56 protein-coding genes (1 of these 56 only partly in view) are annotated in these 57,282 nt (G+C 74.5%); 45 read left to right on the forward strand and 11 right to left on the reverse strand.

Going from position 1 to position 57,282, the window contains the following annotated elements:
* Positions 1-308: 308 nt before the first annotated feature.
* The 8 genes from dnaE (at position 309) to WCD58_RS31995 (ending at position 10,358) form a co-directional block, all read left to right on the forward strand.
* A complete protein-coding gene (gene dnaE, locus WCD58_RS31960) occupies positions 309-3,845 on the forward strand; it encodes a DNA polymerase III subunit alpha (RefSeq protein ID WP_337707188.1) in 3,537 nt (1,178 codons plus the stop codon).
* Positions 3,846-3,910: 65 nt separating this feature from the next.
* Positions 3,911-4,297, forward strand: coding sequence for a VOC family protein (locus WCD58_RS31965; RefSeq protein ID WP_337707189.1), 387 nt, complete (start codon positions 3,911-3,913; stop codon positions 4,295-4,297).
* Entirely contained in the window at positions 4,290-5,108 is an 819-nt protein-coding gene (locus WCD58_RS31970; protein ID WP_337707190.1) for an SGNH/GDSL hydrolase family protein, read from the forward strand. The genes WCD58_RS31965 and WCD58_RS31970 overlap by 8 nt, the downstream gene beginning before the upstream one ends.
* 32 nt (positions 5,109-5,140) lie before the next feature.
* Positions 5,141-5,968 carry a class II aldolase/adducin family protein gene (locus tag WCD58_RS31975; RefSeq protein ID WP_337707191.1) on the forward strand — a complete coding sequence of 276 codons (828 nt, stop codon included), beginning with the start codon at positions 5,141-5,143 and terminating at the stop codon, positions 5,966-5,968.
* A 23-nt stretch (positions 5,969-5,991) separates the two neighbouring features.
* Positions 5,992-6,846: an amidohydrolase family protein gene (locus WCD58_RS31980; RefSeq protein WP_337707192.1), complete on the forward strand. Its 855-nt coding sequence runs from the start codon at positions 5,992-5,994 to the stop codon at positions 6,844-6,846.
* A 72-nt stretch (positions 6,847-6,918) separates the two neighbouring features.
* Entirely contained in the window at positions 6,919-7,527 is a 609-nt protein-coding gene (locus WCD58_RS31985; RefSeq protein WP_337707193.1) for a TetR/AcrR family transcriptional regulator, read from the forward strand.
* Positions 7,524-8,969 (forward strand): MFS transporter, encoded by a 1,446-nt coding sequence (locus WCD58_RS31990; protein WP_337707194.1) that lies wholly within the window; start codon positions 7,524-7,526, stop codon positions 8,967-8,969. Before WCD58_RS31985 ends, WCD58_RS31990 begins: the two co-directional genes overlap by 4 nt.
* Before the next feature lie 9 nt (positions 8,970-8,978).
* On the forward strand, positions 8,979-10,358 hold the full coding sequence (locus WCD58_RS31995; protein ID WP_337707195.1) for an aldehyde dehydrogenase family protein: 1,380 nt from the start codon (positions 8,979-8,981) through the stop codon (positions 10,356-10,358).
* Here the strand turns inward: WCD58_RS31995 and WCD58_RS32000 are convergent, their stop codons facing one another.
* Positions 10,359-11,216 carry a PaaX family transcriptional regulator gene (locus WCD58_RS32000; RefSeq protein WP_337707196.1) on the reverse strand — a complete coding sequence of 286 codons (858 nt, stop codon included), beginning with the start codon at positions 11,214-11,216 and terminating at the stop codon, positions 10,359-10,361.
* Positions 11,217-11,265: 49 nt separating this feature from the next.
* On the opposite strand from WCD58_RS32000, the gene WCD58_RS32005 reads away from it, so the two are divergent.
* Both WCD58_RS32005 and WCD58_RS32010 read left to right on the forward strand, forming a co-directional pair.
* Entirely contained in the window at positions 11,266-12,549 is a 1,284-nt protein-coding gene (locus WCD58_RS32005; protein ID WP_337707197.1) for an adenosylmethionine--8-amino-7-oxononanoate transaminase, read from the forward strand.
* Between the two features lie 422 nt (positions 12,550-12,971).
* The gene (locus WCD58_RS32010; protein ID WP_337707198.1) at positions 12,972-15,365 is read left to right on the forward strand and encodes a SulP family inorganic anion transporter; all 2,394 of its coding nucleotides are present in this window, start codon (positions 12,972-12,974) and stop codon (positions 15,363-15,365) included.
* 50 nt (positions 15,366-15,415) lie between these two features.
* Here WCD58_RS32010 and WCD58_RS32015 read toward each other — a convergent pair whose 3' ends face one another.
* On the reverse strand, positions 15,416-16,507 hold the full coding sequence (locus WCD58_RS32015) for a TIGR03617 family F420-dependent LLM class oxidoreductase (protein ID WP_337707199.1): 1,092 nt from the start codon (positions 16,505-16,507) through the stop codon (positions 15,416-15,418).
* A 78-nt stretch (positions 16,508-16,585) separates the two neighbouring features.
* Here WCD58_RS32015 and WCD58_RS32020 point away from each other — a divergent pair, with 78 nt between their 5' ends.
* From WCD58_RS32020 to WCD58_RS32055, 8 genes are all read left to right on the forward strand, one after another.
* On the forward strand, positions 16,586-17,734 hold the full coding sequence (locus WCD58_RS32020) for an 8-amino-7-oxononanoate synthase (RefSeq protein ID WP_337707248.1): 1,149 nt from the start codon (positions 16,586-16,588) through the stop codon (positions 17,732-17,734).
* 117 nt (positions 17,735-17,851) lie between these two features.
* On the forward strand, positions 17,852-18,730 hold the full coding sequence (locus WCD58_RS32025; protein ID WP_337707200.1) for an STAS domain-containing protein: 879 nt from the start codon (positions 17,852-17,854) through the stop codon (positions 18,728-18,730).
* Positions 18,727-19,614, forward strand: coding sequence for a sensor histidine kinase family protein (locus tag WCD58_RS32030; RefSeq protein ID WP_337707201.1), 888 nt, complete (start codon positions 18,727-18,729; stop codon positions 19,612-19,614). Before WCD58_RS32025 ends, WCD58_RS32030 begins: the two co-directional genes overlap by 4 nt.
* A gap of 20 nt (positions 19,615-19,634) precedes the next feature.
* On the forward strand, positions 19,635-20,345 hold the full coding sequence (gene bioD, locus WCD58_RS32035) for a dethiobiotin synthase (protein WP_337707202.1): 711 nt from the start codon (positions 19,635-19,637) through the stop codon (positions 20,343-20,345).
* Positions 20,346-20,430: 85 nt separating this feature from the next.
* Positions 20,431-21,477, forward strand: coding sequence for a biotin synthase BioB (bioB, locus tag WCD58_RS32040; protein ID WP_337707203.1), 1,047 nt, complete (start codon positions 20,431-20,433; stop codon positions 21,475-21,477).
* Positions 21,474-21,710, forward strand: a complete 237-nt coding sequence (gene bsaP, locus WCD58_RS32045; protein WP_337707204.1) for a biotin synthase auxiliary protein BsaP — start codon at positions 21,474-21,476, stop codon at positions 21,708-21,710. The genes bioB and bsaP overlap by 4 nt, the downstream gene beginning before the upstream one ends.
* Positions 21,711-21,714: 4 nt before the next feature.
* Positions 21,715-22,323: a DUF2567 domain-containing protein gene (locus tag WCD58_RS32050; protein WP_337707205.1), complete on the forward strand. Its 609-nt coding sequence runs from the start codon at positions 21,715-21,717 to the stop codon at positions 22,321-22,323.
* Positions 22,320-23,387, forward strand: a complete 1,068-nt coding sequence (locus tag WCD58_RS32055; protein WP_337707206.1) for a M20 family metallopeptidase — start codon at positions 22,320-22,322, stop codon at positions 23,385-23,387. Before WCD58_RS32050 ends, WCD58_RS32055 begins: the two co-directional genes overlap by 4 nt.
* A gap of 75 nt (positions 23,388-23,462) precedes the next feature.
* Here WCD58_RS32055 and WCD58_RS32060 read toward each other — a convergent pair whose 3' ends face one another.
* Positions 23,463-24,164 carry an LON peptidase substrate-binding domain-containing protein gene (locus tag WCD58_RS32060; RefSeq protein WP_337707207.1) on the reverse strand — a complete coding sequence of 234 codons (702 nt, stop codon included), beginning with the start codon at positions 24,162-24,164 and terminating at the stop codon, positions 23,463-23,465.
* A gap of 10 nt (positions 24,165-24,174) precedes the next feature.
* Positions 24,175-24,906, reverse strand: a complete 732-nt coding sequence (locus WCD58_RS32065; RefSeq protein ID WP_373696320.1) for an NUDIX hydrolase — start codon at positions 24,904-24,906, stop codon at positions 24,175-24,177.
* A 227-nt stretch (positions 24,907-25,133) separates the two neighbouring features.
* On the opposite strand from WCD58_RS32065, the gene nadA reads away from it, so the two are divergent.
* The 6 genes from nadA (at position 25,134) to WCD58_RS32095 (ending at position 31,520) form a co-directional block, all read left to right on the forward strand.
* Positions 25,134-26,138: a quinolinate synthase NadA gene (nadA, locus tag WCD58_RS32070; RefSeq protein WP_337707208.1), complete on the forward strand. Its 1,005-nt coding sequence runs from the start codon at positions 25,134-25,136 to the stop codon at positions 26,136-26,138.
* Positions 26,135-27,733, forward strand: coding sequence for an L-aspartate oxidase (locus WCD58_RS32075; protein WP_337707209.1), 1,599 nt, complete (start codon positions 26,135-26,137; stop codon positions 27,731-27,733). The genes nadA and WCD58_RS32075 overlap by 4 nt, the downstream gene beginning before the upstream one ends.
* Entirely contained in the window at positions 27,730-28,599 is an 870-nt protein-coding gene (nadC, locus tag WCD58_RS32080; RefSeq protein WP_337707210.1) for a carboxylating nicotinate-nucleotide diphosphorylase, read from the forward strand. The genes WCD58_RS32075 and nadC overlap by 4 nt, the downstream gene beginning before the upstream one ends.
* Before the next feature lie 36 nt (positions 28,600-28,635).
* A complete protein-coding gene (locus tag WCD58_RS32085; protein ID WP_337707211.1) occupies positions 28,636-29,769 on the forward strand; it encodes an NAD(P)/FAD-dependent oxidoreductase in 1,134 nt (377 codons plus the stop codon).
* A 10-nt stretch (positions 29,770-29,779) separates the two neighbouring features.
* Positions 29,780-30,637: a GH12 family glycosyl hydrolase domain-containing protein gene (locus WCD58_RS32090; RefSeq protein WP_337707212.1), complete on the forward strand. Its 858-nt coding sequence runs from the start codon at positions 29,780-29,782 to the stop codon at positions 30,635-30,637.
* Between the two features lie 91 nt (positions 30,638-30,728).
* Positions 30,729-31,520, forward strand: coding sequence for a GH12 family glycosyl hydrolase domain-containing protein (locus tag WCD58_RS32095; RefSeq protein WP_337707213.1), 792 nt, complete (start codon positions 30,729-30,731; stop codon positions 31,518-31,520).
* On the opposite strand, the gene WCD58_RS32100 is transcribed toward WCD58_RS32095, so the two are convergent.
* Positions 31,521-31,901, reverse strand: coding sequence for an RNA-binding S4 domain-containing protein (locus WCD58_RS32100; RefSeq protein WP_337707214.1), 381 nt, complete (start codon positions 31,899-31,901; stop codon positions 31,521-31,523).
* 44 nt (positions 31,902-31,945) lie between these two features.
* On the opposite strand from WCD58_RS32100, the gene WCD58_RS32105 reads away from it, so the two are divergent.
* Both WCD58_RS32105 and WCD58_RS32110 read left to right on the forward strand, forming a co-directional pair.
* Positions 31,946-32,785: an LLM class F420-dependent oxidoreductase gene (locus WCD58_RS32105; protein WP_337707215.1), complete on the forward strand. Its 840-nt coding sequence runs from the start codon at positions 31,946-31,948 to the stop codon at positions 32,783-32,785.
* Between the two features lie 3 nt (positions 32,786-32,788).
* Positions 32,789-33,208, forward strand: coding sequence for a TIGR03668 family PPOX class F420-dependent oxidoreductase (locus WCD58_RS32110; protein ID WP_337707216.1), 420 nt, complete (start codon positions 32,789-32,791; stop codon positions 33,206-33,208).
* A gap of 3 nt (positions 33,209-33,211) precedes the next feature.
* Here WCD58_RS32110 and WCD58_RS32115 read toward each other — a convergent pair whose 3' ends face one another.
* The 3 genes from WCD58_RS32115 to WCD58_RS32125 all read right to left on the reverse strand — a co-directional run bounded on the left by WCD58_RS32115 (position 33,212) and on the right by WCD58_RS32125 (position 35,532).
* Positions 33,212-34,129: an alpha/beta hydrolase gene (locus WCD58_RS32115; RefSeq protein WP_337707217.1), complete on the reverse strand. Its 918-nt coding sequence runs from the start codon at positions 34,127-34,129 to the stop codon at positions 33,212-33,214.
* A 523-nt stretch (positions 34,130-34,652) separates the two neighbouring features.
* Positions 34,653-35,330 carry an MBL fold metallo-hydrolase gene (locus tag WCD58_RS32120; protein ID WP_337707218.1) on the reverse strand — a complete coding sequence of 226 codons (678 nt, stop codon included), beginning with the start codon at positions 35,328-35,330 and terminating at the stop codon, positions 34,653-34,655.
* Between the two features lie 10 nt (positions 35,331-35,340).
* A complete protein-coding gene (locus WCD58_RS32125) occupies positions 35,341-35,532 on the reverse strand; it encodes a hypothetical protein (protein ID WP_337707219.1) in 192 nt (63 codons plus the stop codon).
* A gap of 66 nt (positions 35,533-35,598) precedes the next feature.
* Here WCD58_RS32125 and WCD58_RS32130 point away from each other — a divergent pair, with 66 nt between their 5' ends.
* Positions 35,599-36,048 (forward strand): MarR family winged helix-turn-helix transcriptional regulator, encoded by a 450-nt coding sequence (locus tag WCD58_RS32130; protein WP_337707220.1) that lies wholly within the window; start codon positions 35,599-35,601, stop codon positions 36,046-36,048.
* Entirely contained in the window at positions 36,045-36,281 is a 237-nt protein-coding gene (locus WCD58_RS32135; protein WP_337707221.1) for a hypothetical protein, read from the forward strand. The genes WCD58_RS32130 and WCD58_RS32135 overlap by 4 nt, the downstream gene beginning before the upstream one ends.
* A 3-nt stretch (positions 36,282-36,284) precedes the next feature.
* Here WCD58_RS32135 and WCD58_RS32140 read toward each other — a convergent pair whose 3' ends face one another.
* Positions 36,285-36,857 (reverse strand): TIGR03086 family metal-binding protein, encoded by a 573-nt coding sequence (locus WCD58_RS32140; protein ID WP_337707222.1) that lies wholly within the window; start codon positions 36,855-36,857, stop codon positions 36,285-36,287.
* A 53-nt stretch (positions 36,858-36,910) separates the two neighbouring features.
* Here WCD58_RS32140 and WCD58_RS32145 point away from each other — a divergent pair, with 53 nt between their 5' ends.
* From WCD58_RS32145 to WCD58_RS32170, 6 genes are all read left to right on the forward strand, one after another.
* Positions 36,911-37,726, forward strand: coding sequence for a DUF6597 domain-containing transcriptional factor (locus tag WCD58_RS32145; RefSeq protein ID WP_337707223.1), 816 nt, complete (start codon positions 36,911-36,913; stop codon positions 37,724-37,726).
* A 167-nt stretch (positions 37,727-37,893) separates the two neighbouring features.
* Positions 37,894-40,794 carry an excinuclease ABC subunit UvrA gene (gene uvrA, locus WCD58_RS32150; protein ID WP_337707224.1) on the forward strand — a complete coding sequence of 967 codons (2,901 nt, stop codon included), beginning with the start codon at positions 37,894-37,896 and terminating at the stop codon, positions 40,792-40,794.
* 306 nt (positions 40,795-41,100) lie between these two features.
* Complete coding sequence (infC, locus tag WCD58_RS32155) at positions 41,101-41,697, forward strand: translation initiation factor IF-3 (protein ID WP_337707225.1); 597 nt, start codon at positions 41,101-41,103, stop codon at positions 41,695-41,697.
* 198 nt (positions 41,698-41,895) lie between these two features.
* A complete protein-coding gene (rpmI, locus tag WCD58_RS32160) occupies positions 41,896-42,093 on the forward strand; it encodes a 50S ribosomal protein L35 (RefSeq protein WP_337707226.1) in 198 nt (65 codons plus the stop codon).
* Between the two features lie 74 nt (positions 42,094-42,167).
* Positions 42,168-42,557 carry a 50S ribosomal protein L20 gene (rplT, locus tag WCD58_RS32165; RefSeq protein WP_337707227.1) on the forward strand — a complete coding sequence of 130 codons (390 nt, stop codon included), beginning with the start codon at positions 42,168-42,170 and terminating at the stop codon, positions 42,555-42,557.
* Entirely contained in the window at positions 42,554-43,381 is an 828-nt protein-coding gene (locus WCD58_RS32170; RefSeq protein ID WP_373696321.1) for a TrmH family RNA methyltransferase, read from the forward strand. The genes rplT and WCD58_RS32170 overlap by 4 nt, the downstream gene beginning before the upstream one ends.
* 6 nt (positions 43,382-43,387) lie before the next feature.
* Here WCD58_RS32170 and WCD58_RS32175 read toward each other — a convergent pair whose 3' ends face one another.
* Entirely contained in the window at positions 43,388-43,930 is a 543-nt protein-coding gene (locus tag WCD58_RS32175; RefSeq protein WP_337707228.1) for an NADPH-dependent F420 reductase, read from the reverse strand.
* 99 nt (positions 43,931-44,029) lie between these two features.
* On the opposite strand from WCD58_RS32175, the gene WCD58_RS32180 reads away from it, so the two are divergent.
* The 3 genes from WCD58_RS32180 to pheT all read left to right on the forward strand — a co-directional run bounded on the left by WCD58_RS32180 (position 44,030) and on the right by pheT (position 48,250).
* Positions 44,030-44,509: a MarR family winged helix-turn-helix transcriptional regulator gene (locus WCD58_RS32180; RefSeq protein WP_337707229.1), complete on the forward strand. Its 480-nt coding sequence runs from the start codon at positions 44,030-44,032 to the stop codon at positions 44,507-44,509.
* A gap of 93 nt (positions 44,510-44,602) precedes the next feature.
* Positions 44,603-45,670 (forward strand): phenylalanine--tRNA ligase subunit alpha, encoded by a 1,068-nt coding sequence (gene pheS / locus WCD58_RS32185; RefSeq protein ID WP_337707230.1) that lies wholly within the window; start codon positions 44,603-44,605, stop codon positions 45,668-45,670.
* Positions 45,671-45,715: 45 nt separating this feature from the next.
* Complete coding sequence (gene pheT / locus WCD58_RS32190) at positions 45,716-48,250, forward strand: phenylalanine--tRNA ligase subunit beta (protein WP_337707231.1); 2,535 nt, start codon at positions 45,716-45,718, stop codon at positions 48,248-48,250.
* Here pheT and WCD58_RS32195 read toward each other — a convergent pair.
* Positions 48,247-48,795 (reverse strand): TetR/AcrR family transcriptional regulator, encoded by a 549-nt coding sequence (locus WCD58_RS32195; protein WP_337707232.1) that lies wholly within the window; start codon positions 48,793-48,795, stop codon positions 48,247-48,249. The genes pheT and WCD58_RS32195 overlap by 4 nt on opposite strands.
* Before the next feature lie 65 nt (positions 48,796-48,860).
* On the opposite strand from WCD58_RS32195, the gene WCD58_RS32200 reads away from it, so the two are divergent.
* From WCD58_RS32200 to WCD58_RS32235, 8 genes are all read left to right on the forward strand, one after another.
* Positions 48,861-49,658, forward strand: coding sequence for an alpha/beta hydrolase family protein (locus tag WCD58_RS32200; protein ID WP_337707233.1), 798 nt, complete (start codon positions 48,861-48,863; stop codon positions 49,656-49,658).
* Positions 49,655-50,698 (forward strand): winged helix DNA-binding domain-containing protein, encoded by a 1,044-nt coding sequence (locus WCD58_RS32205; RefSeq protein WP_337707234.1) that lies wholly within the window; start codon positions 49,655-49,657, stop codon positions 50,696-50,698. The genes WCD58_RS32200 and WCD58_RS32205 overlap by 4 nt, the downstream gene beginning before the upstream one ends.
* 229 nt (positions 50,699-50,927) lie before the next feature.
* The gene (locus WCD58_RS32210) at positions 50,928-53,024 is read left to right on the forward strand and encodes an NAD(P)/FAD-dependent oxidoreductase (RefSeq protein WP_337707235.1); all 2,097 of its coding nucleotides are present in this window, start codon (positions 50,928-50,930) and stop codon (positions 53,022-53,024) included.
* 139 nt (positions 53,025-53,163) lie between these two features.
* Positions 53,164-53,682, forward strand: coding sequence for a hypothetical protein (locus tag WCD58_RS32215; RefSeq protein ID WP_337707236.1), 519 nt, complete (start codon positions 53,164-53,166; stop codon positions 53,680-53,682).
* Between the two features lie 39 nt (positions 53,683-53,721).
* On the forward strand, positions 53,722-54,753 hold the full coding sequence (gene argC / locus WCD58_RS32220; RefSeq protein ID WP_337707251.1) for an N-acetyl-gamma-glutamyl-phosphate reductase: 1,032 nt from the start codon (positions 53,722-53,724) through the stop codon (positions 54,751-54,753).
* Positions 54,750-55,910, forward strand: coding sequence for a bifunctional glutamate N-acetyltransferase/amino-acid acetyltransferase ArgJ (argJ, locus tag WCD58_RS32225; protein WP_337707237.1), 1,161 nt, complete (start codon positions 54,750-54,752; stop codon positions 55,908-55,910). Before argC ends, argJ begins: the two co-directional genes overlap by 4 nt.
* A gap of 13 nt (positions 55,911-55,923) precedes the next feature.
* Positions 55,924-56,856, forward strand: coding sequence for an acetylglutamate kinase (gene argB / locus WCD58_RS32230; protein ID WP_337707238.1), 933 nt, complete (start codon positions 55,924-55,926; stop codon positions 56,854-56,856).
* Between the two features lie 2 nt (positions 56,857-56,858).
* Positions 56,859-57,282, forward strand: the beginning of a protein-coding gene (locus WCD58_RS32235; protein WP_337707239.1) for an acetylornithine transaminase. Its footprint extends 791 nt past the window's final position; 424 of the gene's 1,215 nt are visible here — the first part of the coding sequence; its start codon is at positions 56,859-56,861; its stop codon lies beyond the right edge, outside the window.

Genomic DNA, 57,282 nt, shown 5'->3' on the forward strand with positions numbered 1-57,282 from the left:
CCCCTCCGAGGTGCCTGACGGCCTGCTGATCTTCGTGGCACCCGGGCGTCACCCCAACCGGTGATCTTCCTACTCCGACACCCCCCACCACGCGACGGAAGGGACGCCCGTGACTCCTGTGACGAGCCCGGATCCGGGCGACACGCCGGGTCGCCGGAGGTGAGCAGCGACGACGGGCGAGGCCCTCGGGGAGGGGCGGCGCTGTCGGGGGGCGCGATTAGGCTGGGGTGGTTCCCGCCGACCACGTCCCGCACGCCCGGGCCGGTCGGCGGCACCCCGATCCCGGCGCTCCAGGGAGGTCCCGCGACGTGACCGGCGACTCGTTCGTCCACCTGCACACGCACACCGAGTTCTCGATGCTCGACGGTGCCGCGCGGCTGGACGACCTGTTCGCCGAGGCCGCGCGGATGGGCATGCCGGCCCTGGCGATGACCGACCACGGCAACACCTTCGGCGCCTACGAGTTCTGGAAGAAGTCGAAGGCCCACGGGGTCAAGCCGATCATCGGCATGGAGGGCTACCTCGCGCCCGGCAGCCGCCACGAGCGCAAGCGCGCCACGCTCGGCGGCCAGGTCATCAGCGATGACAACCCGGGCCAGATGTACACCCACATGACGCTGCTGGCGGAGAACACGGAGGGGATGCACAACCTCTTCCGGCTCTCGAGCCTCGCCAGCCTCGAGGGCTACTACTACAAGCCGCGCATGGACCGCGAGCTGCTCGAGACCTACGGCAAGGGCATCATCGCCACCACGGGCTGCCCGTCGGGCGAGGTCGCGCGCTACCTGCAGCAGGGCGACTTCGACGGCGCCTGCCAGGCCGCGAGCGACTACCGCGACATCTTCGGCGCGGACAACTTCTTCTGCGAGCTGATGGACCACGGCATCGAGATCGAGCGCCGGGTCCGCGACGACCTCTACGACCTCAAGAAGAAGCTCGACCTGCCCGGTCTCGCCACCAACGACCTGCACTACACGTACGCCAAGGACGCGAAACCGCACGAGGTCCTGCTGTGCGTGCAGACCGGCAAGACGATGAACGACCCGAACCGCTTCCGGTTCGACGCGCAGGACTTCTACCTCAAGAGCGCGCAGGAGATGCGCGCCCAGTGGGACGGCGTGTTCCCCGAGGCCTGCGACAACACCCTGGCGATCGCGGAGCGGGTGAACGTCGAGTTCACCGAGGGTCGCGACCTGCAGCCCGTGGCCCCGGTGCCCGAGGGCGAGACCGAGGGCAGCTGGCTGGTCAAGGAGGTCGAGCGCGGCCTGCACTGGCGGTTCCCGAACGGCTTCTCCGAGCAGTACCGCAAGCAGGCCGACTACGAGGTGTCGGTCATCATGCAGATGGGCTACCCGGGCTACTTCCTGGTGACGGCCGACCTGCTGAACTACGCGCGCTCGGTCAACCTGCGCGTCGGACCGGGCCGCGGGTCGGCGGCGGGGAGCCTCGTCGCCTACGTCCTCGGCATCACGGATCTCGACCCGATCCACCACAAGCTGATCTTCGAGCGGTTCCTCAACCCCGAGCGCGTCTCCATGCCCGACATCGACATGGACTTCGACGAGCGCCGGCGCGGCGAGATGATCCGGTACGTCACCGAGAAGTACGGCGAAGAGAAGATCGCGCAGATCATTACGTACTCCACGATCAAGGCGAAGGCCGCGATCAAGGACTCGGCGCGCGTGCTCTACGGGCAGCCCGGCTACGCGGTGGCCGACCGGATCACGAAGTCGATGCCGCCCGCGGTGATGGGCAAGGACATCCCGCTGTCCGGGGTGTTCGACCCCAGCCACAAGCGCTACTCCGAGGCCGCCGAGATGCGGGCGCTCTACGAGTCGGACGCCCAGGTCAAGGAGATCGTCGACACCGCCAAGGACCTCGAGGGGCTCAAGCGGCAGTGGGGCGTGCACGCGGCCGGCGTGATCATGTCCAAGGAACCGCTGATCGACGTCATCCCGATCCAGCGGCGCGAGGCCGACGGCGCGATCATCACGCAGTTCGACATGGGGGTCTGCGAGACCCTCGGGCTGCTGAAGATGGACTTCCTGGGCCTGCGCAACCTCACGATCATCGACGACGCGCTCAACAACATCCCGCTCAACGGCAAGCCGTCGCTCGACCTCGACAAGCTCGGGCTCGACGACAAGGCGACCTACGAGCTCCTGTCACGCGGCGAGACGCTCGGGGTGTTCCAGCTCGACGGCGGCCCGATGCGCGACCTGCTGCGACGCATGGCGCCCACCGAGTTCGACGACATCTCCGCCGTCGGCGCGCTCTACCGGCCGGGCCCGATGGGCGCCAACGCGCACAACGACTACGCCGACCGCAAGAACGGGCGCCAAGAGGTCACCCCGATCCACCCGGAGCTCGAGGAGCCCCTCAAGGAGGTCCTCGGCGAGACCTACGGCCTGATCGTCTACCAGGAACAGGTCATGGCGATCGCCCAGGTGCTCGCGGGCTACTCGCTGGGCAAGGCCGACCTGCTCCGTCGCGCCATGGGCAAGAAGAAGAAGGAGATCCTCGACAAGGAGTACGAGGGTTTCGCCCAGGGCATGAAGGACAACGGCTACTCGGCCGCGGCGATCAAGACGCTGTGGGACATCCTGCTGCCGTTCTCCGACTACGCGTTCAACCGCGCGCACTCCGCGGCCTACGGCGTCGTGTCGTACTGGACGGCCTACCTCAAGGCGAACTACCCCGCCGAGTACATGGCGGCGGTGCTCACCAGCGTCCGCGACGACAAGGACAAGGCGGCGATCTACCTCGCCGAGTGCCGCAAGATGGGCATCACGGTGCTGCCGCCGGACGTCAACGAGTCGGTGCTCAACTTCGCCCCGGTCGGCGCCGACATCCGGTTCGGCCTCGGCGCCATCCGCAACGTCGGCTCCGGAGTCGTCGACGCGATCGTCGAGACCCGGCGCGAGAAGGGCGGGTTCACCGACTTCTCGGACTTCCTGCGCAAGGTCCCGCAGCAGGTCTGCAACAAGAAGACGGTCGAGTCGCTGATCAAGGCCGGCGCCTTCGACTCGCTGGGCCACCCCCGCAAGGGCCTCGCGCTGGTGCACGCCGAGGCCGTCGACGCGGTGATGACCACGAAGAAGGCCGAGGCGGACGGGCAGTTCGATCTGTTCGGCAGCTTCGACGGGCCGGACGAGGACTCCGGCGACACCACCGGCATGTTCGACGTCAAGGTGCCCGAGGGGGAGTGGGAGTCCAAGCACCGCCTCGCGCTCGAGCGGGAGATGCTCGGGCTCTACGTCTCCGGCCACCCGCTCAACGGCATCGAGCAGGTCCTCGCGAGCCGGGCCGACACCCAGATCACCAGGATCCTCGAGGGTGACGTCGCCGAGGGCGCGCAGGTCACGGTCGGCGGCATCCTCGCCAGCGTCACCCGGCGGGTGAACAAGAAGGGCGAGCCCTGGGCGTCGGCGCAGATCGAGGACCTCGCCGGCGGCATCGAGGTGCTGTTCTTCCCGCGCACCTACGCCGCGGTGTCGATCGACGTCGCCGAGGACGCGATCGTGCTGGTCAAGGGCAAGGTCAACAAGCGGGACGACCGCGTCAGCCTGTTCGTCGAGGACCTCGCGGTGCCCGACCTGTCCGGGGGCGTCGGCGGCGCGCCGGTCAAGGTCGTCATCGAGAGCGCGCGGTGCACGCCCGAGCGGGTCGGCAAGCTCAAGGAGGTCCTCGTCGCCCACCCGGGCCCCAGCGAGGTCCACCTGACGCTGCTGGCCGCCAACGGGGCGAGCCACGTGCTGCGGCTCGACGACGGGCTCAAGGTCACCAACTCGGGCGCGCTGATGGGCGACCTCAAGGCGCTGCTCGGCCCGCGCTGCCTCGGCTGACTCTCGCGCGCCTCACGGCCGACCTGGGACGCTCGACGCCCGACGTCAGTTCCAGGAGGACGGCCATGACCGGTCGTGTGGTGCACTTCGAGCTCCCCTACTCCGACGGCGACCGCGCCCGCGCGTTCTACCGCGACGCCTTCGGGTGGCACACCATGGTGATCCCGGAGCTCGACTACACCGGGGTCGTCACCGGCCCGACCGGCGAGGACGGCACGGGCAAGGAGCCGGGGTTCATCAACGGCGGTATGTTCGCCCGCGGCGAGGGCGAGCCGCGCGGTCCCGTCGTGGTCATCGACGTGCCCGACCTCGACGCCGCCCTCGCGCGCGTCGAGGAGCTCGGCGCCACCGTCGTCACGCCGAAGATCCCCGTCGGCGAGATGGGGTTCGCCGCCTACTTCCGCGACCCGGAGGGCAGCGTCGTCGGCGTCTGGCAGACCGCGGGTGGCTGATCCGGCGAGCCCGGGCGTCTACGTCGCCCTCGGGAGCTCGTTCGCGGCGGGACCCGGGATCCCGCCCCAGGTCGATCGCGGGGCGCTGCGCTCCGGGCGCAACTACCCGAGCCTGCTCGCCGAGGAGATCGGCCTGCCGCTGGTCGACGTGACCTGCTCCGGGGCGACGACCGCGCAGCTGCGCCACGACCGCCGGCCGACCCTCACCGGCCCGGTCCCGCCGCAGGTCGCGGCGGTGACCGCCGAGACCGCGCTCGTCACGGTCACCGCAGGCGGCAACGACGTCGGCTACCTCGGCATGCTCGTCTCGGCCGGCCTGCGCGGCACCCTCACGGCCCGGCTGCCCTGGCTGCCGGCGCCGGTCCGGCGGCGCCTGGGCTACACGGTCGAGGTGCCGCCGCCCGAGGCGTTCGCCGAGGTCCGGGCCTCCCTGACCGCCCTGGTCGACGACGTGCGACGCCGCGCACCCGGCGCGCGCGTCGTCCTCGTCGACTACCTCACCGTGCTCGGCACCCACGCGACGCCGGACACCGTGCCGCTGACCGCCGAGCAGATCGGGGAGGGCCGGCGGGTCGCGGCCGGCCTCGCCGCGAGCTTCGCGGCCGCGGCCACCGACGCCGGCGCGGACCTCGTCGCGGTGTCCGCGGTGAGCGAGGACCACGGCGCGGGCGCGCCGGACCCGTGGGTCGGCGGCTTCGTGATGGGTGTCCCCGGGTTCGGCGGCCCGCGGCCGTTCCACCCGACCGCGGCCGGGATGGCCGCCGTCGCCGACCTCGTCGCCAAGAGGCTGCGGACCGAGCCCGGGGCTTGACCCGGGCCCGTGACCCGGCGCACGGTCGAGGCATGGCCGCCCCCACGCAGGACACCCGCACCTCCGACGACGGCATGCCCGCCTTCCGGCCCTCCCAGGAGGGCATCGTCATGCCCCAGCCGCCGACGTTCGCGACGAGCGCGGAGGAGCGGCTGCACCGCAAGCAGCAGCTCGCCGGCGCGTTCCGCATCTTCGGGCGCTTCGGGTTCGGCGAGGGGATCGCGGGCCACATCACGGTGCGCGACCCCGAGGACCCGCACATGTTCTGGGTCAACCCGTTCGGCATGAGCTTCCGGCACATCCGTGTGTCGGATCTGATCGCGGTGAACCACGACGGCGACGTCGTGCACGGGAACAAGCCGGTGAACCAGGCCGGGTTCGTCATCCACTCCGCGGTGCACCACGCGCACCCCGACGTCGTGGCGGCCGCGCACGCGCACTCGGTGTACGGCAAGGCGTGGTCGTCGCTGGCCCGCCCGCTCGACCCGATCACCCAGGACGCCTGCACCCTCTACGAGAACCACGGCGTCGTCACCGAGGGGCGCGGGGCCGTCGTGCTCGACCCCGAGGTCGGGCGCGCCCTGGCCACCGGGCTGACCGGGCGCAAGATGGTCTTCCACCAGAACCACGGCATCTTCACCGTCGGCGACACGGTGGCCGAGGCCGCGTGGTGGTTCATCAACACCGAGCGCAACTGCCAGGCCCAGCTCATGGCCGAGGCCGCGGGCACGCCCACCCAGATCGACCACGTGAACGCGAAGTTCACCGCCGAGCAGACCGGCACCGCCTACGCCGGCTGGTTCTCGTTCCAGCCGCTGTGGGACGAGGTCGTCCGGACCGACCCGGATCTGTTCGACTAGGGCAGACGGGCGAGGATGGCCGGGTGATCGTCGACGCCCACGTCCACGTCGCCCACCTCGCGCGGCTCAAGGTGCCGTGGGAGCAGTGGATCGGGCCCGCGGGCACCGGTGAGGCGTGGTCGGCCTGCTACGACAGCGACGGCGCGGCCATCCCGGAGAAGGTCTCGGCCCTGTTCGCCGGTGCCGGGGTGGACCGCGTCCTGCTGTTCTGCGAGTACAGCCCGAAGGCCACCGGGTGGCAGACGATCGAGGACATGCTGCCGCTCGTCGACGCCGACGCCGAGCGCTTCCGCATCGTCGCCAACGTCAACCCGCACGTGCACCACCCGGTGGCCGCCGAGGTCGACCGCCAGCTCGACCTCGGGGCCGTCGCGCTCAAGGTGCACCCGGTCCACGCCGGCATCGCGCCCAACGACGCCCAGCTCTACCCGGCGTACGCCCGCTGCCTCGAGCGCGGGATCCCGGTGATCGTGCACACCGGGCCGTCGGTGTTCCCGGGCGCCACCGGCAAGTACGGCGACCCCGTCATGCTCGACGACGTCCTGCGCGACTTCCCGGGGCTGACCCTGGTGCTCGCCCACGGCGGGCGTGGCTGGAGCTACGAGGCCGCCGCCTCGCTCGCCCTGACCCGCGAGGACGTCTGGCTCGACCTCGCGGGGCTGCCGCCCCACAAGCTGCCCGTCTACTACGAGCGGTTCGGCTTCGAGCGGGTCGCCGCGAAGTCGGTGTTCGGCACCGACGCGCCGTCCGCCGACCCGGCCCGCAACATCGCCGCGATCCGCGAGCTCGGGCTCGGCGACGCCCTCACCGACGGGCTGCTCGGCGACCACGCCCTGCGGGTCTACCCGGGGCTGCTGGAGCCGCCGACCCGGCTCTGACGGTGTACTGTGCCGATGAGGGACCGATCGGTCCGGGACCACACGGTCCTTTTCGGCACGAGAGGAGCCGTGGTGGCACGGACGCCCGCACCCGGCACCCGGGACCGCATCCTCACGACCGCGTCGCGGTTGTTCTACTCCCGCGGGGTCCGTGCCGTGGGCATGAACCAGGTGATCACCGAGGCCGGGACCGGCAAGAACCTCCTGTACTCGCACTTCCCGACGAAGAACGACCTCGTCGCCGCCTACCTGGAACGCGCGCGGGACATCCGCGACGCCCAGACCCGCCGTGCGCGTGACGCCGCCGCCGACGACCCGCGCGCGCAGCTGCTCGCGGTCGTCGAGGAGATCGCCGAGCGGACCGCCCGCCCCGACTTCCGCGGGTGTGCCTTCCGCAACTACCTCGCGGAGTTCCCCGACGACGCCGACCTCGGACACGACGACGCGCCGACCCCCGCCGGCGTGGCCCACCACGTCCTCGCCGACTCCCACCGCGTGCTCGCCGAGCTCGTCGCCGCGCTCGGCGTCGCCGACCCGGACCGCCTGACCGAGGAGCTGTGGCTGCTCGTCGACGGCCTCTACCTCCAGGCCGCCTACCGCGACCGCGTCGACGCCCGCGTCGGCTCCGACACCGCGATCGATCTCGCCCGCCGCCTGGTCGACGAGCGGGTCGCGTCGTGAGCGCCCCGGCGAGCCCGCGCACGGTCCTGCTGATCACGTCGGCCGCGGCGTTCCTGTCGAGCCTCGACCTGTTCATCGTCAACCTGGCCTTCCCCGACATCCGCGCCGACTTCCCGGGCAGCGACCTCGGAGCGATCTCGTGGGTGCTCAACGGCTACACGGTCGTCTTCGCCGCGTTCCTCGCCCTCGCCGGGCGCCTGGCCGACCGGGTCGGGCACCGGCGCGTGTTCCTCGTCGGGCTGGCGGTGTTCACGCTCGCGTCCGCCGCGTGCGCGGCCGCCCCGTCGGTGGGGCTGCTCGTCGCCGCCCGCGCCGTGCAGGCCCTCGGGGCTGCGCTCGTGACGCCGACGTCGCTGTCGCTGCTGCTCGCCGCCTTCCCGGCCGAGCGGCGCGCCCACGCCGTCGGCGCGTGGGCGTCGATCGGCGCGGTCGCCGCCGCGCTCGGTCCGCCGCTCGGCGGGCTGCTGGTCGAGGCGTCGTGGCACTGGGTGTTCCTGGTCAACGTGCCGGTCGGGGTGGTCGCGTTCGTGGCGGGCCTGCGGGCGCTGCCGGCCGGCGCGACCCAGCGCGACGCGGGCCTGCCCGACATCCTCGGCGCGGTGGGGCTGGTCGTCGGGGTCGGGGCGCTCGCGTTCGCCCTGGTCCGCGCGCCCGACCTCGGGTGGGCGTCGGCGCCGGTGCTCGCGGGCCTCGCCGTCGCGGTGCTCGCGCTGGCCGGGGTGGTCCTGCGCTCGCGCCGCCACCCCGTGCCGGCGCTGGACCTCGCCGTCCTGCGCACCCCGGTCGTCGGGCTCGCGGCGCTCGCCATGATCGCCTTCACCACGGGCTTCGCCGGCATGCTCGTCGCGAACGTCCTGTTCCTCACCGGGACCTGGGGCTGGTCGGCGCCGGTCGCGGGGCTCGCGCTCGCGGTCGGTCCGGCGGTGGTCGTCGGGGTGGCGCGGCTGTCGGGCCGCCTCACGGGGCGGTTCGGGATCGGGCGGGTCGTGGTCGTGGGCGGGCTGGTGTTCGCCGCGGGGCCGGCGTGGTGGGCGCTGTGGCTCGACGCGACGCCCCGCTACGCCGTCGGCATGCTCCCCGGGCAGATCGCCACGGGGCTCGGGGTCGGCCTGATCCTGCCCGCGCTCTCGTCGGTGGTCGGCGTGGCGCTCCCGGCGCACCGGTGGGGCACCGGCTCCTCGTTGATCACCACGGCCCGGCAGGTCGGGTCGGTGCTCGGGGTGGCGCTGCTCGTGTCGGTGATCGGCACGCACACCACCGGCCGGCCCGAGGAGCTCGGGCTGCTGCGGGCGGGGTGGGTGATGCTGGCGCTGGCGGGGGTCGCCGCGGCGGTCGTCGCGGTCGCGCTGGCCCGGGCGGAGCAGGCGGCCGCGCGTTCGGCCCGCGAGCCGGAACCCACCCCCGACCCGACAGCGGATTGCCCGGCCCGGCAGGCGGGGTAGACAACTCTCATGGCCATCGCAACGACGAACCCCGCCACGGGGGAGACCGTCAAGGAGTTCGACGCCCTCACCGACGCGCAGCTCGAGGAGAAGCTCCAGCGCGCGTGGGACGCGTTCCAGACCTACCGCGACACGACGTTCGAGCAGCGCGCCGGCTGGCTGCGCGCGGCGGCGGACATCTTCGACGCCGAGAACGAGCGGCTGGCCGAGCTCGCGACCCTCGAGATGGGCAAGACCTTCGTCGCGGCCAAGGCCGAGGTGACGAAGTGCGCCCTGGGCTGCCGCTGGTACGCCGACCACGCCGCCGAGGACCTCGCCGACGTCGAGTGGCCGAAGCCGAAGTCGGCGCCCGAGCACGCGCGCATCTTCACGCGCTACCAGCCGCTGGGCCCCGTGCTCGCCGTGATGCCGTGGAACTTCCCGTACTGGCAGGTGCTGCGCTTCGCCGCGCCGGCGCTCATGGCCGGCAACGTCGGCCTGCTCAAGCACGCGTCGAACGTGCCCCAGGTGGCCCTGGCGATCGAGGACGTCCTGCGCCGGGCCGGCTTCCCCGACGGCGCGTTCCAGACGCTGCTCGTGGGCTCGTCGGTGATCGAGGGGATCATCGACGACGACCGCGTGCGCGCCGTGACGCTGACCGGCAGCGAGCCCGCGGGCCGCGAGGTCGGCGCCCGCGCCGGCCACAACGTCAAGACGAGCGTGCTGGAGCTGGGCGGCAGCGACCCGTTCATCGTCATGCCCTCGGCCGACCTCGACGCCACGGTCGAGGCCGGGGTGTCGAGCCGCCTGCTCAACAACGGCCAGTCCTGCATCAACGCCAAGCGGTTCATCCTCCACACCGACATCGCGGACGAGTTCACGCAGAAGCTGGTCGCGAAGTTCGAGTCGCTGACCGTCGGCGACCCGATGGACGAGAACACCGACGTCGGGCCGCTCTCCGGGTCGCAGTCGCTCGAGGAGCTCGACCAGCAGGTGCAGGACTCGGTCGCGGCCGGCGCGAAGCTGCTGACCGGCGGCAAGCCGTCGGGCGGTGCCGGCAACTACTACCCGCCGACGATCCTCGCGGAGATCCCGAAGGAGGCCCGCGCCTACTACGAGGAGCTCTTCGGGCCGGTGGCGCTGGTGCACCGGGCGACGGACGTCGACGACGCGATCCGGATCGCCAACGACTCGGACTTCGGGCTGGGCGGCAGCGCCTGGACGAACGACGAGGCCGAGAAGGAGCGGTTCGCCACCGAGGTCGAGTCCGGCATGGTCTACGTCAACAAGATCACCGAGTCGACGCCCGAGGTGCCGTTCGGCGGCGCGAAGAACTCCGGCTACGGCCGTGAGCTCGCGAGCTTCGGCCCGCAGTCGTTCGTCAACGCGAAGACGATCTGGATCCAGTAGCTAGAGACCCAGCCCGGCCACGGCCCGGCGCGTCGCCTCCGTCCAGGCGGTGTGCCGGCCGTGGAACACCTCGGCGGCGCGGTGCCCGACCCACGGGGACGGCAGCAGCGCGTCGGGGAGCCCCGGGTCGAGGAACGGGAAGCGCCGCCAGGCGTCGACGAGCCGGATCTGGGCCGCGAGCGTGGCGGCGTCGTCCCCGGGCTCGAGGTCGGCGAAGGCGGCGACGAACTCCTCGTAGCGCGCCTCGAGGTCGCCGAGGTCCCAGGCTCGGGCGGCGAGCTCGGTCGCGGTGAGCCCGCCGTGGTACTCGCCGGTGACGACGTGCGCGTCGGCGGGGCCGTTCTCGGCGAGGACCTCGCGGACCTCGTCGAGGCGCCCGGTGTCGGGGGAGACCCACATGCCGGCCGCGGGGGAGCCGAGGCCGGCCCACGCCAGGCGGGTGCGCAGGCGGTGGCGCCGCGCCCGCTGCTGCTCGGGGACGCTGGCGACGACGACGAGCCAGTGCCCGTCCCACGCCGCCCGCGCGCGCCCGTGCGCGTAGATGCGCGCCGCGCCGACCGTGAGCAGGTCGCGGCCCCACGGCGTCAGGTCCCAGCGCACGCGCCGCCCGACCCGCTCCGAGACGAGCATGCCGTCGGCGGCGGTGCGGGCCAGCGCCTGGCGCGCGGACTTCTCCTCGACGCCGACCAGCCCGAGCACGTCCACCACCGTCTGGGTCCACACCGGCTCGCCGGCGGGCAGGACGACCTCGCCGAGCACCGTGACCAGCAGCGACCGCGCGCTGGTGGCCGCGACCTCGCGACGCCGCGAGAACGGGTCCGGCCGCGCGTCGGCGGGGCTCTCGTCGGCGGTGGACATCACCGGTGATCCTAGGGCCCGGGCTCACCAGCGCCGTTACGGTGCGCGGGTGACTGCGCCGAGGACGACGAGCCGTTCGTTGCCGGAGGTCGACCGGGCCCACGTCTGGCACCCCTACGGCCCGATGCCCGGGCGCACGGACCCGCTGGTCGTGCGCTCGGCGCAGGGGGTGCGGCTCACGCTCGACGACGGCCGTGAGCTGGTGGACGGCATGTCGTCGTGGTGGGCGGCGGTGCACGGCTACCGGCACCCGGCGCTCGACGACGCCGTCGTGCGCGCCACCGGCGCGATGAGCCACGTGATGTTCGGCGGGCTCACCCACGACCCGGCGGTGGCGCTGGCGGAACGGCTCGTCGCGCTGACCCCGGAGCCGCTGCAGCACGTGTTCCTCGCCGACTCGGGGTCGGTGTCGATCGAGGTCGCGCTGAAGATGTGCCTGCAGTACCAGCGGGCGCGGGGGAGGCCCGGCCGCACGCGGATGATGACGTGGCGGGGCGGCTACCACGGCGACACGTTCGGCGCGATGAGCGTCTGCGACCCCGAGGGCGGGATGCACGCGGCGTGGACTGGGTTCCTGCCGCAGCAGGTGTTCGCCGACCGGCCCCCGTCTGCCCACGACCCCGCCTACGACGAGCACCTGCGCGCGGTGGCCGAGGCGCACGCCGGGGAGATCGCCGGCATCGTCGTCGAGCCCGTCGTGCAGGGGGCGGGCGGGATGCGCTTCCACGACCCGCGCCACCTGCGGGTCCTGCGGGAGATCGCCGACCGGCACGACCTCGTGCTGGTCTTCGACGAGATCGCCACCGGCTTCGGGCGTACCGGGACGCTCTTCGCCGCCGAGCAGGCGGGCGTGTCGCCGGACGTGATGTGCCTGGGCAAGGCCCTGACCGGCGGCTACCTGACCGCGGCGGCGGCCCTGTGCACGCCCGCGGTGGCGACGGCGATCAGCGAGGGCGAGGCCGGGGGCCTCATGCACGGGCCGACGTTCATGGCCAACCCGCTCGCGGCGACGGTGGCGGCGGCGAGCATCGACGAGCTGCTGCGCCGCGACTGGGCCGGGGAGGTCGCGGCGCTCGGCGCGGGGCTGCGGGAGGGGCTGGCCCCGGCCCGGGACGTCGAGGGCGTGGTGGACGTGCGCGTGCTCGGCGGCATCGGCGTGATCCAGCTCGACCACTCCGTCGACGTGCCCGCGGCGCAGGCCGCCGCCGAGGCGCACGGGGTGTGGCTGCGCCCGTTCCGCGACCTCGTCTACGCCATGCCGCCCTACGTCACCCCGGCCGACGACGTCCTCCGCATCGGGGAGGCGATGGTCGCCGCCGCCGGCGCCGGGTGAACGCTGCGTAACGACCGTGTGAGACGGCGATGAGACCGACATGAGCCGATGTGACGTGTCCGTCCGAATCGCCGGATTCGTTCCAGTTCACCCGTCCGGCCCAGCAAGACCGGCGGTCAGGCACGGACCGAGCGTGGTCGGGCCGACGGAGATGTCCAGCTCCGGGCCACGTCACACCCGTATGTGGGACCGTCGGTACCGCCTGGCCCGGTGTGATCCGAACGGAGCGTAACGATCAACTTCGTCGTGTGCGGGTGGGTCCCCCGGCGGTAGGGCACAGTGATCACAGCGCCTTCGGCACGCGGCACTGCGGCCCTGTCGGTGACGCCGGGTGACCGGCGACGCGGCGCCCCCCGAGCCCCCCGGTGATCGCCCCCGATCACCCCCCGCCGGGCCGGTCCACGGCCCCCGACGGAGGACCCATGACCACCGGAGCGACCACCGTCCCGTCCTCGGACCGGGACACCCCGAGCTGGCGCGAGAAGCTGCGCGCCGACATCCCCGCTTCACTCGTCGTCTTCCTCGTCGCCGTGCCCCTCTCGCTGGGCATCGCGGTGGCCTCGGACGCGCCGCTCACCGCCGGCCTGATCGCCGCTGCGGTCGGCGGCCTCGTCGCCGGGGCCCTCGGCGGCTCGCCGCTGCAGGTCAGCGGCCCCGCCGCCGGCCTCACCGTCGTCGTCGCCGACCTCGTCGGCCGCTTCGGCTGGGGCGTCACCTGCGCGATCACCGTGGCCGCGGGCGTCCTGCAGATCCTGTTCGGTCTCACGAAGACCGGGCGCGCCGCGCTGGCCATCTCCCCGGCCGTCGTGCACGGGATGCTCGCCGGCATCGGCGTGACGATCGTGCTCGGCCAGCTGCACGTCGTCCTCGGCGGCGAGCAGCAGGACGACGCGATCGCCAACATCCTCGCCCTGCCCGGGCAGCTGCTCTCGCTGCACGGCGCGGCGACCGCGCTCGGCCTCGCCGTCATCGCGATCCTGCTCGCCTGGCCCCGCCTGCCGCAGGGCACGCCCGGCTGGGTCCGCGGCATCCCGGCGCCGCTGCTCGCGGTCGCGCTGGTCACCGTGATCGCCTCGGTGTTCGCGCTGCCCGTGGAGCGCGTCGAGATCGGCGGGTCCGTCCTCGAGGCCATCACCCCGCCCGTGCTGCCCGACGGGCAGTGGGGCGCGTTCGCCGTCGGCGTGCTGACGATCGCGATCATCGCGAGCGTCGAGAGCCTGCTGTCGGCCGTGGCCGTCGACCGTATGCACGGCGGCCAGAAGTCGAACCTCGACCGCGAACTCGTCGGGCAGGGCGCCGGCAACACGCTGTCGGGCCTGCTCGGCGGTCTGCCGATCACCGGCGTCATCGTGCGCAGCTCCACCAACGTCGCCGCCGGCGCGAAGAGCCGCGTCTCGGCGATCCTGCACGGCGTCTGGATCGTCGTGTTCTCGGTGGCCCTGCTGGGCCTGGTGCAGCAGATCCCGATGGCCGTCCTCGCCGGGCTGCTCGTGGTGATCGGCGCGCGGCTGGTGAAGCTCGCCCACATGCGCGAGCTGCACCGCCACGGCGAGCTGCCGGTGTACGTCGTGACGATCCTCGGCGTGGTGTTCACCGACCTGCTGACCGGCGTCATCGCCGGGCTCGTGCTGGCGCTGCTGCTGGTGCTGCGGCGCGTGGTGTGGGCGTCGATCGAGGTCCAGGAGCCGTCGGCCACCCCCGAGGGCGACTGGCACGTCGTCGTCGAGGGCGCCCTGTGCTTCCCGTCGATCCCGCGGCTGGCCCGGCGTCTCGGGCAGGTCCCCGCCGGCGCGCCGGTGGTGATCGACCTGGTCACCGACTACCTCGACCACGCCGCCTACGACCACCTGCAGGAGTGGATCGAGCGCCACGAGCAGGGCGGCGGGCACGTCCGCGTCGACGAGGTGGGCACGATGGGCCTGCTCGACCGGCGCACGACCACCAACGGCGGGCCCGGTGACCGCCGGCCCGGCCCGGTGCCGCGGTTCCTGTCGCCGTGGTCGGTGTGGCAGGCCGGACACGAAGCTCGGCGGGGCTGGACCATGGAGAGCGGCCACGACGCGCAGTTCGGCGTCGGGGCCGGTCACGGCCACGCCCTCGACGCCGGCGAGGACGCCGACGACCCGATCCTCACCGGGCTGCGCGAGTACCACCGGCGCGCCGCCGGCCTGGTCGCGCCGTACCTGTCCGACCTCGCCGACGGCCAGTCGCCGTACGCCTTCTTCCTGACCTGCTCGGACTCGCGGGTGGTCCCGAACGTGCTCACCTCGAGCGGCCCGGGCGACCTGTTCACCGTGCGGAACGTCGGCAACCTCGCGCCGGTCGAGAGCACCGACGACTCGGTCGGCGCGTCGGTGGAGTACGCCCTCGACGTGCTCGAGGTCCCGACGCTCGTGGTCTGCGGGCACTCCGGGTGCGGCGCGATGACCGCGGCGCTGCGGGGGACCGGCGGCGAGGGCGTCCTCGGGCGCTGGCTCGGCGGGGCCCGCGAGAGCGTGTCGCGGTGGCGCTCCGGGCATGCGGTGGCCGCCGAGGCGGCGACCCGCGGCGCGTCGGACGTCGACCAGCTCGCGATGGTCAACGTCGCCGTCCAGCTCGAGCGCCTGGCCCGCCACCCGGCGGTCGCCCGGGCGATCGAGGAGGGCCGGGTGCGCCTGGTCGGGCTGTACTTCGACATCGCGACGGCCCGCATGTCGGTGCTCGAGGGCGACCGGTTCATCCCGGCCTCGCGCGACCGGCTCGGCGCCGGCGCGTCCGGCACCCCCGGCGACCCGGCCACCTCGGCCATCCCGATCCCGGCCGTCGACCCCGTCTGACCCCCTGACGTGCATGATCTTCTGAGCTATCGCTCAGAAGATCACGCACGTCAGCCGGTGATGGTCGCCCGGGCTGCGCTGTCGTCGGCGGACTGGATGGTCGCGGCCAGCCCGGCGAGCGTCTCCCGGTCGGCGTCGTCGCGGACGGCGATCGAGAACTCGACGTCGGTGACCACGTCGCCGAAGCGCTCCAGCAGCCGCTCGCCGATCACGTCGTACGTCCCGATGACGGCGAACCGGTCGAGGGTCTCGTCGTCGATCATCGCGGGGAGCTCCTCCCAGCGCTGGGCCTTCGACAGCTCCTTGGCCTCGCTCGCGAGGTCGGACAGGCCCAGGTGGTCGAAGGCGGCGCGGTAGCCCGGCGTCGAGGCGTAGAAGGCGATCCGGGCCCGGGCGTCGCCGACCTTCCCCTCCAGCTCGGATTCCGTGCGCGCCGAGGCCACCAGCGGCTTCATCGCCACCCGGAAGCCGTCGAGCGGGCGACCGCTGCGGGCGGCGCCGCGCCGGACCGCGGGCAGCATGACCTCGCGGATATAGGAGGGCGTGCACACCGGGTGCGGACGGACCCCGTCGGCGACCTCGCCGGCGACCGCGCACATGTTCGTGTTCACCGCCGCGAGGTGCACCGGGATCTCCGGGTGCTCGATCGGCCCGGCGTCGAACAGCGGCACCATGAGGTCGAGGTCGTACTGCTCGCCGTGGTGGTCCAGCGGCGCGCCGGTCTGCCAGGTCGTCCACACCGCGCGCATCGCCTGCACGTACTCCCGCATCCAGGGCGCCGGCGCCGACCACGCCATCCCGTAGCGGCGGCGGATGTGCCCGCGCACCTGCGTGCCCATCCCGAGCGTGAACCGCCCGGCCGAGAGCTTCTGCAGCGTCCAGGCCTGCAGCGCCATCACCGTGGGGCTGCGGGGGAACGCGATCGCCACCGCGGTGCCCAGCCGCAGGGTCCGCGTCGAAGCCGCCGCGAGCGTGAGGACGGCGAACGGGTCGTCCTTGGTCTCCTCGACCGCCATCCCGCCGTACCCGATCTCCTCGAGCAGCGCGGCGTTCGCGGCGACGGCGTGGATGTCCAGCGGCGTGTCCGGCGTCCGCAGGCCCGGGTCGACCTTCCCCAGCGGCAGGAGCGTCTCGAGGCGCATGAGGCACACCACCATGTGCGTACTTTCCGGCGCTATAGCGCCGGAAACCACGCACGTAGGGTGGCCGCCGTGAGCTGGCTGGGTGCGTGGCTGGAGGAGACGGCGGCGGCGCGCGCGGAGGCGGGGCTGCGGCGGACGCTGCGTCCGCGCGAGGTGGGCGACCCGGTGGTCGACCTCGCCTCCAACGACTACCTCGGCCTCGCCCGCGACCCGCGCGTCGTCGGGGCCGGCGCCGCCGCGCTGCGCGCCTGGGGCGCCGGCTCCACCGGATCGCGGCTGGTCACGGGCTCGACGCGGCTGCACCACGAGCTCGAGGACGCCCTCGCCGACTTCACCGGCAGCCCCGCGGCGCTGGTGTTCTCGTCGGGCTACACCGCGAACCTCGGCGCGGTCACCGCGCTGACCGGGCGCGGCGCGCTCGTCGTCTCCGACGTCGCCGCGCACGCCTCGCTCGTCGACGCCGCCCGCCTCTCGCGCGCCCGCGTCGAGGTCGCCCGCGCCACCGACCCCGAGACCGTCGACCGGGTGCTCGCCGCCCGCGAGGAGACCCGCGCGGTGGTGGTCGTGGACGGCGTCGACAGCGTCGACGGGGGCGTCGCGCCGCTCGCCGAGCTGCACGCCGTCTGCCGGGCGCGCGGCGCCGTGCTGCTGGTCGACGACGCGCACGGTCTCGGCGTCCGCGGCGACGGCGGGCGCGGGACGCTCGCCGAGGCGGGGCTCGCCGGCGCGCCCGACGTCGTGCTCACCGCGACGCTGTCGAAGTCGCTCGGGTCCCAGGGCGGGGTGGTGCTCGCCGACCGCGCCGTCGTCGAGCACCTCGTCGACACCGCGCGCCCGTTCATCTTCGACACCGGGCTCGCCCCGGCCGCGGCGGGCGCCGCGCTGGCCGCGCTGGAGATCGTGCGCGCCGAGCCCGAGCGGGTCGCCGCGCTGCACACCGCCGCGGCGACGGTGGCCGCCTCCGCGCGGGCCGCCGCGCCCGGGATCGACGTGCCGGCGCCGACCGCGGCGATGGTCCCCGTGGTCCTGGGCGACCCGGCGGTCGCGGTCGCCGCCGCCGCCGCGTGCGCCGAGCACGGCCTGCGCGCCGGCTGCTTCCGCCCGCCGTCGGTGCCGCCGGGCACGTCACGCCTGCGGCTCACCGCGCGCGCCGACCTCACCGCCGACGAGCTCGCGCTCGTCGACCAGGTGCTCCACAAGGTCCTCGGGGCGGCGCTGGCCCGATAGGCGGCGCCGCGCTGGGCCGAATCACCCACCGTGGAACACCCGATCACGCAACGTGTCACCGCGGTACCGTTCGGGTACTGAGCCTGGTGCACCGACCGCGCGACCGGGGAGGGACGGGTGACCTCGCTGCTGCCCGCGCGTCCCGACCGCGACGCGGCGCCCTCGCACCACACGCTGCTCGTCACCGACGCCGTCGACCAGGGCCGGCGCGGGGCGGCGTCGTGGGTCGAGCAGGAGCTGTCCCTGGGCTCGAAGGTCTTCTACAAGGGCTGGCTGCCCGAGGGCGGGCGCGCCGACCAGCACTGGCTCACCGGCCCGGCCGGCCCGCGCGGCGCGCGCGACGCCCTGAGCACCGGGCAGCTCGAGTTCCTCGACTTCCCGACCCTCGTCGAGCGCTCCGGGGCCACCGCGAACGGTGTGCTCGCCGTCTACAAGGGCGAGGTCGAGCGGGCCCTCGACGACCTGTGGCCGACGGTCGCGATGACGCAGGAGAGCCCCGAGCTCCCGATGGCCGACGACGCGGGCCTGGTGTCGGAGTACGCCACCTGGGAGGCGGGGTTCGACGACCTCACCCACCGGTGGCCGGTCCGCATGCTCTGCCAGCTCTGCGTCGCGTCCGAGAGCGAGCGCGCGGTGTGGGAGACCGTCGCGGTCCACCACCGCGACGTCGTCGACGGGTTCTGGTCGGCCACCGCGGACGACGGCCACTGGCAGCCGCGCGGTGACCTCGACGCGCACGTCGCGCGCCGCTTCGGCGCCGCCGTGCACGGTGCCCTGCGCACCGCCCGCGAGGCCGAGCACGGCCCCGACCTGCACCTGGACCTCTCCGGCGTCGACTTCATGGACGTCGCCTGCGCCGACATCCTCATGCTCGCCGCCCGCTCCGCGCCGGCCGGCCAGCACGTCGTGCTGCACGGCGGGCCGCGGTTCCTGCGGCGCCTGTTCGACGCGGTCGGGCGACCGGCGTCGGTGCGCGAGGGCGGGGATCCGCCGTGACCGGCGGCCTCGTCCGGCGTGGTCTCCTCCATCTGGGGCTGCTCTTCGACGGCCCCGACGACCTCGTCGCGAGCGCGCTCCCCACGCTGCGGCAGGCCCTCGACGACGGGGACGAGGTCGTCGTCGCCGCCGACCGCGGCACCGTGCGGCGCCTGCGCGACGCCCTCGGCGCCGACGCGCGGCGCATCGCGTTCCCCCCGCCGGCGGCAATGGTCCGGCCCTCGGCACCGGACTTCCTCACCGCCGTCGGTCGCTGGGCCCGCCCGGACCGCCGGACGACGGTGCTCGGCCAGTACCCCGCGACGATGCCCGCGCGCGACTGCGGGTTCGGGGAGGACGCGCTCGGCGTCGTCCTCGGCGACCTCCCCCTGACGCTGATCTGCTGCTGCCGCCGCGACCTCGACCCGGAGCTGCTCGCGGTGCTCCGGCGCACCCACCCGCAGATGGCCACGCCCACCGGCCCCGTGGCCAACCCCGACCACCGCGCCCCGGCGACGGCGAGCCCCACGCCGGCGGCGCTGTGGGGCGAGGTCGCCGGCCGCGTCGGCGTCCAGAACCTCGCCGACCTCGCGCACCTGCGCCGCTGCGTCGCCGAGGTCGCCGCGCGCGCCGGGCTCGAGGGCGACGCCGTGCGCGCCGCGGTGCTCGCGGTGCACGAGGCCGCGGTGGACGCCGTGCGCCGCGGCGAGCCGGACCACGCGCACCTCACCCTCGAGGTCCGCACGCTCGGCCACACGCTGCTCTCCGAGCTGACCGGGCCCCACGGCATCCCCGCCCAGCAGGGGCCGGGCGACCCCCTCGCGCGCGTGCGGCCGTTCTGCGCCCGCGCCGTCGTGCACGACGAGCCCGAGCGGCACGCGGTCCGGGTGCTGAACACGGTCTGACCCGGGTTAGCGTCGCGTCCGTGCGGACCCTGATCGTCACCGGCACCGGGACCGACGTCGGCAAGACGGTGGTGGTCGCCGCCGTCGCCGCGCTGGCCCGGGACGCGGGCGAGCGCGTCACCGTCGTCAAGCCGGCGCAGACCGGCGTCGCCCCCGGCGAGGACGGCGACCTCGCCGACGTCCTGCGCCTGGCCGGCGAGGTGGGGACCCTCGAGCTCGCCCGCTTCCCCGAGCCGCTGGCGCCCGCGACGGCCGCCCGCCGGGCGGGGGCGATGCCGGTGACGGCCGCGCAGGTGGTGGACGCGGTGCGGCAGGTGGACGCGGACCTCGTGATCGTCGAGGGCGCCGGCGGCCTGCTCGTGCGCCTCAACGACGGCGACGACACCCACCCGCCCCAGACCCTCGCCGACGTCGCCGCCGGCCTCGGCGCGCCGGTCCTGCTCGTCGCGAGCGCCGGACTCGGCGTGCTCAACACCGCCGCGCTGACGGCCGAGGCGCTGACCCGGCGCGGACTGACACTGGCCGGCACCGTCGTCGGCGCCTACCCGGAGCACCCGGACCTCGCCGAGCGGACCAACCTCGACGACCTGCCGGCGGTCACCGGGGCCCCGCTGCTCGGCGTGCTGCCCGCCGGGCTCGGGGGCGCGACGCCGGAGCGTGTCCTCGACGCCGCGAGGTGTGGCCTCGGTCCCGTCGTCGGCGGTCGGTGGTCCCCGGATCGCACACCGTGAGGCACACTGCGGCGCGAGAGCGCGCCCGACGAACAGTGCCAGACGAACAGCGCCAGACGAACGAGCCCGACGAAGGGAGCCGTGCGTGACGGCCGTCGATCCCAGCACCACCGCCGAGGACACTGCCCCCGACGCCGGCGGGGACATCCTCGCCGTCGCCCGCGAGCAGGTGCTCGAGCGCGGGGAGGGCCTGTCGCAGGAGCAGGTCCTGGCCGTCCTGCAGCTGCCCACCGACCGCCTGAACGAGGCGCTGGCCCTGGCCCACGACGTGCGCATGCGCTGGTGCGGGCCCGAGGTCGAGGTCGAGGGCATCGTCTCGCTGAAGACCGGCGGGTGCCCCGAGGACTGCCACTTCTGCTCGCAGTCCGGCCTGTTCGACTCCCCGGTGCGCGCCGCATGGCTCGACGTCGACCGGCTGGTCGAGGCGGCCAAGCAGACCGCGAAGACCGGGGCCACCGAGTTCTGCATCGTCGCCGCCGTGCGCGGCCCGGACGCCAAGCTCATGGAGCAGGTGCGCGCGGGCATCGCCGCGATCCGCGCCGAGGTCGACATCAACGTCGCGTGCTCCCTGGGGATGCTGACCCAGGACCAGGTGAACGAGCTCGCCGGCATGGGCGTGCACCGCTACAACCACAACCTCGAGACCGCCCGCTCGCACTTCCCCGAGGTCGTCACCACGCACTCCTGGGAGGAGCGCTGGGAGACCCTGCAGATGGTGCGCGCGGCCGGCATGGAGGTGTGCTGCGGCGGCATCGTCGGCATGGGCGAGACCCTCGAGCAGCGCGCCGAGTTCGCGGTGCAGCTCGCCGAGCTGGAGCCCGACGAGGTCCCGCTCAACTTCCTCATCCCGAACCCGGGCACGCCGTTCGCGCACCTCGAGGTGCCCCAGGGTGCCGACGCGCTGATGACCGTCGCCGCGTTCCGCCTCGCGCTGCCGCGCACCGTGCTGCGCTTCGCCGGCGGGCGCGAGCTGACCCTCGGTGACCTCGGTGCCGAGCAGGGCATGCTCGGCGGCGTCAACGCGATCATCGTCGGCAACTACCTCACCAACCTGGGGCGCCCGGCCGAGCAGGACCTCGACATGCTCGAGACCCTCAAGATGCCGATCAAGGCCCTGAACGACACGTTGTGAGCGCCGTCGTGGAGCCGCCCGCCGACGTGGCCGAGCGCCCCTTCTGCGCGTGGTGCGGCGGCGCCCGCACCGAGGGCGACCACGCCGCGTGCGAGCGCCGGCTCGCCACGGTCGACCCGCCGCGCCACTGCCCGGTCTGCGCGCGGCGGATGGTCGTGCAGGTCGACCCGGTGGGCTGGACGGCGCGCTGCAGCCGCCACGGCGAGTCGGCCGGGGCGAACGGGTTCGGGTGATGTCGTGAGTGCGCCCACCGTCGACGACGACTTCCTGCCCACCGAGCCGGAGGGCCGGCTCACGCGCGCCGAGCTGCGCGGCGACGTCCCCACCGCGCTGCGCCTCGCGGCGATCCTCGCGGTGGTCGGGCTCCCGCTCGGCGCGCTGTGGGCGCTGCTCGCGCCCACCGTGCACACCGTCGCCCTGCCCGGCACGGGCACCGGCTCGCCGGCGGGGGAGGCGGACCACGCGTTCGACGCCGTGGCGATCTTCGTGCTGATGATCACCGCGTTCGGCGTGATCGCCGGGGCGCTGGCCTGGCGCCGCCGGCACCGCCGCGGCCCCGTGGTGCTCGTCGCGCTGGTCCTGGGCTCGCTGGTCGGCGCGTGGCTGGCGGGACGGGTCGGCGCGCTGTTCGCCTGGTCGGCGTCGCCGGTGCCGGTGCTCGTCGACCCGGCCGCGCTGGGGACGGCGGGGATGCCGGGTGCGCCGGTGCCCGCGGTCCTGACCAGCGTGCCCGCGTCGCCGGGGCCGTGGTGGATCGCGATCGTCGCCGGCCTCGGCGCGGCGCTGACCTACGTGCTCGCCGCGATCGTCGACGGGCACGAGGACATGGGACGGGACGACCCGTGACCGCCCTCGACCTGGCGCGCGAGCTGGTCCGCCTCGACACGCGCGGCGCGGGGGAGCGGGTCGCCGCGGACCTCCTGGCGGGCCGCCTCGAGGACGCCGGCCTGGTCGTGGAGGTCCACGAGACCCGCCCGGGGCGCGCCAACGTCGTCGCGCGTCACGGCGAGCAGACGCCGGTGACGCTGACCGGCCACCTCGACACCGTGCCCGCCGACCCGGCGGTGTGGTCGTTCGACCCGCTCGCGGGCGACGTCGTCGACGGGCGGCTGCGCGGGCGGGGGAGCAGCGACATGAAGGCCGGGGTCGCCGCCGCCGTGGTCGCGGCCGAGGAGCACGTCCGCGCCGGCGGGACCGGCGTGCAGGTCGTGCTGACCTTCGGCGAGGAGACCGGCTGCGAGGGCGCCCGCGAGATCCCGGCCGGCGCGCTGCGTCCGTCGGGCACCCTGCTGGTGGCCGAGCCGACGAACAACCGCGTCGTGCTCGGGCACAAGGGTGTGCTCTGGCTCGAGCTGCGGGCGCGCGGAGTGCCGGCGCACGGGTCGCGGCCGGACCTCGGGCACAACGCGCTCGTCGACCTCGCCCGCGCCGCGGTCCGCATCCACGAGCACGACGGCTGGCCGGGCAGCGCGACGCACGGCCGGACCACCGCGAACGTCGGGATGATGCGCGCGGGCGTCCAGCCCAACGTCGTCCCGGACCTCGCCGCGCTGACGGTCGACGTGCGCCTGGTGCCCGGCGACACCGCGGACGCCGCCGAGACCACCGTGGTCGACCTCGCGGGGGTCGCGGTCGAGACCGAACGCCTCGTCGAGCTGCCGCTCATCGACACCGACCCGGCACGGGTGGCGCGGGCGGTCGAGCTCCTCGGAGGCGGGGAGCCGCTGTACGCCACGTACTTCACCGACGCGAGCGTGCTCGCCGGCGCCCTCGGCGGCGCCGACACGATCGTCTGCGGCCCCGGCGAGCCCGAGCAGTGCCACGTCACGGACGAGTGGGCGCCGGCCGACCTGATCGAGCCGGCTGCCGAGGCCTACCGGCGGGTGCTGGCCGAGCTCACCTCGTCCTAGTCGTTTCCCGCACCGGAGGTCGCAGGGCAGCGCGACGGAGGAGCGCGGACATGCGCATCTCCTCGGTGCGACGAGCTAGTTGAGGCTGTGCTCGACGGCGAACTTGGCACTCGGCGCCCACACCGCGCGCAGCTCGTCGAGCAGGACGGCCTCGCGGGTCATCGACTGGCGCACGAGCCGCAGGCGCTCGACGGGGCAGGTCTGCTCGAGCAGCTCCTGGCGGTCGGCGAGGGGCAGCAGGCAGTCGCCGGCGAGGATGTGGGCGAGCTCGGGGTCGGCGACGTCGGGCGCCGGCTCCTCGGCGAGCTCGGCGGGCAGCTCCCCGTCGCCGCCGCCCTGCTGGCGCCAGGCCGTGGTGCAGTAGCGGCGGTGCGCGGCGCGGGCGGCCATGGCCAGCGGCGCGAGGTCCTTCGCGTCGTCGTCCTCGTCGTCGGGCAGCCACTCGACGTTGGCGACGAGGTAGGGCGCCGTCGTGTCGTCGACGTCGACGAGGCGGAAGCGCCGGTCGCCGGTGGTCTGGATGTCGAAGCGCCCGTCGGGCAGGCGCCGGACCTCGCGCAGCGTCGCGGTGCACCCGACGTCGTGCAGGCCCTCGCGGCCGTCGTCGGGGCTCCAGCCCTCGCGCACCGCCACCACGCCGAACTGCTTGCCGGGCAGCGTGCCCGTGACCAGGTCGATCGTCAGCTGGCGGTAGCGCGGCTCGAAGATGTGCAGTGGCAGCGAGGCGCCCGGGAGCAGCACGGTCCCCAGCGGGAACAGGGGCAGCGTCTCGACCACGACGCCCACGCTACGACCCCGGGCGCGTCGCCGCCGGGTGGGTTTCGCCCGCGGGCTCACCGGGTGGGCGCAGCGCGGCGAACGGATCGGTCACGCGCAGTCCGTGTTCCGAGAACCGGAAGACCGCGGCCGGGCGACCCCCGGCCGGGCCCGGAGCGGCGGTCTCGCCGGTGGGGACGAGCACGCCGCGACGGGTGAGGACGCGCTGGAGGTTGGTCGCCGAGACCCGGTGCCCGAGCGCGGCGGCGTAGAGATCCCGCAGCTCGGAGACGGTGAACGCGGCCGGCGCGAGCGCGAAACCGATGTTCGTGTAGGAGAGCTTCGCGCGCAGCCGGTCCAGGCCGTCGCGGGTGATGGCGCCGTGGTCGAAGGCGGTCTCGGGGAGCCGGTCGACGCGGTGCCAGGCGGTGTCGTCGGGGACGGCCGGGTCGGCATCGGTCGGCACGAGCCCGAGGAACGCGGTCGCGATGCGGCGCGGCGGCGGCCCGCGGTGGGGGTCGGAGAAGACGCCGAGCTGCTCGACGTGCGCGACCTCGGCGAGGTCGACCTTCTCGGCGAGGTGGCGGCGCACCGACGCCTCGACGTCCTCGTCGCGCCCCAGCCGCCCGCCCGGGAGCGCCCAGCGCCCCGGCTGCGGCTCGCGGGCGCGCTGCCAGAGCAGGACGCTCGGGACCGACCCGGTGATCCGCAGGACGACGGCGAGCACGTCGTGCGCGTACGTCCCGGGCTCGCCTGCCTCCACGGAGCGTGATCGTAGGCCGTGTCAGCGACGTGGCGCCGCAGACACTCGACGTCCGTATCGCCACGCGCTCGCCGCCGACCGGGGTGGTGCACGCCACTCGGCGTGACCGGAAGCTGGCGCGCGCTCGGGGCCTGGGGGTACGGTCGGCCATGTTTTCGACCAAGAGGCGAAAACCACCGAGACCGGCCGCCCTCGACGCCGAGGGGCCGCCGGGGGAGGAGACGGCGATGACCGTCACCGCTGCCACGGACCTCGTCGAGCCGCTCGTGGCCGGTCCGGACTGGGCCGAGGAGGTCCGTCGGCTCGCCCGGGAGCACGACGCCGTGGTCCTCGCGCACAACTACCAGCGCCCGGAGATCCAGGACGTCGCCGACCACACCGGCGACTCGCTCGCGCTCTCCCGGATCGCCGCCGCCAGCGACGCGAGCACGATCGTCTTCTGCGGCGTGCACTTCATGGCCGAGACCGCGAAGATCCTCGCGCCGGAGAAGACCGTCCTCATCCCGGACGCGCGCGCCGGCTGCAGCCTCGCCGACTCGATCACCGCCGACGAGCTGCGCGCCTGGAAGGCCGAGCACCCGGGCGCGGTCGTCGTCAGCTACGTCAACACCACCGCCGCGGTGAAGGCCGAGACCGACGTCTGCTGCACGTCCTCGAACGCGGTCGAGGTGGTCGAGAGCATCGACGCCGACCGCGACGTCCTCTTCCTCCCCGACCAGTTCCTCGGCGCGCACGTCAAGCGCGTGACGGGGCGGGAGAACCTGCACATCTGGGCGGGCGAGTGCCACGTGCACGCCGGCATCAACGGTGCCGAGCTCACCGCCCAGGCGCAGGCCGACCCCGACGCCGACCTGTTCGTCCACCCCGAGTGCGGCTGCGCGACGAGCGCGCTCTACCTCGCGGGCGCGGGCGCCGTGCCCGCCGACCAGGTCCACATCCTCTCGACCGGCGGGATGCTCGACGCCGCGAAGAACACGACGAAGAGCAGCGTGCTGGTCGCCACCGAGGTCGGGATGCTCCACCAGCTGCGCCGCGCCAACCCCGACGTCGACTTCCGCGCCGTGAACGACCGCGCCTCCTGCGGCTACATGAAGATGATCACCGCGGGCGCGCTGACCCGGGCGCTGCGCGAGGGCCGGGACGAGGTCCACGTGGACGCGGCGACGGCACAGAAGGCCCGCGGGGCCGTCCAGCGCATGATCGAGATCGGGCAGCCCGGGGGCGGGGAGTGAGCCGCCCGGACTGGGAGACCGCGGCCGACCTGGTCGTCGTCGGCTCCGGCGTCGCCGGCCTCACCGCCGCGCTCACCGCCCAGCGTGCCGGCCTGCGGGTCGTCGTCGTCACCAAGGACACCCCCGACGCCGGCAGCACCCGCTGGGCCCAGGGCGGCATCGCGGTCGTGCTCGGCGACGTCCCCGGCGACTCGGTCGCGGCGCACCTCGCGGACACCGTCGCCGCGGGCGGCGGTCTGGTGGACGAGCACGCCGCCCGCGCGATCCTCGGCGCCGGCCCCGCCGCGGTCGCCGCCCTGCGCGGCGAGGGCGCGGTGTTCGACGGCCACCCCGACCGCCTGGCCCGCACCCGCGAGGGCGGCCACGCGGCGCTGCGCGTCGTGCACGCGGGCGGCGACGCCACCGGCGCGGAGGTCGAGCGCGCCCTGCTCGCCGCCACCCGCCGCGAGGAGCTGACCGTGCTCGCCGGACACGCCGCCTCGACGGTGGTCACCGGTCCGGACGGCGGCGTCGAGGGCCTGGAGGTCCGCGACGACGAGGGCCGCGCCGGACTGCTCGCCGCGCCCGCCGTCCTGCTCGCGACCGGCGGCGTCGGCGGCCTCTACGAGACGACCACCAACCCGACCGTCGCGACCGCCGACGGCTGGGCGCTCGCCCTGCGCGCCGGGGCGGCGCTCGCCGACGTGGAGTTCGTGCAGTTCCACCCGACGGCGCTCTACACCGGGGCCGCCACCCGAGGCCGCGCGCCGCTGGTGACCGAGGCCCTGCGCGGCGAGGGCGCGGTGCTGCGCGACACCACCTGGGCGTCCGTGACCGCGGGCGTCCACCCCCTCGGCGACCTCGCGCCCCGCGACGTCGTCGCCGCGGCCATCACCCGGCGGATCGGCGACCTCGGCGCCGAGCACGTCTGGCTCGACGCCACCGGCATCCCCGACGTCGCCGCGCGCTTCCCGACCGTCGCCGCCGCGTGCGCCGCGATCGGCGTCGACCTGGCCCGCGACCCCGTCCCGGTCCGCCCCGCCGCGCACTACTCCTGCGGCGGCGTCGTCACCGACAGCCGCGGTCGCACCGGGGTGCCCGGGCTCTGGGCGGCCGGCGAGGTGGCCCGCACCGGGCTGCACGGCGCCAACCGTCTCGCCTCGAACAGCCTGCTCGAGGGCCTGGTGACGGGCCGGCAGGCCGCCGAGGACGTCGTCGCCGCCCTGGCCGGGCCGCGTCGGCTCGCCGAGCCGCGGGACCCGGAACCGCCGGCGACCCCCGTCGCCGACCGCGCCCTCCTCCAGGCCGCCATGACCCGCGGCGCGGCGATCGGGCGCGACGCCGCCGGGCTCGCGGCCGCGTCCGACGCGGTCGAGGCCGCGAGCACCGAGCGGGTCGTGACCACCCGCGCCGACGTCGAGGACGCCGCCCTGACCCTGGCCGCGCACGCCCTGCTCGCCGCGGCGGGCTCGCGCACCGAGACCCGCGGCTGCCACGTCCGCACCGACCACCCCGCCACCGACGACCACTGGCAGCGCGCCTCGGCCACCGTCGTCCTGAGCGGCGGTCGCCTGCACGTCGGCACCACCGACGCCCGCCACGGAGGTGTCGCATGACCGCCGTCCTCCCGGAGACCCTCGACCCGGCCGAGGTCGACGCTGTCGTCACCCGCGCCCTCGACGAGGACCTGCGCGACGGCCCGGACGCCACCACGGCGGCCTGCGTGCCGGAGGGCACGGTCGCGGTCGGCGAGTTCCGCACCCGGCCCGCCGGGATGCTCGCCGGGCTCGGGGTCGCCGTCCGCGTCCTGGAGCGGGTGTGCGGGCCGGACCTCGAGGTCCTCGATGCCCGCGCCGACGGCGACCGCCTCGCGCCGGGCGACGTCGCCCTCGCCGTCCGCGCGCCCCTGCGCACCCTGCTGACCGCCGAGCGGACCGCGCTCAACCTGCTCGGCCAGCTCTCCGGCGTCGCGACGGCCACCTCGACATGGGTCGACGCCGTCGCCGGCACCCGCGCGCGCATCCGCGACACCCGCAAGACCGTCCCCGGGATGCGGGCGCTGCAGAAGTACGCGGTGCGCTGCGGGGGCGGGGTGAACCACCGGATGTCGCTCGGCGACGCGATCCTGATCAAGGACAACCACGTCGCCGCGGCCGGCTCGGTGACCGCGGCGCTCGCCGCCGCCCGCGCGCACGCCCCGCACCTGTCCGTCGAGGTCGAGGTCGACTCGCTGGCCCAGCTCGACGAGGTGCTGGAGCTCGCGGTCGAGCTCGTCCTGCTCGACAACTTCACCCCCGACCAGGCGGCGGAGGCGGTCGTCCGGCGCGACGCCCGCGCACCCGGCACGGGGCTCGAGGTCTCCGGCGGCCTGACCCTCGACACGGCCGCCGCCCACGCCGCGGCCGGCGTCGACTTCCTCGCCGTCGGCGCCCTCACCCACTCCGCCCCGGTCCTCGACCTCGGGCTCGACCTCCGTACGTGAGTGATTTTCCCGGCCGTAGCCGGGAAGATCACTCACATGGTGGTGGTCGTGGGCGGCGGCATCGCCGGGGTCTCCGTGGCCGCGGAGCTCGCGCGCGACGGGCCCGTGGTGCTCGTCGAGGGCGAGCACGAGCTCGCGAGGCACACCACCGGGCGCTCCGCGGCGAGCTACATCCCCGGCCACGGGCCGCCGCCGGCCCGCGCGCTCGTCGCCGCCTCGCGGGACCGGTTCGACGCCCTCGCCGACGAGGCCGGCCACCCGTTCCTGCGCCGGCGCCCGGTCCTCCACCTCGCCCACGACGCCGACGAGGAGCGGGTGCTGCGCGAGGAGGTGCTGCCCCTCGACGCCGTCGACCCCCTGACCCCGGACGAGGCGGTCGCCCGCTGGCCCGCCCTGCGCCGCGACGTCCTGCGCGCCGCCGCGGTCGTCGAGGACGCCCAGGACGCCGACCCGCTCGGCCTGCACCAGCACTACCGCCGCACCCTGCGCGCCCGCGGCGGGGAGATCCGGACGGGCACCCCGGTCACCGGCATCGCACGGCACGGGGCGTCCTGGCGGGTCGGCCTCGGCGACGACCACCTCGACACCGACACCGTCGTCCTCGCCGCCGGCGCCTGGACCGACCGCCTGCTCACCCTCGCCGGCGCCGACCCGGTCGGCCTGCGCCCGCTGCGCCGCACCATCGCGATCGTCCGCGTCCCCGACGGCGCGCCGGTCCGGCGCGACGACCCGTTCGCCGTCTCCGCCGGCGAGCGCTGGTACGCCAAGCCCGAGGGCGAGCACCTGCTCGTCTCCCCGTCCGAGGAGACCCCGGCCGAGCCCGGCGACCCCCGGCCCGACGAGCTCGACATCGCCCGCGCGCTCGAGAGCGTCAACGCCGTCACCACCCTGGGCCTGCGCTCGGTCGCGACGAGCTGGACGGGCCTGCGCACCTTCGCCCCCGACCGCGCCCTCGTCGTCGGCGACCGCCCCGAGCACCCCGGCCTGCACCTCTTCGCCGGCCAGGGCGGTTCGGGCATCGAGACCGCGCCGGCCGCCGCCGCCCTCGCCGCCGCCGTGATCCGCGGCGACGGACCCCCGGAGGACGTCGTCCGGGCTCTCGGAGCCGAGGGCGCGACGCTCGACGCCCTCCTCGCCACCCGCCTCGGGGCCGCCGGAACGCCCCGCTAGCCTCGCCCGTATGGGGGACACACCGCGGGTGCGGCGCGTGATCGCCGTGCTCCTCACCGGTCTCGCGCTCGCCGTCGCCGGGTGCTCGACGGGCGAGGACGTCGCACCCCCGGAGCCGGCCCCCTCCGCGCCCGCCGGCACCGGCGACCCCGCCCGCGGCGTCCTCGCGCCCCTGCCCCCGGAGGGTTCGCGCGAGGGGCCCCGCATCTGCGGGAAGACCGAGTCCGTCCCGGTCGCGGGCGGGCGCTACGAGGTGCAGAACAACGCCTGGGGTGCGGACACGCCGCAGTGCACCACGGCGTTCGACACCGGCTTCAGCGTCGAGGCGACCCACGCCAAGGACTCCGGGCCCGCCGCCTACCCGTCGATCGTCGTCGGCTGCAACTACGGCACCTGCACGCGCGACTCGCCGTACCCGCTGCCGCTGCGCGACATGGGTGACGTGCGCTCCAGCTGGGCGGTGACCGTGCCCGACGACGGCGACTTCAACGTCGCCTACGACGTGTGGCTCGACCCGACCCCGCGCCGCGAGGGCGCCAACACCGGCGCCGAGCTGATGATCTGGCTCGACCGCACCGACCGGGTGCAGCCGATCGGCTCCGAGCGCGCGACCGTCGAGATCGCCGGTGCCCGCTGGGAGGTCTGGACCGGCGAGAACCACGGCACCCCGGTGATCTCCTACGTCCGCGAGCGGCCGACCGACACCGTCATCGACCTCCCGATCAGCGACTTCGTCACCGAGGCCACCCGCCGCGGCGTCGTCGAACCGACCTGGTTCCTCACCAACATCCAGGCCGGCTTCGAGCCCTGGATCGGCGGCGAGGGCCTGACCACCGACGCCTTCTCCCTCACCCGGAACGGGGTCTGATCGTCCCGATCGAGGGAGACCGCCTCGCGTCACCCACACGCCCACCGTACGTTTCAGCGCGACGAACGGTCGAGTGACGAGGATGGCGCGGATGAACGGTCGACGACGGGCGACGAGCGGACTGGTCGTGGCGATCTTCGCCGTGCTCGCGATGCTGGTGGGCGTCAACCCCGCACTCGGGACGCCCCGCGGTGACGGGGGCACGCGGGTGTGTGGCAAGACCGAGTCCACGCCGGTGCAGGGCGGTCGCTACGAGGCCCAGAACAACCTCTGGGGCGCGGACACACCGCAGTGCATCACGGCCTTCGACACCGGGTTCGTCGTCGACCCCGCCGACCACCGCAACGAGGACGGGCCGGCCTCGTACCCGTCGATGGTCTGGGGCTGCAACTACGGCAACTGCACCAAGGACACCCCGTTCCCCAAGAAGGTCTCCGAGCTCGCCGGGCTGCGCTCGTCGTGGACGGTGGAGGTGCCGCCGACCGGCGACTACAACGTCTCCTACGACCTCTGGATGGACCCGACGCCCCGGCGCACCGGCCGTCCGACCGGTCTCGAGCTGATGGTGTGGCTGAAGAACACCCCGCGCGTCCAGCCGATCGGCGAGAAGAAGGCCGAGGTCGAGATCGGCGGCACGAGGTGGGACGTGTGGCTCGGCGCGATCGACCTGCCGACCATCAGCTACGTGCGCCAGGAGCCGACGCTCGAGGTCAAGGACCTGCCCCTCGACCAGTTCGTCGCCGACGCGCAACGCCGCGGCGTCGCGAAGCCCGAGTGGTGGATGACGAGCGTGCAGGCCGGCTTCGAGCCGTGGATCGGTGGCCGGGGGCTGGCGACGCGGTCGTTCTCCGCGGACATCGGGACCCCCGCCCCGGCGCCCTGATCAGGTCTCGTCGACGGCGTGCTCCCGCAGGGCGTCGATGAGCCGGCGGTCCCGCTTCGTCGGGCGGCCCGCGCCCCGGTCGCGCACGGCGACCGGGGCCGGCCGCTCCTCCGGCGGCGGGGGCGGCGGGGTGTGGTCGACGTAGCAGGTCACGGCGACGGGCGCCCCGACCCGCTTCTCGATGATCTTCGTGACCTCGACGATCCGGGCGATCTCGTAGACGCGCGTGCGCACCGTGTCGCCCGGCTTGACCGGCGTCGCGGGCTTGGCCGGGGTGTCGTTGACGCGCACGTGACCGCCCCGGCAGGCGTCGGCGGCGTCGGCGCGGGTCTTGGTCAGCCGCACCGCCCAGAGCCAGCGGTCGACGCGGGTGGAGTCCATCGCCCACCAGTGTGCCGCCCCCCGCGACGGGATAAGACTCCGGCGTGGACCACGGCATCATGATGTTCCCGACCGACTACGCCATCGACCCGGCCGACCTGGCCAAGGAGGTGGAGGACCGCGGGTTCGACTCGCTCTGGTTCCCGGAGCACAGCCACATCCCGACGAAGCGGGAGTCGCCGTACCCCGGTGGTGGCGACCTGCCGCGGATGTACATCCACACCTACGACCCCTTCGTCGCCCTCACCGCCGCGGCGGCCGCGACGACGACGCTGAAGGTCGCGACGGGCATCTGCCTGGTCATCCAGCGCGACCCGATCCACACCGCCAAGCAGGTCGCGAGCCTCGACCGCCTCTCGGGCGGGCGTTTCCTCTTCGGCATCGGCGCCGGCTGGAACCGGGAGGAGATGGCCCACCACGGCGCGAACCCGAAGACGCGGATGCGGCTCATGGCCGAGCAGGTCAAGGCCATGAAGGAGCTGTGGACGAAGGACGAGGCCGAGTTCCACGGCGAGTTCGTCGACTTCGAGACCAGCTGGGCGTGGCCCAAGCCGACCCAGCAGCCCCACCCGCCGGTCTACGTCGGCGGCATGGGGCCGGGCGTGGAGGACCGGATCCTCGACTACGGCGACGCGTGGCTGCCGCAGCGCGTCGGGCCCGACAACATCGGCGAGTTCGAGCAGCGGGCGAACACCCTGCAGCAGCGGGCCGCCGACGCCGGCCGCGGCCCGATCCCGATGTCGCTGTTCGGCGCGGAGTCCTCCGCGGAGGCCCTCGACGGCTACCGCCGCATCGGTCTCGAGCGCGCGATCCACGGCGTCAGCTCGGCCGACCGCGACACGGTGCTCAAGGAGCTCGACGAGCTCGCGAAGGTGACGGGCTAGTCCGTGCCCGCCCTCGACGTCGACGACGCGCGCCGCCGGTTCGCCGCGGCGCGCGTCGCGCGGCTGGCGACGGTGTCGGCGGACGGGCAGCCGCACCTCGTGCCCGTCGTGTTCGCCGTCGAGGGCGACCGGGTGCTCATGGCCGTCGACCAGAAGCCCAAGCGCCACCGCGCGCTCAAGCGCCTGCGCAACATCGACGACAACCCCGCCGTGTCGCTGCTCGTCGACCGCTACGACGACGACTGGAGCGCCCTGTGGTGGGTGCGCGCCGACGGCGTCGCGACCGTCTCCGACGCCGACGACGACGTCGCGCGGGCCCGCGCGGCGCTGGGGGAGCGCTACCCCCAGCACCGCGCGGACCCTCCGGAGGGTCCGGCGTTCACCGTCGAGGTCACCCGCTGGACGGGGTGGTCGGCGTCATGAGGGCTACTTGCCGACGCGCAGGTGCTCGACGAACCAGTCGCGGGCGGCGGCGGAGCTGACCTCGAAGCCCGGGCCGGTGTAGGCGTCGAAGTGCCCGCCGGGCACGAGCACGATCCTCTTCGGGTGGACCGCCGTCTCGTACGCCGCGGCCGCGAGCTCGCCGGCGATGAGCCGGTCGTTCGGCGTCACGACCATCTGCACGGGCGTCGGCGAGATCAGGGGCAGGAACGCGCGCGGCTCGTAGCCCTGCAGCAGCTCCACCGACCGCAGGGTCACCTCGTTGCGCCACGACGGCGCGCGCTCCTTCTGCGTGCGGGTGAACCACTCGTAGGAGTCCGGGGTCGGCAGCGCCGCCGGCGCCGTCGGGTCGTCGGTGACCACCGGCATCATCGCCGGTTCGCCGCCGCGGGCGCGCTCGAGACGGTCGGCGGCGAACGCCTCCCACGTCGGCGCCCACGCGTCGATGCGCACCAGCGACTCGAACCCCCGGCGCCCCGACACCAGGGGCGCCTGCCCGGACACGGCCTTCACACGCCGGTCGATCGCGCCGAGCACGTAGACGTGCCCGCCCGAGTAGCTCGACCCCCAGGCGCCGATCCGGTCGGCGTCGACGTCGTCGCGGCCCTGCGCATAGGTGACCGCGTGCTGGTAGTCGCGGATCTGCTCCCAGGGGTCGATCTCCTGGCGTGGCCGCCCGGGCGCGGCGTCCGAGGCGCCGAACCCGCGGTGGTCGTAGACCACGCACGCCAGCCCCGCGGCCGCGAACACCTCGGCGTAGTCGTCGAGATGCTGCTCCTTCACCGCCGAGAAGCCGTGGGCCATGACCACACAGGGATGCCCGCCGTTCGCGTCACCGTCGGGTGCGTAGAACCACCCGCGCAGCGTCGCGCCCTCGGCGTCGAAAGAGATGTCCTCGCGCATCGTCGCGCTCCCGTCGTCATCCGATCAGACGACGCCCGAGCGTGGCGCAGATGGCGTTCCCGCGGGATAACGGTCCGGGCACGGGCTCAACGGGCGGCCAGGTCGATCCGGCACTCGGGGGCGTTCCGGGGCAGCGGCCGCCCACCCCGCCGCTACTACCGCCTCACCCGCGACGGGGTCGCCTTCGCGACGGCGGCGCTCAAGCCCCGCCACCGGCCGTCGCGGGTCACGGGGGAGGTGGCTCGGTGAGCGCGGTCGAGGAGCGGTACGCGCCGACGGTGCGGCGGCTCGCCGACGAGCTGGGCCGTCGTCCCGGAGCCCACCGCGCCGGCTGCCCTGGTCGTCGTGGCCGGGATAGACCCTGTGATCGCCCCAGGCGCTCCCGCCGGGCGACCACATCGCCCGCGAGGAGCACCCGCAGCGATCATGGGTCGCTCCGGCCGAGGTCTCCGGCTCTTCCACGAGAATGCTTCGGAAATCGAAGCGTTCTCACGAAAGAGAAGACACCCTTGGCCGCCCGGGCTCACCAGCCCCGCTCGCGCCATTCCCCGAGCTTCGGGCGCTCGGTGCCGAGGGTCGTGTCGTCGCCGTGGCCGGGGTAGACGTGCGTGTCGTCGTCCAGCTGCCCGAAGACCTTGGACTCCAGGTCGTCCATCAGCGACGAGAACTCCGCCGGGCCCGCCGTCTTGCCGGGCCCGCCGGGGAAGAGCGAGTCGCCCGTGAAGAGGTGCCCCGAGCCGGCGGGGTCGCGGTAGAGGAGCGCGATCGAGCCGGGGGTGTGGCCGTCGAGGTGGATGATCTCGACGCGCGAGCCGCCGAACTCGACGGTGTCGCCGTCGCCGACGGTGTGGTCGGGCGCGACCGGGAGCTCGGGGGCGTCCTGCGCGCCGGCGTAGGTGGTGGGGGAGAGGGCCTTCACGGCGTCCTCGAGGGACTGCACGTGGTCCCAGTGCTTGTGCGTGGTCGCCAGCCGCTTCACGTGGCCGCGGTCGGCGACGGTGTCGACGGTGTCGAGCAGACGGTCGATCTCGTTGGCGGCGTCGATGAGCAGCGCCTCGCCGGACGATCGGTCGACCAGCAGGTAGGCGTTGTTGTCCATCGGCCCGACCGACACCTTGGTGATCGAGACGTCCTGGAGGTCGCGCCGCGCGGCGGGGCCGCCGGGCTCGACATGGCCGGTGTACTGGTCGAGGAGGTCCACGCGCGGCAGCCTAGCGCCGGACGGGCTTGTGGCCCGCCCTCCGCAGGGCGTCCGGGCTCAGCGTCTCGCCGCAGTCCTCGCACCGCGGGATCTCGTCCTCGCTCATCACCACGGCGCGGTGCCGGCACGCTGCGCCCGCGTCGCCGCTCCAGCCCTTCCGCGCCCGCAACCGCGCCAGGTCCGCGGGGTCGACCTCACTCATGCCCTCCATCCTGCCCGCGGATCCATCGGGATTGACGATGCATGCCCCCCACACGACGGTGAGGCCGTGAGCGATGCGAGGGAGGACGCGCAGCGGTACGAGGAGCTGTTCCAGGCCGTCTACCTGCTCTTCCACCGCCGCGACGGCAAGCGCAGCGAGCTGCCGAACGCCTCGCGCGCGGTCCTGACACACCTCGAGCGGACCGGTCCGCTCACCGTCACCGAGGCGGCGCGGCACCTCGACCGGGCGCAGTCGGTGGTCAGCGAGATCGTCGACGGCCTCGAGCGCCGGGGCCTGCTCGAACGCGAGCGCGACCCCGCCGACCGGCGCCGCACGCTCGTCTGGCTCACCGACGACGGGCTCGCGTGCCTGCGCCGCGACCGCGACGTCCTCGGCATCGACGCGCTCGCCGACGCGCTCGCGCGCCTCGACCCCGCCGACCGCGCGGGGCTGCTCACCACCACGGCCGCGCTGGTCGCGGCCGTCGACACCCGAGACCGGGAGGACCGACCATGACCGTCTCCTGCGAGAGCTGCAGCATGCCCATCGAGTCGGGGCCGTACTGCGAGCACTGCGTCGACGCCGAGGGCAACCTGCAGAGCTTCGACGAGCGCTTCGAGCGCATGGTCGGCTGGCAGGCCCGCCGCCACCCGGAGCAGAGCCGCGACGAGATCGAGGCCGCGACGCTGCGCTACATGGCGACGATGCCGGCCTGGCGGGAGCACCCGCGCGTCACCGCCCAGGCCTGAGCCTCAGGGCGTCCAGCCCGGGTCCCGACCCGCGACGGCGACGACCCGGTCGAGCAGCGGCGCGTCGGCGGGGACCTCCACGGCCGGTCCGAAGGCTCCCATCTGACGACCCAGCGGCGTGAGCTGTGACAGCGCCGCGTGGACCTCCTCGAGGAGCGCGTCGTCCCAGCTCACCGGCTCGCCGAGCCCGCGACCGAGGTCCCAGGCGTGCAGCACCAGCTCGCACAGGGACATCGTGCCGACGACCGGGGACGGGATCTCCGAGCTGGTCATCGTCGTGGTGCCCTCCCAGCTCGCCGGGTCGCTCCACACGGCGACGAGGTCCTCGCGCTCGGCCCCGAGCACGGCCGGCCAGTCGCCCCCGAGGGCGCGCGAGGCGGGCTCGGGCGGCGCGCCGCGTCCCGCGCCGGCGAGCACGGGCGTCCAGGTCATCATGTGCTCGGCGAGGTCGCGGACGGTCCAGCCCTCGCAGGGCACGAGGGCGTCGAGCTGGTCGGCGGCCGCGGCGAGGAGCATCTCGTGCGGGGCCGCGGCGGCCGCGACGAGGTGGGGCCGGGGCGTGAAGTCGGGGAACACGGGGCAGGACGGTAGCCAGCGCCGACGGCCCCGGTCATGGAGGAACGCGACAGATGGGCGACCGGAGGCGCGACCCCCGCGAGCTGGGCGGGCACTGGCGCACCGCGCAGCGGATCGCCGTGCACGAGCCGGACGAGCGCCTGGCGCCGTGGGTCGCGCGGATCTGGACGGCGTCCTGGGAGTACGCGAAGCCCTACCGCCAGAAGATCGTGCCGCTGCCGCAGGTGCACGTCTCGGCCATCGGCCAGGCGGCACGCAGCGGAGCGGAGCTGCCGCGCCGGAGGCCGGACACGGCGCAGCCCCAGGTCGTCGGACCCCGGAGCCGGCACATGGTGCGGGTGCTGGAGGGCCGCAGCTCCGTGGTCGGCGCCGCCTTCCGGCCCGGGGTGTTCCGGGCACTCGCCGGCGGGCCGGTCAGCGCGCTCGTCGACCGGGAGCTCGCCGCCGCCGAGGTCCTCGGCGACGGGCCGCCGTGGACCGGCGACATGAGCGCGTGGCTCCACGCCCGCCTGCCCGACGGCGAGCCGTCCCGCCCCGCGCGGCAGGCCGGCGAGCTCGTCGCGCAGATCGCCGACGACCCCACGATCGCGCGCGTCGACCGGCTCGCGGCATCGGCCGGGCTCGGGGTGCGCACCGTGCAGCGGCTGTTCGCCGAGCACGTCGGGCTCGGGCCGAAGTGGGTCATCCGGCGCTACCGGCTGGAGGAGGTCGTCGGGCGCCTCGAGGCCGGCGGACGGGTCGACTGGGCGGACCTGGCCGCGACGCTCGGCTACGCCGACCAGGGCCATCTCTCCCGCGACTTCGCGGATCTGTTCGGTGAACCGCCCACCTGGTACGCCCGGCGCTACCCGGCGGACCGACCACTCTGACGGCGCAACCGGTCGTCGCCCCGGAGGCCCGACCGGTCGCGCGGGACGGAGGCCGGACGGCCGTTGTCGGGGGTCGCTCCTAGCATGGAGTGGACCGGGGGAAGAGACACACAGTGCGGCGTGTTGTCACCCCGGCACGTCTCGCCCCGAGCCTGGAGGCCCCGCACGTGGTCGATCGTCTCGTCGTCCAGGGCGCCCGTGAGCACAACCTCACGGGCGTCGATCTCGACCTGCCCCGCGACAGCCTGGTCGTCTTCACCGGCCTGTCGGGCTCCGGCAAGTCGAGCCTGGCGTTCGACACGATCTTCGCGGAGGGCCAGCGCCGGTACGTCGAGTCGCTGTCGGCCTACGCGCGCCAGTTCCTCGGGCAGATGGACAAGCCCGACGTCGACTTCATCGAGGGCCTCTCGCCCGCGGTGTCGATCGACCAGAAGTCCACGAGCCGCAACCCGCGGTCCACGGTCGGCACCATCACCGAGGTCTACGACTACCTGCGCCTGCTCTACGCCCGCGCCGGGACGCCCCACTGCCCGACCTGCGGCGAGATCATCTCGAAGCAGACGCCGCAGCAGATCGTCGACCAGGTGCTCGAGATGGAGCCGGGCCGCCGGTTCCAGGTCCTCGCGCCGGTCATCCGCGGCCGCAAGGGCGAGTACGTCGACCTGTTCAGCCAGCTCCAGGGCCAGGGCTACTCGCGCGTGCTGGTCGACGGCACGGTCTATCCGCTCTCCGAGCCGCCGACGCTGAAGAAGCAGGAGAAGCACGACATCGCGGTGGTGGTCGACCGCCTGTCGGTGAAGTCGAGCGCCAAGCAGCGCCTCACCGACTCGGTGGAGACCGCGCTGCGCCTGGCCGAGGGCATCCTCGTGCTCGACTTCGTCGACCTCGAGGAGGACGACCCGGACCGCGAGCGCCGCTTCTCCGAGCGCATGGCCTGCCCCAACGGCCACCAGCTGCAGGTGGACGACCTCGAGCCGCGCGCCTTCTCCTTCAACTCGCCCTACGGCGCCTGCCCGACGTGCACCGGCCTGGGCATCAAGAAAGAGGTCGACCCGGAGCTGCTGGTGCCCGACGACGAGCTCTCGCTCGCCGACGGCGCCATCGCGCCCTGGGCGATCGGCCAGTCCGCGGAGTACTTCACGCGCCTGCTCACGGCGCTGTCCGAGCAGGTCGGCTTCCGCATGGACGCTCCGTGGCGCAAGCTCCCGGCGCGGGTGCAGAAGGCGGTGCTGCACGGCTCCGACGAGCAGGTGCACGTGCGCTACCGCAACCGCTACGGCCGCGAGCGCTCGTACTACGCCTCGTTCGAGGGCGTCGTGCCGTTCCTCGAGCGCCGCCTCGACCAGGCCGAGTCCGAGAGCGCCCGCGAGCGCTACGAGGGCTACATGCGCGACGTCCCGTGCCCCGCCTGCAGCGGCACGCGCCTCAAGCCCGAGATCCTCGCGGTCACCCTGCGCCACGAGTCGCTGGGCGACCGCTCGATCGCCGAGGTCTGCGCGCTCTCGGTGGCCGACTGCGCGGAGTTCATGAAGGGCCTGGTCCTCGGCCACCGCGAGCAGGTCATCGCCGGCGCGGTGCTCAAGGAGATCGACGCCCGCCTGGGCTTCCTGCTCGACGTCGGGCTCGACTACCTGTCGCTGGCCCGCGCGGCCGCGACGCTCTCCGGCGGCGAGGCCCAGCGCATCCGCCTGGCGACCCAGATCGGGTCGGGCCTGGTCGGGGTGCTCTACGTCCTCGACGAGCCGTCGATCGGGCTGCACCAGCGCGACAACCGCCGGCTGATCGACACGCTGTCCCGGCTGCGCGACCTCGGCAACACGCTCATCGTCGTCGAGCACGACGAGGACACGGTCCGCGCGTCGGACTGGGTGGTCGACATCGGCCCCGGCGCGGGCGAGCACGGCGGCCGCGTCGTGTACTCCGGGCCGGTCGCCGGCCTCGAGCAGAGCGACGAGTCCCTCACCGGGGCCTACCTCTCCGGGCGCGAGCAGATCCCGGTGCCGCAGATCCGCCGGCCGATCGACAAGAAGCGGATGGTCGGCGTGGTCGGCGCCCGCGAGCACAACCTGCACGACGTCAGCGTCGACTTCCCGCTCGGCTGCCTGGTGTCGATCACCGGGGTGTCCGGGTCGGGCAAGTCGACGCTGGTCAACGACATCCTCGCGACGGTGCTGGCCAACAAGCTCAACAAGGCCCGCCAGGTCCCGGGCCGGCACACGCGTGTCACCGGCATCGAGCACCTCGACAAGCTGGTGCGGGTCGACCAGTCGCCGATCGGGCGCACGCCGCGGTCCAACCCGGCGACCTACACCGGCGTGTGGGACCACATGCGCAAGCTCTTCGCCGCCACCAACGAGGCGAAGGTGCGCGGCTACGGGCCCGGACGGTTCTCGTTCAACGTCAAGGGCGGGCGCTGCGAGGCGTGCGCCGGCGACGGCACCATCAAGATCGAGATGAACTTCCTGCCCGACGTCTACGTGCCCTGCGAGGTCTGCAAGGGCGCGCGGTACAACCGCGAGACGCTCGAGGTGCACTACAAGGGCAAGAACGTGGCCGAGGTCCTCGACATGCCGATCGAGGAGGCCGCCGAGTTCTTCAAGCCGATCGGCGCGATCCACCGCCACCTGCAGACGCTGACCGAGGTCGGCCTGGGCTACGTGCGCCTGGGCCAGCCCGCGCCGACGCTGTCCGGCGGCGAGGCCCAGCGCGTCAAGCTCGCCTCGGAGCTGCAGAAGCGCTCCGCGGGCCGGACGATCTACATCCTCGACGAGCCGACCACCGGCCTGCACTTCGAGGACATCCGCAAGCTGCTCGGCGTCATCAACGGCCTGGTCGACAAGGGCAACACGGTCCTCGTCATCGAGCACAACCTCGACGTCATCAAGATGTCCGACTGGGTCGTGGACATGGGTCCCGAGGGCGGCAACAACGGCGGCACCGTCGTCGCGCAGGGCACGCCGGAGCAGGTCGCGGCGGTGCCGGAGAGCTACACCGGCCAGTTCCTCAGCAAGCTGGTCGAGCCCGACGCCGGTCCGGTCCGCAAGAGCCGCGCGAAGAAGGCGGGCTGAGTCCACGTTTCCCGCTCCGCTGGGGCCCCGCTACCAGGGAACACCGCAGCGCAGTGGTACGTTATGCGGTGAGCGACCAGCTCGGTGGATGTTCCGCGTCCGTCGAGCGGCAAGTGGAGCCCCGGCTCCCACCCGTCCGCCGCACAGGTGAGCGGGTTCCGGTCCAGGAGTCGAGGCACGCGAGTGCGTCGGCGACGCCGTCTCCCGTCGGGGGACGTGGATCGGTCGACCGGTGGGCCCTGCCGCCACCTCCGTGGCGCGGGGCCCGACGTTCATCGGGGCTGCTCACGCCGGGTCGCAGAGACAGTGTCACGGACCCGAGGAGAGCTCATCAGCACAGAGACCCGCATCAACGAGCGCATCCGCGTTCCCGAGGTGCGACTGGTCGGCCCCAACGGCGAGCAGGTCGGGATCGTCCGCATCGAGGACGCCCTGCGCCTGGCCCGCGAGGCCGACCTCGACCTGGTCGAGGTGGCCGCCCAGGCCCGCCCGCCGGTCTGCAAGCTCATGGACTACGGCAAGTTCAAGTACGAGAGCGCGCAGAAGGCCCGCGAGTCGCGGCGCAACCAGCAGCAGACGGTGATCAAGGAGCAGAAGCTCCGACCGAAGATCGACCCTCACGACTACGAGACGAAGAAGGGTCACGTGACCCGCTTCCTCGGGCAGGGTCACAAGGTCAAGGTCACCATCATGTTCCGTGGCCGCGAGCAGTCGCGCCCGGAGCTGGGCTTCCGCCTGCTGCAGCGCCTCGCGGAGGACGTCGGTGAGCTGGGCTACGTCGAGGCCACGCCGAAGCAGGACGGCCGCAACATGACGATGGTCCTCGCGCCGAACAAGAAGCCGCAGAAGGCGCCCCGCGCCGCGCAGGAGCAGGCCGAGCCGGCCCCCGAGCCGGCGGGCTGACCTCCCCGCACGACCGGCCGCACCCACCCCGGGGTGGGCGCGGCCGGGTTCCCGGGCGCCCGTACCGTCGCCGTGAGCGTCGGTCCGGACGTCGACACCCCCGGCGGAGACGGAGCGGTCAGGGGGAGCACGCCGATACGGGAGCTCGACCATCGACTCCGCGGAGACCCCGATCCGCTCGAGGAGCAAGGACAGGACATGCCGAAGAACAAGTCGCACAGCGGCACCAAGAAGCGCATCAAGGTGACCGGCACCGGCAAGCTGCTGCGCGAGAAGGCCGGCAAGCGCCACCTGCTGGAGAAGAAGTCCAGCCACAAGACGCGCCAGCTCTCCGGCAACGAGGCCGTCGCGCCGCAGGACACCGGCCGCGTCAAGCGCCTGCTCGGCGGGCTCTGAGCACCACCCCGCACCCGCCGAACCCCCTCGGGCGGACCCACCCCCGCCCCTGATTCGATCGAAGGCAGGACCACGTGGCACGCGTGAAGCGCGCGGTCAACGCGCAGAAGAAGCGGCGCACCACCCTGGAGATGGCCAGCGGCTACCGCGGCCAGCGCTCCCGGCTCTACCGCAAGGCCAAGGAGCAGACGCTCCACTCGCTGACGTACGCCTACCGCGACCGCAAGCAGCGCAAGGGCGACTTCCGCCAGCTGTGGATCACGCGCATCAACGCGGCGGCGCGCTCCAACGACATGACCTACAACCGGTTCATGCAGGGCCTCAAGCTCGCCGGCGTCGAGGTCGACCGCAAGAACCTCGCGGAGATCGCCGTGTCCGACCCGGCGGCGTTCACCGCGCTCGTCGAGGTCGCCCGCGCGGCCGTCCCCGCGGACAAGAACGCGAAGAACGAGGACGCCGCCTGAGCGACGTCCTCACCGAGCGCACGCCGCGCGTCGCCGCAGCCCGCAAGCTGCTGCGGCGCGCGGCGCGTCTCGAGGCCGGGCGGTTCCTCGTCGAGGGCGTCCGTCCGGTGCACGAAGCGCTGACCTGGGCCGAGGAGACGCCCGGCAGTGACACGCACCGCAGGGTGCACGACCTCTTCCTCACCGACGCCGTCGCCGACCGGGACCCCACGCTGGAGGACCGGGCGCGGTCGCTCGGGATCCGCACCGCCCGCGTCAGCGAGAAGGCCGCGGCCGGCCTCTCGGACACCGTCACCCCGCAGGGCGTCGCCGCCGTCTGCTCCACGGTCACCGTCGACCTCGACGCCGCGCTGGGGGAGACGCCCCGCCTCGTCACCGTGCTCGTCGGCGTCGCCGACCCCGGCAACGCCGGCACGGTCATCCGCACGAGCGACGCCGCCGGTGCCGACGCCGTGGTGCTGGCCGGGGACGCGGTCGATCCGCACAACGGCAAGTGCGTGCGCTCGACGATGGGCAGCCTGTTCCACCTCCCGCTCGCGGCCTCTCGGGACGTCGACGCGGTGGTGGATGCGCTGCGCGGGCGGGGCCTCACCCTGCTCGCGGCCGCCGGCGACGGCGAGACCGTGCTCGACGTGACGGCGGACACCCTGCTCGCCGCCCCGTCGGCGTGGCTGCTGGGCAGCGAGGCACACGGGCTCGACGACCGCACCGCGGGCCTCGCCGACCACCGCGTCCGCGTCCCGATCCACGGACGCGCCGAGAGCCTCAACCTCGCGACCGCCGCCGCGGTGTGCCTCTACGCCTCGGCCCGCGCCCAGCACTGAGGTCCCTCAGAGCTCGCCCGGCGTGGCGACGCGGTAGTACAGACCGCCGGGCGGCGTGGCGCCGAGGAGCAGCCAGGTGGCGCCCTCGAGGTCGCGGGCGCGCGACAGGTCGCCGACCCGCACCGGGTCGTAGCCCGCGTCGCGGATCAGGGTCTCGGTGACCTCGACGGCGCCGTCGTCGGCGACGTACCAGTTGCTCGGCCGCACCCGCTGCTCGTGCACCCGGTCGAACAGCCCGGCGAAGTTCATGTTGAAGCTCTTGGCCACCGGCGCGCCGGTGACGGCCTTGACCTCCTCGGCGTTCGACGGCGCGCCCGCGGGCCGCTCGCCGAAGACGTTCGTCGCGTCGATCGCGATCTTCCCGGCGAGGCCGCTGACCTTCCCGAGCGCCGGGGTGACCTGGTCGCCGGGCACCGCGACGAGCACGACGTCGGCGTCGGAGACGTCCCCGCCGTCCCGGCCGAGCTCCTCGACGTCGTGGCCCGCCTCGCGCCAGAGGCGGGCGAGCCCGCCACCGATGTTCCCCCGCCCGATCGTCACGATCTTCATCTCGGTCTCCTCCCGAGGTCGGCACCCCGCTGGTTGAGGTGTGAACCAGAAGCTAGGCCGAGCTGGTTCACACGTCAACCAGTCGCTACGCTGCCCGACGTGGACGAGCCGCGGTGGCTGGACGAGCGCGAGGAACGGGCCTGGCGCGGACTCATGGCGATGCAGGTCGACCTCGCCGAGTTCCTCGACCGCCGTCTCCGGACCCGGTCCGGGCTGTCGGGCGCGGACTACGAGGTGCTGGCCCACCTCTCGGAGGCGCCCGAGGGGTGCGTGCGGCCGTTCGTGCTCGGGCGCCACCTGCGCTGGGAGAAGGGCCGCCTGTCCCAGCACCTGGGCCGCATGGAACGGCGCGGCCTGGTGACCCGCGATCCGTGCCCGACCGACCAGCGCGGGGCGATCGTGGCCATCACCCCGCGCGGCCGCGGTCTCATCGAGGCGGCCGCCCCGCAGCACGTCGCGGACGCCCGCGAGGCCGTCGTCGACCACCTCACACCCGACCAGCTGGAGGCGCTCGCGGCCATCGGCGAGACGGTGCGCGCGCGCCTGGCGGCGCTCGACGAGCGGCGCGCGGAGCCCTGAGCCGGGTCCAGGTCGGCAACGCGTTCGACCTGCTCCGATAGGATCGTCCGGCACCCGAGAAGCCCAGAGCAGCGCAGGAGCGAGACGACCTCGATGTCCGGCACCAACGACCTCTACGACCCCAAGCAGGTCGCGGCGCTCGACCCCGAGACGCTCGACGCCGCGCGCGCGGACGCCTCGTCGGCGTTCGCGAGCGCCGGCACGCTCGAGGCACTCACCGCGCTCAAGCCCGCGCACCTCGGCGACCGGTCGCCGGTGCTCACCGCGCGCCGCGAGATCGGGGCGCTGCCGCCGCAGGCGCGCTCGGAGTCGGGCAAGCGGGTCAACGAGGTCCGCGTGGCGATTCAGGCGGCGTACGACGAGCGCCACGAGGTGCTCTCCGCGGAGCGCGACGAGCGGATGCTGGCCGAGGAGGCCGTCGACGTCACGCTGCCCGGCGACCGGCACCCGCGCGGCAGCCGCCACCCGCTCACCCAGCTCTCGGAGCGGATCGCCGACATCTTCGTCGCGATGGGCTACGAGGTCGCCGAGGGTCCCGAGGTCGAGTCGGAGTGGTTCAACTTCGACGCGCTGAACTTCCTGCCCGACCACCCCGCGCGCACGATGCAGGACACCTTCCACGTCGAGCCCGCCGAGGCCCGCCAGGTGCTGCGCACGCACACCTCGCCGGTGCAGATCCGCGCGCTGCTCGAGCGCGACCTGCCCGTCTACGTCGTGTGCCCGGGCCGGACGTTCCGCACCGATGAGCTCGACGCGACGCACACCCCGGTCTTCCACCAGGTCGAGGGCCTGGCGATCGACAAGGGCCTGACGATGGCCCACCTCAAGGGCACGCTCGACGCGTTCGCCCGCGCCATGTTCGGCGAGGAGTCGACGATCCGCCTGCGGCCGTCGTACTTCCCGTTCACCGAGCCCTCCGCCGAGCCGGACGTCTGGTTCCCGCAGAAGAAGGGCGGCGCCGGCTGGGTCGAGTGGGGCGGCTGCGGCATGGTCGACCCCAACGTCCTGCGCGCCTGCGGCGTCGACCCCGACGTCTACTCGGGCTTCGCCTTCGGGATGGGTCTCGAGCGCACGCTGATGTTCCGCAACGGCCTGCCCGACATGCGCGACATGGTCGAGGGCGACGTGCGGTTCACGTCGGCGTTCGCCGTCGAGCCCTAGTTCCACCTCGACCCCTCCTCCGCAGCTCCAGAAAGGCCCCCCGCCGTGCGCGTCCCCGTCTCGTGGCTCCTCGAGCACGTCGACCTGTCCTCGCAGGACGACGGCCCCGCGCCGACGGCCGAGGCCGTCGCCGAGGCGCTGATCCGGGTCGGGCTCGAGGTCGAGGACGTCCTCCCGGTCCCGGCGACCACCGGCCCGCTCGTGGTCGGCCGCGTCGCGAGCATCGAGGAGCTCACCGAGTTCAAGAAGCCGATCCGGTACTGCCGGGTCGACGTGGGGCCGGAGCACAACGAGGCCGACGGGGACCACGCCGGCACCCGCGGCATCGTCTGCGGCGCCACCAACTTCGTCGAGGGCGACCTCGTCGTGGTCGCCCTGCCCGGCGTGGTGCTCCCCGGCGACTTCGCGATCGCCGCGCGGAAGACCTACGGGCACGTCTCCGACGGCATGATCTGCGCGCTCGACGAGCTGGGCCTCGGTGACGACCACAGCGGCATCCTCGTGCTGCCGCCCGGCACCGCCGACCCCGGCGACGACGGCGCGGCGCTGCTGGGCCTGGACGACGCGGTGCTCGACATCGCCGTGACGCCCGACCGCGGCTACTGCCTCTCGGTGCGCGGCCTGGCCCGCGAGCTCGCGTGCGCGCTGGACGCGCCCTACGGCGACCCGGCGCTGCTCGGCCACGACCTGCCCGCGCAGGACGGCGAGGCGTGGCCCGTGCGGCTGGACCAGTCCTCGCAGTGCCGGCGCTTCGTGGCCCGCCGGGTCACCGACCTCGACCCGACGGCCCCGTCGCCGTGGTGGCTGCGCCGGCGCCTGCTGCTCTGCGGGGTGCGCCCGATCTCGCTGGCCGTCGACGTCACCAACTACGTGATGCTCGAGCTGGGCCAGCCGATGCACGCCTACGACGCGGCCACCGTGACCGGCGACGTCGTCGTCCGGCGGGCCACCGCCGACGAGAAGATCACCACGCTGGACGACGCCCAGCGCGCGCTCGACGTCGACGACGTCGTGGTGGCCGACGACTCCGGGCCGATCGGCCTCGCGGGGATCATGGGCGGGGCGAGCACCGAGGTCGGCCCCGGCACCTCGGACGTCCTGCTCGAGGCCGCCACCTGGGACGCGCCGTCGGTGGCCCGCGCGGCCCGCCGTCACCGGCTGCCCAGCGAGGCCGCCCGCCGCTTCGAGCGCGAGGTCGACCCGGGCGTCGCCCGCGCCGCCACCGACCGCGCCGCCTGGCTGCTCGCCAACTACGGCGGCGCGACCGTCGCCCCCGGCGTCACCGACGAGGGCGGCGTGACCGCCCCCGACCCCGTTGTCATGGCGCTCGACCTGCCCGACCGCGTCGCCGGCACCCGCTACGAGCGCGGCGCGGTGGTGCGGCGGCTCTCGCAGATCGGCTGCGCCGTCGAGGTCGCCGGCGCCGACCCCGGCAACAGTGGCGGCGCGGGCCTGCGCGCGGTGCCCCCGACCTGGCGCCCCGACCTGACGCGTCCCGCCGACCTCGTCGAGGAGGTCCTGCGGCTCGAGGGCTACGCCGGCATCCCGTCGGAGCTGCCCGCCGCGCAGCCGGGCACCGGTCTCACGCTCGCGCAGCGCCGCCGCCGGCAGGTCTCGCGGGCGCTGGCCGACGCCGGGTACGACGAGGTGCTGCCCTCGCCGTTCGTCGCGCCCGCGGTGTTCGACGCGTTCGGGCTGGAGGCCGACGACGACCGCCGCAACGCCTTGCGCCTGGCGAACCCGCTCGACGCCGACCGCTCGCTGATGGCGACGACGCTGCTGCCCGGCCTGCTCGACGCCGTGGTCCGCAACGTGTCGCGCGGCCTGCGGGACCTCGCGCTCTACCAGGTCGGCCAGGTGGTGCGGCCGGGTCCGGGCGACCCGCCCGCGGCGCCGGTGCTGCCCGTCGACGCCCGCCCGGACGACGCGGCGATCGCCTCGGTGCTCGAGGGGCTGCCGGCCCAGCCGGTGCGGGTCGGCGCGGTGCTCGCCGGCGCGTGGGAGCGCGCCGGGTGGTGGGGCCCGGGACGGCCCGCCGACTGGGCCGACGCGATCGAGGCCGCCCGCCTCGTGGGCCGCGTCCACGGCGCCGAGCTGACCGTGACCGCCGACGTCCACGCGCCCTGGCACCCGGGGCGCTGCGCCGCGCTGCACCTCGATGACGTGCTCGTCGGGCACGCCGGCGAGCTGCACCCGAAGGTCCTCGAGGCGCTCGGCCTGCCCGCCCGGACCTGCGCGATGGAGGTCGAGCTCGACCGGCTCCCGCTCGTCGAGGACCGCCCGGTGCCCGCGGTGTCGTCGTTTCCGCCCGTGCTGCTCGACGTGGCGCTGGTCCTCGACCAGGCGGTGCCCGCCGCGTCGGTGGTCTCGGCCCTGCGCGACGGCGGCGGTGACCTCGTCGAGGACGTGCGCCTGTTCGACGTCTACACCGGCCCGCAGGTCGGCGAGGGCAAGCGCTCGCTCGCCTTCGCCCTGCGCCTGCGCGCCCCCGACCGGACGCTCACCCTCGAGGAGGCGTCCGCCCGGCGCGACGCGGCGGTCGAGACGGCGTCCGAGCGGGTCGGGGCGCGCCTGCGCTAGGCGGCGGCTCCTCGGACGATCCAGTCCAGCGTGGCCTCGAGGTCCGCGCGCAGCTCGGCGTTCCCCAGCGGCGCGTCGGCGGCGGCGAGGGCGGCGAAGCCCAGCGTGCTGACGATCAGCGCGCGCACCACCCGTGCCGAGGCGGCCTCGTCGACGCCGAGGCGTGCGAGCAGCACGACCATCGCGGCGCCCAGCGCGCGGGCGTGCGGCCCGCGGGCGCCCTGGCGGGCGAGGTAGAGCGGCACGAGGTCGGCGTGCCGCCCGAGCAGGTCGAACGTCGCGAGCATGACCGCGCGCAGCCCGGCGACCGGGTCGGCGTCCGGTGATGGGGGAGCGAGCGCCGCGAGCTGGTCGTCGAGGAGCGCGTCCACCAGCGCGTCCTTGTCGGCGACGTGGCTGTACAGCGCGTTGGGCGCGACGCCCAGCTCCCCGGCGACCGAGCGCATCGAGAGCCCGGGCAGTCCGCGCTCGGCGAACACCGTCTTGGCCGCGGCGAGCACGGCCTCGCGGCTGAGTCCGGCACGCTGACCCGGGGTCCTCGGCATGGACGAACTGTACACTGTCCAGTACGCTGGACACCGTACAGTTCGACGGATTCGAGGAGCTCACCGTGGCCGAGACCGGAACCGCAGCCGGAGTGCCGTTCATCGCCGTGGCGCCGGACCGCGGACCGCGTGCCGACGCGCCCGTCGTCGTCGGTTGGCACCTCATGGACGCGCCGCGCAGCGAGGCGGCGTTCGCGGCGGCGCTGCCGCTCGCCGGTCTCGACGCGTGGCGGATCTACCTCGGCCTGCCGAAGATGGGCGCGCGGCTGCCCGCGGGCGGCATGGACGAGCTGATGAGCCTCGGCTACGAGGACGCGGTCATGCTCATGCACGGGCCGGTCAACGCCGAGGCCGCCGACGAGTTCGACGCGGCGCTGGGCGCGCTGCGCGAGTGCTTCGGGATCGGCGGCCCGCTGGGCCTCTTCGGCGGGTCGGCGGGTGCGGGCGTCGCGCTCGAGGTCACCACGCGGCGCGACGACGTCACCGCGCTCGTGGGCGTCAGCCCGCTCCTGGCGCTGCGCCCGGTCGTCGCGACGCTCGGGAAGCTCTTCGGGGTGGACTACCGGTGGTCACCGGAGTCCGACGCCGTCGCCGACCGGATGGACTACGTCGCGCGGGTCGGCGAGCTCGGCAGCACGCCGACGCTGCTCGTCGTCGGCGCCGAGGACGAGCCCACCGCGTTCCTCGAGCCGGCGCAGGAGCTCGTCGCCGGCGCGCGCGGGCCGGCCGACCTGGTCGTCATCGACGGCATGGGCCACGCGCTGGCCGAGGAGCCGGGTCTCGAGCCGACGCCGCAGACGCCGCACGCCGCGGAGGTCGACGCGCACGCCGTCGCGTGGTTCCGGCAGCATCTCGGCGCATGAGCGCGCGCCGGGTCTCGGAGGTCGGCCTGCTGCGGCTGGTCGCCCTGGGGCTGGTGGCGCCGCCCGACGACGACGTGGCGGGGGTCGTCCGCCGGCTCGGCGCCGTCCAGGCCCAGGACCTCCCGGGCGTGCTGACCTCGCTGGCGCTGCGGACGGCGAGCCGGTCGCGCGAGGCCGTCGTGGCCGCGTGCGACGCCGGCGAGATCGTCCGCAGCTGGCCGATGCGCGGGACCCTGCACCTCGTGCCGGCCGAGGACCTGGGCTGGATGCTCCGGCTCGGCACGCCGCGTCCCCGCGTGCAGGCCGCCCGGCGGCGCGTCGAGCTCGGGCTGACCGACGCGGACGTCGAGCGCGCCGGCGAGCTGGCCCTCGGCGCCGTGCCGGCCACGCGGGACGAGCTGTTCGCGGTCTGGGAGGACGCGGGCCTCGCGCCGGCGAAGGGCCGCGGTTACCACCTGCTCGGCGCGCTGGCGGAGTCCGGCGTGCTGTGCTTCGGGCCGCTGCGCGACGGCGAGCCGGTGATCGTCGACGTGGCCCGCTGGATCCCGTCGCCGCGGCGCCTCGAGCGCGAGGAGGCGCTGGGGGAGTGGGCGAAGCGCTACTTCCGCTCGCACGGCCCTGCCACGCGCGCAGACTTCCTGCGCTGGACGAACATCCCCGCCGCCGACGTCGACGCCGGCCTGGCGGTGGCGCGTCCGGGGCTGGCGACCCTGGACGTGGACGGCACCGAGTACCTCATGGACCCCGCCGTGCCCGACCTCCTCGCGGCGCACCGACGCCGGGCCCTCGGCGTCCACCTGCTCCCGGGCTTCGACGAGTTCGTGCTCGGCTACGGCCGTCGCGACGACGTGCTCGAGCCCGCGCACTTCGACCGGATCGTCCCCGGCGGCAACGGGGTGTTCCGGGCGACCGTCGTCCACCGCGGCCGGATCGTGGGGACGTGGGCGGCACCCCGCCGTCGCCTGGAGGTCGCGCCGTTCGGCACCCTCGACGACCGGACCGAGGCCGCCGTCGCCCGGGCGCACGCCCGGCTTCCCTGAGACCGCTCGTCGCCCTTCCTGAGAGCCCAGCGGTCCGTTTCTCGCCCGTTCGGGCGATCACCCGACCGGTGACCGCGCGGCACGGGGTGATGACCGGATCACGGCGCGTCGCGTTCTCAGGTCCGGGCGTGACCATGATCCGTCCCCCTAGCGTGACCTGGCCGTGACCCGGGGGCTCCCCCTTCGCCCGGGCCGGCTGCCTCGACCCCGATCAGCGAGGAGTACGTGCATGTCCAGCGCGCCCGACGACCCGCTCCGTCCCGAGGCCGCGGAGGGCTCCGACAGCTCCGACAGCTCCGGTGGCGCCTGGGCGACCGCGGACTTCGTGGTCGGGCGCGGCGTGCTGCTGGTCATCGGGCCGATCATCGTGGCCCTGTTCTGGGTGTTCGGCGCGCTGCCCAACTGGGGCGCCGCGGCGCTCGGCGGCTTCCTGTGCGTCGTCGCGGTGGTGTTCCTGGCCCGGCTCCGGTCCCGCGAGACGGGTGAGGGCGCCGAGGGTGCCCGCGTGCTCGTCGTCGGCGGCGGCTACGCCGGCCTCGTCGCCGCGCGGGCGCTGCAGGCCCGGCTCCCCGGCGGCACCCGCGGTGGGCGCCACCTCGGCGCCGGCACCGCCACGACCGGCATCGCCGGCATCACCGTGGTCGACCCGCAGGCGCACATGACCTACCAGCCGTTCCTCCCCGAGGCCTCGGCCGGCGCCATCGAGCCGCGCCACCTGACCGTCCCACTGCGGCGGGCGCTGCGCCGCTGCGACGTCATCACCGGCTCGGTCGCGGCCGTCGACGACGCCTCGCGCCGCGCGGTCGTCAGCCTCCCCGACGGCGGGACCCGCGAGATCTCCTACGACGTCCTGGTCGTGGCGCCCGGCACCGCGCCCCGGCGCCTGCCGATCCCGGGCCTCGAGGAGCGCGCGCTGCCGTTCCGCTCGGTCACCGACGCGCTCGCCCTGCGCGAGCACGTCCTGTCCCGGCTGGACGCGGCCGCGTCGACGACCGACCCGAGCGAGCGCCGCCGCCTGCTGACCTTCACCGTGATCGGCGGCGGGTTCGCGGGCCTGGAGGTGCTCGGCGAGCTCGAGGACATGACGCGGCGCGCCGCGAAGCACCAGCCCGGCTACGTCGCCGAGGAGATCCAGTGGGTGCTCCTCGAGGCCGCCGGTCGGATCATGCCCGAGGTCAGCCCGGCGCTCGCCGCCCGCGTGCACGCCCAGCTGCTGCGCCGCGGGATCGAGGTGCGGGTCGGCGCCACGATCACCTCGGCGCACGGCGGCACCGTCGTGCTCGCCGGCGGGCCGACGTTCACCACGGACACGATCGTCGTCGCGGCCGGCTCCGTGCCGAACCCGCTGCTCGAGCGCACCGACCTGCCCCTGGACTCGCGGGGCCGCGTGCGCTGCGCGACGACCCTGCAGGTCCGCGACCGCGCCCACGTCTTCACCGCGGGCGACTGCGCCGCCGTCCCCGACGTCACCGTGCCCGTCCCGCGCGAGGGCGACCCGGTCACCACCGCCCCGACGGCCCAGCACGCCGTGCGCCAGGCGCGCCTGCTCGCCCGCAACGTCGACGCGTTCCTCGCCGGGCGGCTGCTGCGCGGCTACCGCCACAAGAACTCGGGGGCCGTGGCCGGTCTGGGCCGCCGGCGCGGTGCGGCCCAGATCGGCCCGCTGCGCATGACGGGCTGGCCGGCGTTCCTGCTGCACCGCAGCTACCACCTGTGGGCGATGCCGACCGCGGACCGCACCGTGCGGATCGCCCTCGACTGGCTCGTGTCCGGGCTGCTGGGCCGCGACCTCGTCGCCGTCGGTCGCCGCGACGCCGCCCCGCTGCCCGACACCGACGCCCCGCCGACGGTCGTGCCCCCGGCCGAGGTCGAGGAGCCGGTGGCCGGTCCGCAGGTGCCCGCGTCGTCCGGGCCGTCCGAGCCCTCCACCGGAGCCATCCCGACCTGGGGTGCCGACCCGACCGCGACGGGATCCCAGCGCACCGCCACCCCGACCCCGGACGTCACGCCGGCGCGGGCCAGTGCGACCGACTCGCAGGGCATCCCCGCCCTGCAGATCGCGATGACGCAGTCCGGTGGCTTCGAGACGATCCGGGAGCCGCACCCCTCGCTCCCGCCGTTCGCGGAGCCGTTCCCGGCGGGGTCGTTCTCGTCGGACTTCTCCTCGTTCGGCGCGGCGTCGGGCCCGGACTCGGGGTCGTTCCGCGAGCCGCACCCGTCGTTCCCGTCGACCCCGCGCGGCGACGACGGCCCGCGGGCCCCTTATCCCTCGACGTCCCGCCCGCGCCACTCCCTGCGCGACGACCACCGGTCCCGCTCGAACTGAGCAGGCCCCGTCCGCCGGGAGATCAGGGGCGACGTGGTGCACCCGCCGAGCGCGGCGAGGTGCATGACGTCGCCCTTGATCACCCGAGCGCGCGGCAAACCGGATGCGGCCCGGCGCCGCGGGGTGGTCGCATGACCGTGTGCACGTCGAGTTCTCGAGACGTCCCGACGGCGGGTCGCTGGCGCTGATCGACCGCGACGACGGCGTCCGGCTGCGCCTGCGTTCCTACGAGCGCACCGGGGACGTCCCGCACGACGCCGTGCACCTCATCGGCGAGCGGGCGTTGGGCCTCGCCGACGGCCTCTGGGGCTCGATCGCGGCCGGCGCGCTGTTCGAGAGCCTCGAGATCGTCGCCGGCACGACGCGCCACGACCGCCGGCAGCGTTCCGACGCGGTGCGCAAGGCCAACGCCGCGCAGCTGATGCTCGCCGAGACCCTGGTCGGCGTCCTGCAGCAGAGCGTCGACCGCAGCGCGCCCGCGACCCGCGCGGGGCTCGCGACGGCCTGGGGCATCACGAGGACCGGGCCGAGCCCGTTCACCACCGAGCAGGCGGAGGTCGCGGTCCGCGAGCTGCGGGATCTCCGGCAGCGCTGGCGCCGCCTCGGCCGTGACGAGACGATCCCGTTCACCTGGCACCGTCCCCGGAAGCGGCGTTGATCACGCTCGTTGCATGGATTTTCGAGGACATGCATACTCATTCGTATGCGCGTCGCGGTCGCCGGAGCCAGCGGGTACGTCGGGGGTGAGGTCCTGCGCCTCGCCCTGGGCCACCCCGAGGTCGAGATCGGGGCGGTGACGGCGGGCGAGTCCGCGGGCACCGCCCTCGGAGCCCATCAGCCCCACCTGCCCACCCTCGCCGACCGCACGATCGTCGAGACGACGCCCGAGCAGCTCGCCGGGCACGACGTCGTCTTCCTCGCGCTGCCGCACGGGCGCTCGGCGGAGCTGGCGGCCCAGCTGCCCGACGACACGCTCGTCGTCGACTGCGGCGCCGACCACCGGCTCACCGACGCCAACGCCTGGGCGCGCTGGTACGGCGGCGAGCACGCGGGCTCCTGGCCCTACGGCCTGCCCGAGCTGCCGGGTGCCCGCGAGCAGCTGCGCGCCAGCACGCGCATCGCCGTCCCCGGCTGCTACCCGACGGCCAGCACGCTCGCGGCGTTCCCCGCGGTCGCGGCCGGCCTCGTCGAGCGCGACGTCAGCATCGTCGCCTTCTCCGGCACGTCCGGGGCCGGCAAGGCCGCCAAGGCGCACCTGCTGGGCTCCGAGGTCATGGGCTCGGCCACCGCGTACGGCGTCGGCGGCGGCCACCGGCACACCCCGGAGATCGTCCAGAACCTCGCCACGGTGAGCCCGGAGCCGGTGCGGGTCTCGTTCACCCCGGTCCTCGCCCCGATGCCGCGCGGCATCCTCGCGGTCGCGAGCGCCCCGCTCGCCGACGCCGCGATCACCGAGGACCAGGCCCGCGAGGTCTACGTCAAGGCCTTCGACGCCGAGCCGTTCGTGCACCTGCTGCCCGCCGGCGTCCAGCCGCAGACCAAGTCGGTGGTCGGGTCGAACACCGCGCAGGTCCAGGTCGCGGTCGACCCCGACGCCGGGCGCCTCGTCGTCACCGCCGTCATCGACAACCTCACCAAGGGCACGGCCGGCGGCGCGTTCCAGTCGGTCAACCTGGCGCTCGGTCTCGACGAGACCCTCGGACTCCCGACCACCGGAGTGGCCCCGTGAGCGTCACCGCCCCCCAGGGCTTCCGGGCGGCCGGCGTCCGCGCGGGCATCCGCGCCCACGGCGAGCGCCCGGACGTCGCCCTCGTCGTCAACGACGGCCCGCAGCAGGTCGCGGCGGGCGTCTTCACGCGCAACCAGGTCAAGGCCGCGCCGGTGCTGTGGTCGCAGCAGGTGCTCCGGGAGCAGAGCCTGCGCGCGGTCGTCCTCAACGCGGGCGGCGCCAACGCCTGCACCGGGCCCGACGGGTTCGGCGACACCCACCGCACCGCCGAGAAGGTCGCCGACGTCCTGGGCTGCGGCGCGATCGAGGTCGGCGTCTGCTCCACCGGGCTCATCGGGGAGCGCCTGCCGATCGCGAAGCTCCTGGCCGGGGTCGAGGACGCCGCCGGCGCGCTCACCGACGGCGAGGACGCCGGCACCCGCGCCGCTACCGCGGTGCTGACCACCGACACCGTCGACAAGCAGTCCGCGATCACCCGCCACGGGTGGACGGTCGGCGGTTTCGCCAAGGGCGCCGGGATGATGGCGCCGAGCCTCGCGACGATGCTGGTCGTGGTCACGACCGACGCTGTGGTGGACGCCGCCACCGCCGATGCGGCGCTCCGGGCGGCCACCGCGCAGACCTTCGACCGCCTCGACATCGACGGCTCCATGAGCACCAACGACACCGTGCTGCTGCTCGCCTCGGGCGCCTCCGGGATCGAGGCCGGCGCGGACGCGTTCACCGAGGTCGTCACCGAGGTCTGCGCCGAGCTCGCGCGGGGCCTGCAGGCCGACGCCGAGGGCGTCACCAAGCGGATCGCGGTCACCGTCACCGGCGCGCGCGACGACCGCGAGGCCCTCGTCGGCGCCCGCGCGATCACCCGGGACAGCCTGGTCAAGACCGCGCTGTTCGGCTCCGACCCGAACTGGGGCCGGATCGCCGCCGCGGTCGGGGCGAGCGAGGCGACGGTCGAGCCCGAGACGCTCTCGGTCACCGTCAACGGCGTCCTGCTCTGCGAGGCCGCCGCGGCCACCGGCGACCGCACGAAGGCCGACCTGTCGGGCCCCGAGATCACCGTCGAGGTCGACCTCGGGCTCGGCGACGGGCAGGCGACGGTCCTCACGACGGACCTCTCGCACGCCTACGTCGAGGAGAACAGCGCGTACTCATCATGAATCTGGCTTCGTCATGACGACCGAAACGAGCATCCCCGTCCCCGCGGACGTCCCCGACCGCTACCAGTCGGCGGCGGCCAAGGCCGGCGTCCTCGCCGAGGCCCTGCCCTGGCTGCAGCGCTTCCAGGACGCCGTCGTCGTCGTCAAGTACGGCGGCAACGCCATGACCGACGACGCCCTGCGGCGCGCGTTCGCCGAGGACATGGTCTTCCTGCGCCTCGCCGGCATCCGCCCGGTCGTCGTCCACGGCGGCGGCCCGCAGATCACCAGCATGCTCGGGCGCCTGGGCATGGAGGGCGAGTTCCGCGGCGGCCTGCGCGTCACCACCCCCGAGACGATGGACGTCGTCCGGATGGTGCTCGTCGGCCAGGTCGGGCGCGAGCTCGTCGGGCTCATCAACGCCCACGGCCCCTACGCCGTCGGGCTCTCCGGCGAGGACGCGCGCCTGTTCACCGCCGCGCGGCGCACCGCGACCGTCGAGGGCGAGCAGGTCGACGTCGGCCTCGTCGGCGACGTCGTCGAGGTCAACCCCGCGGCCGTGCTCGACCTCGTCGCCGGCGGGCGCATCCCCGTCGTGTCGACGGTGGCGCCGGACGCCGACGGGGTCGTGCACAACGTCAACGCCGACACGGCGGCCGCCGCGCTGGCCGAGGCGCTCGGCGCGCGCAAGCTCGTCGTCCTCACCGACGTCGAGGGGCTGTACACCGACTGGCCGGACCGCTCGAGCCTGCGCTCGCAGATCGACGACGCCGAGCTCGCGGCGCTCCTGCCGTCCCTGTCCAGCGGGATGATCCCGAAGATGGAGGCCTGCCTGCGGGCCGTGCAGGGCGGCGTGCCGCGGGCGCACGTCATCGACGGGCGGGTGGCGCACTCGGTGCTGCTCGAGGTGTTCACCAGCGCAGGGGTCGGGACGATGGTCGTCCCGGCCGACGGGAAGGAGGCCTAGACATGACCGTCACCAGCAGCCAGAACGGTGCCGACCTCCGCTCCCGATGGGTCGGCTCCGTCATGGACAACTACGGCACCCCACCGATCAGCATCGTGCGCGGCGAGGGCGCGCGGGTGTGGGACGCCGACGGCCGCGAGTACCTCGACCTGCTCGGCGGCATCGCCGTCAACTTCCTCGGCCACGCCCACCCGAGGATCGTCGAGGCCGTGTCCACGCAGGTCGCGACCCTGGGGCACACGTCGAACCTCGTCATCAACCCGGTCGCCGTCGAGCTCGCCGAGCGCCTGCTCGGGCTGCTCGGTCACGAGGGCCGCGTGCTCCTGTGCAACTCGGGCGCCGAGGCCAACGAGGCCGCCCTGAAGATCACACGCCGCACCGGGCGGACCAAGGTCATCGCGACCGAGGGCGGCTTCCACGGCCGCA

Origin of the sequence: Actinomycetospora flava (genome assembly GCF_037400335.1) — a bacterium.
GTDB lineage: Bacteria > Actinomycetota > Actinomycetes > Mycobacteriales > Pseudonocardiaceae > Actinomycetospora > Actinomycetospora flava.

Bases quoted from the DNA above. Each gene is read 5' to 3' on its own strand.
- WCD58_RS31965 (WP_337707189.1), top strand. From the start codon at position 3,911: ATGACCGGTCGTGTGGTGCACTTCGAGCTCCCCTACTCCGACGGCGAC.
- WCD58_RS31975 (WP_337707191.1), top strand. From the start codon at position 5,141: ATGGCCGCCCCCACGCAGGACACCCGCACCTCCGACGACGGCATGCCC.
- WCD58_RS31995 (WP_337707195.1), top strand. From the start codon at position 8,979: ATGGCCATCGCAACGACGAACCCCGCCACGGGGGAGACCGTCAAGGAG.
- WCD58_RS32000 (WP_337707196.1), bottom strand. From the start codon at position 11,216: ATGTCCACCGCCGACGAGAGCCCCGCCGACGCGCGGCCGGACCCGTTC.
- WCD58_RS32010 (WP_337707198.1), top strand. From the start codon at position 12,972: ATGACCACCGGAGCGACCACCGTCCCGTCCTCGGACCGGGACACCCCG.
- WCD58_RS32015 (WP_337707199.1), bottom strand. From the start codon at position 16,507: ATGCGCCTCGAGACGCTCCTGCCGCTGGGGAAGGTCGACCCGGGCCTG.
- nadA (WP_337707208.1), top strand. From the start codon at position 25,134: ATGACCGTCACCGCTGCCACGGACCTCGTCGAGCCGCTCGTGGCCGGT.
- nadC (WP_337707210.1), top strand. From the start codon at position 27,730: ATGACCGCCGTCCTCCCGGAGACCCTCGACCCGGCCGAGGTCGACGCT.
- WCD58_RS32085 (WP_337707211.1), top strand. From the start codon at position 28,636: ATGGTGGTGGTCGTGGGCGGCGGCATCGCCGGGGTCTCCGTGGCCGCG.
- WCD58_RS32090 (WP_337707212.1), top strand. From the start codon at position 29,780: ATGGGGGACACACCGCGGGTGCGGCGCGTGATCGCCGTGCTCCTCACC.
- WCD58_RS32095 (WP_337707213.1), top strand. From the start codon at position 30,729: ATGAACGGTCGACGACGGGCGACGAGCGGACTGGTCGTGGCGATCTTC.
- WCD58_RS32100 (WP_337707214.1), bottom strand. From the start codon at position 31,901: ATGGACTCCACCCGCGTCGACCGCTGGCTCTGGGCGGTGCGGCTGACC.
- WCD58_RS32115 (WP_337707217.1), bottom strand. From the start codon at position 34,129: ATGCGCGAGGACATCTCTTTCGACGCCGAGGGCGCGACGCTGCGCGGG.
- WCD58_RS32125 (WP_337707219.1), bottom strand. From the start codon at position 35,532: ATGAGTGAGGTCGACCCCGCGGACCTGGCGCGGTTGCGGGCGCGGAAG.
- WCD58_RS32135 (WP_337707221.1), top strand. From the start codon at position 36,045: ATGACCGTCTCCTGCGAGAGCTGCAGCATGCCCATCGAGTCGGGGCCG.
- WCD58_RS32145 (WP_337707223.1), top strand. From the start codon at position 36,911: ATGGGCGACCGGAGGCGCGACCCCCGCGAGCTGGGCGGGCACTGGCGC.
- rpmI (WP_337707226.1), top strand. From the start codon at position 41,896: ATGCCGAAGAACAAGTCGCACAGCGGCACCAAGAAGCGCATCAAGGTG.
- WCD58_RS32175 (WP_337707228.1), bottom strand. From the start codon at position 43,930: ATGAAGATCGTGACGATCGGGCGGGGGAACATCGGTGGCGGGCTCGCC.
- pheS (WP_337707230.1), top strand. From the start codon at position 44,603: ATGTCCGGCACCAACGACCTCTACGACCCCAAGCAGGTCGCGGCGCTC.
- WCD58_RS32195 (WP_337707232.1), bottom strand. From the start codon at position 48,795: ATGCCGAGGACCCCGGGTCAGCGTGCCGGACTCAGCCGCGAGGCCGTG.
- WCD58_RS32205 (WP_337707234.1), top strand. From the start codon at position 49,655: ATGAGCGCGCGCCGGGTCTCGGAGGTCGGCCTGCTGCGGCTGGTCGCC.
- WCD58_RS32210 (WP_337707235.1), top strand. From the start codon at position 50,928: ATGTCCAGCGCGCCCGACGACCCGCTCCGTCCCGAGGCCGCGGAGGGC.
- argB (WP_337707238.1), top strand. From the start codon at position 55,924: ATGACGACCGAAACGAGCATCCCCGTCCCCGCGGACGTCCCCGACCGC.